This is a genomic window from Actinophytocola algeriensis (assembly GCF_014203735.1).
GTDB classification, from domain to species: domain Bacteria; phylum Actinomycetota; class Actinomycetes; order Mycobacteriales; family Pseudonocardiaceae; genus Actinophytocola; species Actinophytocola algeriensis.
The window spans coordinates 769395-825342 of sequence record NZ_JACHJQ010000005.1; the positions used below are offsets into that span (position 1 = coordinate 769395).

Sequence of the window (55948 nt, forward strand, 5' to 3'; positions counted from 1 at the left end):
GTGCGCGAGTTCGCGGAGCGCCGGGTGGCCGCCATGGTCGGCAGGCACCGGGACGAGGTGCTCGGCGAGCAGGGCCCCGCCGACCGCGCGAAGGCCCTCGCGGATGCCCTCACCAGGGAGGGTTACGCTGCGTCGACACGGCGCGTCGGGGCAGGGGAGCAGCTGTGCCAGCACCACTGCCCGGTCGCGCACGTCGCGGCGGAGTTCCCTGAGCTGTGCGAGGTCGAGACGGCGGCGTTCGCCGAACTCCTCGGCACCCACGTGCAGCGGCTCTCCACCATCGCGCGCGGTGACGCCGCGTGCACCACACACGTACCGCTCGGTGGCGCCGAACCACCTGGGCCGGGCGCGGCTGTACCCGATGTTCGCTCCGCAAGCTCCACGACTGTGTCTGATGTTCGCTCCGCAAGCTCCACGAACAACGCTCCCACCACAACCGAAGGGACGCCTTCATGACCACCGCTGCCGAGCAGCGCCTACAGGCCCAGGGCGAAACCCTGGCGGCTATGGGCAACTACGAGTTCGGCTGGGCCGACTCCGACGTCGCTGGTGCCAGCGCCCAGCGTGGCCTCTCCGAGGCCGTCGTCCGGGACATCTCGGCCAAGAAGGGCGAGCCCGAGTGGATGCTGGAGTCCCGGCTCAAGGGACTGCACCTCTTCGACCGCAAGCCCATGCCGAACTGGGGCGCGGACCTGTCGGGCATCGACTTCGACAACATCAAGTACTTCGTGCGCTCCACCGAGAAGCAGGCCGCCAGCTGGGAGGACCTGCCAGAGGACATCAAGAACACCTACGACAAGCTGGGCATCCCGGAGGCCGAGAAGGCCCGCCTGGTGTCCGGTGTCGCCGCCCAGTACGAGTCCGAGGTGGTCTATCACAAGATCAACGAGGAGCTCGAGAAGCAGGGCGTGATCTTCCTCGACACGGACACCGCGCTCAAGGAGCACCCGGAGCTGTTCGAGGAGTACTACGGCTCGGTCATCCCGCACGGTGACAACAAGTTCTCCGCGCTCAACGGCGCGGTGTGGTCGGGTGGCTCGTTCATCTACGTGCCGAAGGGTGTGCACGTCGAGATCCCGCTGCAGGCCTACTTCCGGATCAACACCGAGAACATGGGCCAGTTCGAGCGCACGCTGATCATCGTCGACGAGGGTGCCTACGTGCACTACGTCGAGGGCTGCACCGCGCCGATCTACTCGTCGGACTCGCTGCACTCGGCCGTGGTCGAGATCATCGTGAAGAAGGGTGGCCGGTGCCGCTACACGACCATCCAGAACTGGTCGAACAACGTCTACAACCTGGTCACCAAGCGCGCCAAGGCAGAAGAGGGCGCGACCATGGAGTGGATCGACGGCAACATCGGCTCCAAGGTCACCATGAAGTACCCGTCGGTGTTCCTCATGGGCGAGCACGCCAAGGGTGAGGTCCTCTCGATCGCGTTCGCGGGCGAGGGCCAGCACCAGGACGCGGGCGCCAAGATGGAGCACCTCGCGCCGCACACCTCCTCGACGATCGTGTCGAAGTCGGTGGCGCGCGGCGGCGGCCGGACCTCCTACCGAGGCCTGGTCAAGGTGGCCAAGCGGGCCCACCACTCGAAGTCCACGGTGAAGTGCGACGCGCTGCTGGTCGACCAGATCAGCCGGTCCGACACCTACCCGTACGTGGACATCCGCAACGACGACGTGTCCATGGGCCACGAGGCGACCGTCTCGAAGGTCAGCGAGGACCAGCTGTTCTACCTGATGTCCCGCGGCCTCACCGAGGACGAGGCGATGGCGATGGTCGTGCGTGGCTTCGTCGAGCCGATCGCCCGTGAGCTGCCCATGGAGTACGCACTGGAACTGAACCGGCTCATCGAGCTGCAGATGGAAGGGGCCGTCGGATAGATGAGCCAGGCAACACAGACACCGCACTCGCACGGGGCGGTGGTCCCCGCCTCGTCCCGGGCCGAGCAGTTCGCGTCCTTCGACGTGGCCGCGTTCGAGGTCCCGAGTGGGCGCGAGGAGATCTGGCGCTTCACGCCGACGAAGCGGCTTCGCGGCCTGCACGACGGTTCCGCGGTCGCGAACGGTGAGCTTTCTGTCGAGGTCGACGGTCTGGACGTGCGGGTCGAGACCGTCGGCCGCGACGACTCCCGGCTCGGCCAGGGCGGTACCCCGGCCGACCGGATCGCGGCGCAGGCCTACAGCTCCTTCGAGCAGGCCACGGTCATCACCGTGCCGAAGGAGACCCAGGCCGCCGTCACCACCGTGACCGTCACCGGGCCCGGCGAGGGCCAGGTGGCCTACGGGCACCTGCAGATCCGCGCCGAGCAGTTCGCCGAGGCCGTCGTGGTGATCGACCACCGCGGCAGCGGCACGGTCGCCGACAACGTGGAGATCGTCGTCGGTGACGGCGCCAAGCTCACCGTGGTCAGCGTGCACGACTGGGCCGACGACGCGGTGCAGGTCTCGGCGCACCACGCGAAGCTCGGCCGCGACGCGACGCTGCGGCACCACCTGATCGCACTCGGCGGCGACCTGGTGCGCGTCAGCCCGACCGTGGTCTACGCGGGCCCCGGCGGCGACGCCGAGCTGAACGGTCTCTACTTCGCCGACAGCGGGCAGCACATCGAGCTGCGGACCTTCGCCGACCACGCGCAGCCCAACTGCAAGTCCAACGTGGTCTACAAGGGCGCGTTGCAGGGCAAGGACGCACGCACCGTCTGGATCGGCGACGTGCTGATCCGCGCGGCGGCCGAGGGCACCGAGACCTTCGAGCTGAACCGGAACCTGGTGCTCACCGAGGGTGCGCGCGCCGACTCGGTGCCGAACCTGGAGATCGAGACCGGCGAGATCGCCGGTGCCGGCCACGCCAGCGCCACCGGCCGGTTCGACGACGAGCAGCTGTTCTACCTGCAGGCCCGCGGCATCCCCGAGGGCGTCGCGCGCAGGCTCGTCGTCCGCGGGTTCTTCCACGAGCTGCTGATGAAGATCGCCGTGCCGGAGATCCGGGAGCGCCTGGAAGCCGCGATCGAGGCGGAGCTCGAGGCGGTCGGGGTATGACCCGCGCGTGTTCGCTGTCCGAACTGGATGACGGGAAGCCATTCGGCGTCGAGATCGACGACGTCGAGGTGGTGCTCGTCCGCCAGGGGGACATCGTGCACGCGCTGCGGGACGAGTGCAGCCACGCCACGCTCTCATTGTCCGAGGGCGAGGTGACCCGCAAGGGCATCGAGTGCTGGCTGCACGGCTCCTGCTTCGACCTGCGCACCGGACAACCGTCGTCACTGCCCGCCACCGAGCCGGTCGACGTGTTCGGCGTCGAGATCCGTGACGGTGACGTGTACGTCGACGTCACCACCACCACGAACTGACTTGTAACACCAAGGAGAAAGCACAAGAGATGGCCACGCTGGAGATCAAGGATCTGCACGTCTCGGTCAACACCGACGAGACCGCCAAGGAGATCCTGTCCGGGGTCAACCTGACGATCAACTCGGGCGAGACGCACGCGATCATGGGCCCGAACGGGTCCGGCAAGTCCACCCTGTCCTACGCCATCGCCGGGCACCCCAAGTACGAGGTGACGGGCGGCGAGGTGCTGCTGGACGGCGAGGACGTGCTGGCGCTGTCCGTCGACGAGCGCGCCCGCGCGGGCCTGTTCCTCGCCATGCAGTACCCGGTCGAGGTCCCCGGCGTGTCCATGTCGAACTTCCTGCGCACCGCGGCGACCGCGGTCCGTGGCGAGGCCCCCAAGCTGCGCCACTGGGTCAAGGAGGTCAAGGAGGCCATGGCCGACCTGGACATCGACCCGGCCTTCGCCGAGCGCTCGGTGAACGAGGGCTTCTCCGGCGGTGAGAAGAAGCGCCACGAGATCCTGCAGCTCGCGCTGCTCGCGCCGAAGATCGCGATCCTCGACGAGACCGACTCCGGCCTGGACGTCGACGCGCTGCGTGTCGTGTCCGAGGGCATCAACCGCGTCAAGGCCGGTGGCGAGGTCGGCATCATGCTGATCACCCACTACACCCGCATCCTGCGCCACATCACGCCGGACTTCGTCCACGTGTTCAGCGGCGGGCGGATCGTCGAGTCGGGCGGCGCGGAACTGGCCGACCAGCTCGAGGAGCACGGCTACGTCCGGTTCACCGGCAAGCAGGAGCCGGCCGCGATCGGCTGACCTGCCCCACGAGACGAGGTTCCCGGATGACCACCACAGCCGCATCCCTCGACGTCGAGACGATCCGCAAGGACTTCCCGATCCTGTCCAGGCTGGTGCACGGCGACAAGCCGCTGGTGTACCTGGACAACGCGGCGACGTCGCAGAAGCCGCGCCAGGTGCTCGACGCGATCGTCGACTACTACGAGAAGCACAACGCCAACGTGCACCGCGGCATCCACACGCTTGCCGAGGAGGCCACCGCGCTGTACGAGGGCGCGCGTGACAAGGTCGCCGAGTTCATCGGCGCGCCGAGCCGCGACGAGGTCATCTTCACCAAGAACTCGTCCGAGGCGATGAACCTGATCGCCCGCGTGCTCGGCGAGGCGGGCCCCGGCTACCGCATCGGTCCCGGTGACGAGATCGTCATCACCGAGATGGAGCACCACAGCAACATCGTGCCGTGGCACATGCTCGCCGAACGGACCGGCGCGACGGTCAAGTGGTTCCAGATCACCGACGACGGCCGCCTCGACCTGTCCACACTGGACTCGGTGATCACCGAGCGGACGAAGATCGTGTCGATGGTGCACGTGTCGAACCTGCTCGGCACCATCAACCCGGTCGAGAAGGTCGTCAAGCGGGCCCGTGAGGTCGGCGCGCTGGTGCTGGTGGACGCGTCGCAGTCGGCGCCGCACATGCCGCTCGACGTGGCCGCGCTCGGCGCCGACTTCGTGGCCTTCACCGGTCACAAGATGCTCGGCCCGACCGGCATCGGTGTCCTGTGGGGACGGTTGCCGCTGCTCCAGGAGCTGCCGCCGTTCCTCGGTGGCGGCGAGATGATCGAGGTCGTCACCATGGAGCGGTCGACCTTCGCGCAGCCGCCGCACAAGTTCGAGGCCGGCACCCCGCCGATCGCCGAGGCGGTCGGGCTCGGTGCGGCCGTGGACTACCTGACGGCCGTCGGCATGGACCGCATCGCCGCACACGAGCACGAGCTGACCACCTACGTGCTCGACGCGCTGTCCGCCGTGGACGGTGTGCGGATCATCGGTCCGGCGACCGCCGAGGACCGGGTCGCGGAGGTGTCGTTCACGTACGCCGGGATCCACCCGCACGACGTGGGCCAGGTGCTGGACGAGCAGGGCATCGCCGTGCGCGTCGGACACCACTGCGCGCGGCCCGCCGTGGTGCGGTACGGAATTCCGGCGACCACCAGAGCGTCGTTCTACCTGTACAACACGACCGCTGAGGCGGACGCGTTGGTCAAGGGTCTGGCGCAGGTGAAGAAGGTCTTCGGATGAACCTCGAGTCCATGTACCAGGAGATCATCCTGGACCACTACAAGAACCCGCACGGCCGCGGCCTGCGCGAGCCGTACGACGCCGAGTCGTTCCAGGTCAACCCGACCTGCGGCGACGAGGTGACGCTGCGCGTGGCGGTCACGGGCAGCAACGGCGAGGCCAAGGTTACCGACGTGTCCTACGAGGGCCAGGGCTGCTCGATCAGCCAGGCGTCCACGTCGGTGCTGACCGACCTGGTCACCGGCCGCACCGTCGACGAGGCCATGACGACCATGGACGCGTTCGTCGAGATGGTGCAGAGCCGGGGCAAGATCGAACCGGACGAGGACGTGCTCGAGGACGGCGTCGCGTTCGCGGGCGTCGCGAAGTACCCGGCACGCGTGAAGTGCGCGCTGCTCGGGTGGATGGCGTTCAAGGACGCGGTGGCCAGGGCGAACGGAGGAACAGCATGAGCAACACCGAAGAAGCCGAGGTCGAGCGCGGCGTCGGGTCGTTGCCCGAACCGCCGGCGCCGACCGCGGACGTGGCCGCGATCGAGGACCTCGAGGAGGCCATGCGCGACGTCGTCGACCCCGAGCTGGGCATCAACGTCGTCGACCTCGGCCTCGTGTACGACATCCGCGTCGAGGACGACAACACCGCGACGATCGACATGACGCTGACGTCCGCGGCGTGCCCGCTGACCGACGTGATCGAGGACCAGACCCGGGCCGCGTTGACCGCGGGCCCCGGCGGCGGCCTCGTCGGCGACTTCCGGATCAACTGGGTCTGGATGCCGCCGTGGGGCCCGGAGAAGATCACCGACGACGGCCGCGAGCAGCTGCGGGCACTCGGCTTCACCATCTAGTTCTGTCATCTGGTTCCGCGACGAAAGCCGCGCTGGACGTTGTCCGGCGCGGCTTTCGCATGTCACGAAACGGTCACCGGACGTACCGCGACGCGTTCATCGATCTCGCCAGCCTCGCGGTCACGATCGGCTCGCTGGTGCCGGATGCCGTGCGGATACTGGAGATCGGCTGCGGTGACGGCGCGATGGCGGCGGCGTTGCGCCGCGTCCTGCCCGGTGCTGCGCGGACCGGTGGGTGTCGGGCGACGCCACGGTCCGGTTCATGCCGAGACCGGACATCGACGGGCTCCTCGACCGTGCGTTCCCCGGTTGGCCGCGCACGTGCGAGGCCAGGATCCCACCCCGGCGCGCGAACGTGCTGGTGCCGCCGCGGCGGCCGTGACGCTCACCAGGTGTCGCAGGACTTGAGTGTCCGTTCCTGAAAACCCTTGTCCAGCATGGCTTTCGCGTCCGGTGGCGCGTCCACAGAGGTCAGCCGGTCGCTGATCTCACCGGTGATGTTCGCGTCGACCGCGCCCCGGTTCGCCATCGCACCACTCGCGATGCCCGCCATGCAGGTGGCCTGTTGCGCGAGCTTGGCCTCGGCGTCGTCGGTGGTGGCGGCCAGTTCGGACAGCCCGGTCGCGAACTGGAGCGCGCGGGCGTACTCGCGGAGGAGCACCCCGAAGTAGCGGCCGGGGTAGCGGCCGTTCTGCTCGGTGTCGCGCAGGTGCGCGGGTGTCATGTAGACGGTCCCGTCGCACTGGGTCGATGGGCGGTCCGGCGTGATCTCCCCGCACGACCGGGTCTGCACGGGACCGGTGACGGTGACGACCTCGATGGTGGCTCGCAGCCCGGCCTCGTCGAGCACCCCGCGCCAGGCGCTGTCGGCACAGGTCTTGGCGGCGGCGTAGAAGGCGGCCTGCCGGTCGTCGGCCAGGTCGAACCGGGGGAGGGCGCAGGTCGCGTCGGCCATCCGGGCGGTGGACGTCGAGAGCGGGTGGTCGGCCGGGCTTTCCTGTGGCTGCTCGGTCGGCGCGGAGGTCGGTGGCGCGCTACCGGTGATGTCGGGGATGGCCTGGGTGGGTTTGGCCGTACCCGCGACCTCCCGGGTCGGCCGCACGACGGTGGCGAGCGCCGCGGCCGCGATCAACGCGACGACGAGGACCACGGCCGCGCCGAGCGCGATGTAGTAGGCCGGGCGGCGGGCCGGTGGCGGGGGCTCGGGGGTGTCGGGACGCCAGACGAGGTCGGTGGGCGGGGGTGGGAGCAGCTCGTCGAGGGGCCAGCTCGCCACCGTGGGCCCGGTGGTGGTGGGCGACTCGTCGACGACGGCCATGGTCGGGCCGTCGGGGGCGGCCTCGGGGAGGGTGGTCTCGTCGACCGGGGTGGCGACCGACTGGTCGTCGGGCCAGACCGGGCGCGACACGGCGAGAGTGACGTCGTCCGCCGAGGCGTCGGACCGGTTCGCGACCGGTGCGGGCTCGGCGACCGTGACTTCGGCGACTGTGGCATCGGCGACTGTGAGGTCGGCGGGCGGGGGTTGGTCGGGCCAGGGCACGGTCGGCCCGGGCTCGTCGCGCGGAGCGGCGGGCGGGTCGCTCGACCACGTCGAGGGCGGTGGAGTGGGAGCGGCGGCAGCCACCGGAGTGGCGCCATCTTGGGCGCTGGGCCAGGGCCTGGGGTCGGCGATGGTGGCCTCGTCTCGCGGAGCGGGCTCCGCGAGCGTGGCGTCATCCGCCGGGGTGGTCGCCTGACCGTCGGGCCGGGACGGGGGTGGAGCCGGGTCGGCAAGCGTGGGTTCGTCCGGCGGGGTGGCGGGGAGAGTGGGCTCTTCCGGGGCGGGGCCGTGGAGGTGGCCGGTCGACGGGCCCATCACCGTGGGGCCGTCGATGGGTGGCCGGTGTGGCTGCCCGTCCTGTTCGTCAGTCATCCTCGCCTCGTTCTGCGGACCGTAGTGCAGCGTAGCGTCCTGGCTCCCTCCTGCGAGTGATCTCCGCCGGTCGTGTGGGGGAGGGCCGGCGCGGGCCGGTCTGCCAGGATCGTCACCGTGACGGCTGTTCTCGACGTGGTGCTTGGCCCGGTGGTCCGCCCGTCGACCTACCGGCGATGGGTGTTCCTGATCCTGGGCGGTGCCGTGCTGGTGCCGTTCATGCTGATCGTGGGCATGGTGTTGCCCTCGCTGATGCCGGCCGCCTTCCAGGACCAGACCCTGCTGGTCGTCGCGTTGTCGCTGGTGCTGGTCGTCGGGGTCATGGTGCTCATGTCGCTCATCCCCGCCGTGCGGGTCATCGAGGGGACCGCCGCCCTGGAGCTGCTCGGTGACGGCGTGCCCGAGCAGGCCACCCGGGTCTCCCTGTCGTGGACGTCGCGAGCGCGGTTCGCGGGCTGGTTCGTCATCCACCTGCTGGTCGGCGGGGTGCTCTCGGTCCTCACCCTCACCGTGCCGCCGGCCGTGGTCCTCACGTTCTTCGCGCCGTTCCTCGGGCAGGTCGACATCCTCGGCCTGGCCATCGGGACACCGCGCGGGTGGGCGGGGGTCTGGGTGCCGCTCGCCGGGCTGGCCGCGTTGCTCGTGCTCGTCCACCTCGTCGTCGGGGCGGCCGTGCTCGCCACCCGTGCCGCGCCCTTCCTGCTCGGGCCCACCGCCGCCGAGCGGCTCGCCGAGCTGGAGCAGCGCACCGAGCAGCTGGCCGAACGCAACCGGCTCGCGCGCGAGCTGCACGACTCGGTCGGGCACGCGCTGTCCGTCGTCACCATCCAGGCCAGCGCCGCGGGCCGGGTCCTCGACAGCGACCCCGAGTTCGCGCGCACCGCCCTGTCGGCCATCGAGGAGTCGGCCCGCGCGGCGCTCGCCGACCTCGACCACGTGCTCGGGCTGCTGCGCGAGGGCCAGTCCGCCGCGCGTCCGCAGTGGACGCTCGCGAACCTGCCGAACCTCCTGGAACAGACCAGGATCGCCGGTGTCACCGTCGAGTCCACCGTGGAGGGATCACTCGACGGGGTGCCGCCCGCGGTGTCCCGCGAGGCGTACCGGATCGTCCAGGAGGGACTCACGAACGTCCTGCGGCACGCGGGCAAGGTGCCCGTCGAGCTGCGGCTCTCCGCCGCCGACGACCGGCTCGAGCTCGACCTCTCCAACCCCATCCACGAACACGGGACCAAGCCGAGGGCGGGTGGCGGGCACGGCCTGTCCGGCATGCGCGACCGCGTGCGGGTCCTGCGTGGACAGATGACCGCCGGGCCCGATCAGGGGCGCTGGCTCGTGCAGGTAAGAATTCCACTGAGGACGGTGCGCGAATGACGGACGGCAAGACGACGGTGATGCTCGTCGACGACGAGGAGCTCATCCGGGCCGGACTGCGGGCGATCATCAACGCGGAACCCGACCTGACCGTCGTCGGCGAGGCGGGGGACGGTGCCGAGGTCCTGCCGCTGGTGGTGAAGCTGCGCCCGGACGTCGTGCTGATGGACGTGCGCATGCCCGCCGTCGACGGCATCCAGGCCAGCAAGCACATCCTCGAGACCGTGACCGAACCGCCGAAGATCCTCGTCGTCACGACGTTCGAGAACGACGACTACGTCTACGACGCGCTCCGCGCCGGTGCCAGCGGGTTCCTGCTCAAGCGGACCCGGCCCGAGGACATCGTGCGTGCCATCCGGATGGTCGTCAGCGGGGAGTCGCTGCTGTTCCCGTCCGCGATCCGGGCGCTCGCCGCGGCGCACGGCGGCGGGCGGGCGAAAGGGCTGTCGCACACCGGGCTCACCGACCGCGAGGCCGAGGTGCTGCGCCTGATGGCGACCGGGCTGTCCAACGTGGAGATCTCGGAGCGGCTGTTCGTCAGCGTGCAGACCGTGAAGACGCACGTGGGGAACGTGCTCGCGAAACTGGGTGCGCGCGACCGCACCCAGGCGGTGATCCTCGCCTACGAGACCGGGTTCGTCACGCCTGGCTGACGGTTTCCGTCCGCGCGTCCAGCTCCCGCTGGTAGTAGCCGATCTTCGCGCGGATGTGTTCCTGCTCCACCCGCAGGTGCGCGATCTTCTCGTCGATGTCCCGGTCGTGCTCGCGCAGCACCTCGAGCCGCTCCGCGACGGTCTCGTCCCCGCCGCGCGCCAGCTCGGCGTACCGCACCATCCGCTGGATCGGCATGCCCGTGTCGCGCAGGCAGCGCAGGATCCGCAGCCACGCCACGTCCCCCTCGGTGAACACCCGCTGTCCGCCCGAGTTGCGCGCGATGTCGTCGAGCAGGCCGATCCGCTCGTAGTAGCGCAGGGTGTCAAGGCTGAACCCGGTCTGCTCGGCGACCTGACCCGGTGAGTAGCGCTGCATGGGGTCGATCCTAGGCGCCGACGGCGTGATCGCGACCGCGAAGCACGTCGACGCGGTCGGAGCCGGGCCGTCCGAGCACCCAGCTCGACCTCGGCACCGCCTTCGCCCGCTGCTTGAGCGGCGCCAGCAGCCGCGACGCGTCCCGGTGGGACCCGACCGAGCCGACCGCGCACACCAGCGACGCGAGCGACACGGTCACCGTCGTGTCGTCCACCCGCCACGCGCGGTCCACGACCTCGGTGGCGAGCGTGCCGACCTCGTCGACGTCGGTGACCACGAGGAAGTCGTCGCCGCCGACGTGCGCGACCCGGGTGCCAGCCAGCCTCGCGGCCAGGTCCGACAGCGCGCGGCCCAGCGCGCGGATCAGGTCGTCGCCCGCCGCGAACCCCTTCGTGTCGTTGACGGTCTTGAACCTGTCCACGTCGAGCCAGCTCACGACGAACATCTCCGCGCGTTCGATGCGCCGGTCGAGCTCGCGGGTCACCTCGCCGGTGCCGGGCAGTCGCGTGAGCGGGTTGAGGGCGACCGCCTGCTCGACCTTCGCCTCCGCGACCCCGCGCATCACCTCGGTGAGCCGGACGATCCCGGCGCACCGCCCGACCGGGTCGACCACGACCACGTCGTCGCCGGCGCGGGAACCCTCGGTCTCGCCTGCCGCCTCCAGCAGCTGGATGCTCGAGGCGTCCGCGCGGATGGTGCGCGGCGCGTCCGCGTGCCGGGCCGCGGGCCTGCTCGCGTGCAGCGCGTGTCCGTACGGTCCGGTGACGGCGAGCAGGAACCGGTTGCGGGACAGCGTCCACCTCGGCCGGCCCCCGGAGTCGATCAGCACCACACCGCTGACCTCGGGCGAGTCGACGAACACCTGCCGGACCTCCTCGGAGGTCGCCGACTCGGGCAGCGTCACCGCCGGGTGGACCAGGTCGGCGACCAGCGGTCCGCCGGGACCGACCGGCAGCCCGTCCAGCCGGGTGACCTCCGGGGTCACGTAGGCCGGTGTGCCGTGCTGTGCCGCCGCCATCAGGTTCCCCTGCGCCACCGGCACACCCAGCCTGCTGAGCACGGCGAGCTGGTCCTCCGACTCGACCCCGACCGCGGCGAGCCGGATGCCGGTGCGGCTCGCGAGGTGGCCGAGCGCCTCGATCAGCGCCACCACGGCCGGGTTGTCCGGTACGCCCGCCAGGAGGTACGCGTCGAGCTTCACCATGTCCGGCAGCGCGTCCGCGACGATCGACAGCGGCAGGTCGCCGTCGCCCGCGCCGTCGAACGCGACGCGAAAACCCTGCTGCCGCAACGCCTTCAGCCCGTCGAGCAGCGCATCGCGGGACAGGCCGCCGAACGGCGGGGTGACCTCGACGGTCACGTCGGCCGGCTGGCGCCCGGTGGCGCGCAGCGCGGGGAGCAGCGGGTCGAGCAGCTCGTCCGGCCGGGTCGCGGTCTTCGCGAGGACGTTCACGTGCAGCGGCACCTCGGCCGTGGTCGCCGCCCGGACCGCCCCGGCCGCGAGTGCGGCGTCGACCTCGACGAGCCGGTCCGCACGGGCGGCGTCGCGCAGCACGTCGTGCACGGTGCCGTGCTCCGGGCGGGCCAGGGCTTCGAGTGCGAGCAACCGTCCCGTGCGTGTCGACAGCATGGGCTGGAAGGCGTAGGAAACTCCCGGCACGGGGGCCACGGCCCCATCCTCGTCATCCGGCCCGGCTTGGTCAGCTCATGTCACCCAGTGTTCATGTCGGTGGGTGCCACATCACCGGATCGGTGGAACCGGAGGCGATCCGAGTGCCCGCTACCTCGCCAACCAGCGCGCGTACTGCTGCCGGTCCGCTTTCACCACCTTCGCACGGTCGGTCACCGAGAGTGAGAACCAGTCCGGTCTCAGCTGCTGCGGCGACTCGGCCCACATGAGCACGTCGCGGTGGTCCTGGCACGCGGTATCGACGTAGTGCAGGGGTGAGTCGCGGCGGTCCTCGTCGCAGAGCTTCAGGATCGCGAGGTGGACCCGCAACCGCTCCGGCCCGGCGTAGCCGTCGAGCTGGCGCTGGATGTCGGCGGGGTCCGCGTCGGGGAAGACTTGCCCGATCTTGGTCAGGAGCTTGGCAGGTGTCATGGCTTGATCATCTTCCGGCGGAGGTGAGCTGGGGCGACGCGGAACAGCGCGGCCATGGCGGCGGCCGTCCCAGCCGGATCCGTGCGCCCGGACAGGTAGGCGCGCTGGTGGCGGGTGGGCAGCGCGAAGAACAGGTCGAAGAACTCCTCGTGCTCGGCGGGGGAGAGGCTCAGCAGGGTCGCCAGGCCACGCAGCCGCAACCGGTACACGAGGCGCGCCCGCCACGGCCAGATGACACGCCGCACCGCCCGCTGACCTCGCTCGATCGTGTCGGCGACCGCGGGCGCGAGCAGGAACGTGTCCGCGACCGAGAACCCGGTGGCCGGGTGGACGAGCCCGGCGGCGGCACCGAACGGGATCGCGCCCCGCGCCCACACGGACGGCGGTGGGACGTCGACGGGGAACCGGACCCGCTCGACCGGCCCGCTCACCGCGCCCACCCGCGCGTGGAGGCGGTCCCGCAGCTCCGCGAACCCGAGACCGGGGTCGCGGGCCAGGCTCGTCTCCTCCAGCAGCACCTGCCCGTCGGGCAGCGGGATCGCGTAGAGGAACGTGGCCGGGCCGTCGGCGGGCTGCCGCCAGTCCATGAAGACGGCGTCGTGCGGTCCGGGGACGACCACCCCGTACGCGGTCTGCTCCACACCCCCGCGCCGCGCACCGGTCGCGTCGAACACCACGCCGTGGCGCACCTCGCCGGTGGTGAGGGTCGCCGACGTGGCGGTCAGCGCGGTCGCGCGGGCCCGCACCACCTCGATGCCGGGATGCGCGCACGCGGTCAGCACCGACTCGTTGTCCAGCACCGCGTACTCGCGCGGCAGCCACCGCCCGCCACCCCGCACGCGGGTGGTCACCCACCGCGCCCCCGGCGGCAACACGGACACCTCGTCGGCCCACATCCCGTAGGTCGCGCGCCAGCCGTGCCCTGGTGCGACGAGCGTGACGGCCAGTCCGCGCCGCGCGCACGCCGACGCGAGCGCCCACCCCGCCGGCCCGCCACCCACCACGACCACGTCACCCACCGGCCGATCCCACTACACGGGAACCGGGCCGCGACGCGCGCGAGCCCACCACGGCGGGGCTCCGCGCCGGGAGACCTGCCCGTCCGGTGCAGCACCCCGGGACCGGCGGGCGCCCAAGCTAAGGTCTTCCGCATGGCTGATCAGGTCGACCCCAGGGAGGCACGTCGTTCGGAGCGGTCCTCGGGCCCCGAGTCCGGTGACCTCGCGGCGAGCCCGTACCGCGTCGACCGGGACCGCGTCGTCGCGTCACCGTTCTTCGCGCGGCTCGGCGGCGTCACCCAGGTCGTCAGCGCGTCCGGGTCGGGCCTCCTCCACAACCGCCTGACCCACAGCCTCAAGGTCGCCCAGGTGGCCCGCGCCATCGCGGAACGACTCCGCGCCGACCCCGTGGCCGCGCCCGTGCTCGACAAGCTCGGCGGCTGCGACCCGGACGTGGTGGAGGCCGCGGGCCTGGCCCACGACCTCGGCCACCCACCGTTCGGCCACCTCGGCGAGCAGGTGCTCGACCGCCTCGCCCGGCACCGCTTCAGCCTCCCCGACGGGTTCGAGGGCAACGCGCAGAGCCTGCGGATCGTCACCACCACCGACACCGGCGGACCCACCGCCGTCGGTCTCGACCTCACCGCCGCGGTCCGCGCGGCCATGCTCAAGTACCCGTGGACCCGCCTGTCCCATCCCGACCCGCACCCGAGGCACATGGCCGCGCCGCCGCGGGGCGCGTCCGAACCGGTCGAGGAGCCGGGCACCGGGTCGAGCAAGTTCTCCGTGTACGTCACCGAGCTCGACGACATGGCGCAGTCGCGGGCCGCGTTCACCGGCCGGCTCGCGAGCTGGCAGCAGACCGTCGAGGCGTCGGTCATGGACACCGCCGACGACATCGCGTACGCGATCCACGACCTCGAGGACTTCCACCGCATCGGCGTGCTGCAGCACGCGCCGGTCGCGGCCGAACTGGGTTACTGGCTCACGAACGCGCTCGGGCTGGCCGGGCTCTCCGACGAAACTCTCGCCGCGCAGGCCCGCCGCCCCGGCCACTCACTCGAACAGCTCCGCCGCCGCATGCACCGCCGCGACGCGTGGGTGGTCGACGACGACGCGTTCGTCGCCGCGGTGTCCAGGGTCCGCGCCGAGCTGGTCGACGCCATGCTCGACACCCCGTTCGACGGTTCGGCCGAGGCGGAGCAGGCGGTCGCGCGGTTCTCGTCGGTGTGGACCGTCCGGCTCGTCGACGGTATGAGCGTCGTGCTGGACCCGCCCACCCGCTCCGGGCACGTCATGCTCGCGCCGGCGCAGTGGCACGAGGTGCAGGTGCTGAAGTTCGTCCACCGCCGCTTCGTGCTGCTGCGGCCGGATCTCGCGCTGCACCAACGAGGACAGGCCGCGCTGCTGACCTCGCTCGTGGAGGCGCTCGAACAGTGGCTTTCCGACCGGCACGAGTCGAACCGGCTGCCGAGGCGACTCGGTGACCTCGTCGAGCTGGCCTCGACGGAGTACCGCGCACTCGCCGCGACCGATATGTCCACTCTGGTCGGAGCGACCGGTGAGCCACCGCAGGGCGAGCACGGAATCCGGGAACTGGCAAGGGGACGCGCTGTGATCGATTTCGTCGCGTCCCTCACGGACAGTCAGGCCGCGACCCTGCTCGACGCCCTGTCCGGGCGCAGCGCACAGCCCTGGTCCGACGCCTTCGTCCTGTAAGTCGTACACAGACGGCAACTGTTAACACACATGGAGTGTGGTTGGGCCGAATGGCCGCTGTGTCAGAAAGGTTCTGACCATACCTTGGGGCGGCCGGGGGGCACCCGGCACTGGGCGTCGTGAGTCGGGGCACGGCCTGGCATTTCGCGGAGGAAGTCCGTGCGTATACCTGCACACGCATCCCGAAGATCCCGAGTCCTCCTGACGAGCACGGCGGTGTTGCTCGCGGTCGTGGGGCTCGCAAGTCCGGCCGCGGCGGCGCCGCCGCCCGAGGACCAGCAGATCTCCGCGGAGAAGAACGCGGCGAACCAGATCGCCGCGCTCCAGAGCATCAAGAAGAGCCTGACCGCCGCAGAGGCCAAAGTGGACTCGCAGCTGGTCGTGGCCGCGCGGATGAGCAAGAACCGGGCGACGAGCAGCGCGGTCCCGTTGCTGGACAACGGAGTCGAGGCCACCTCGGCAGGCAAGGTGCTCGTCGACATCAGGGCGACCGTCAGCGACGGCCTCCTGAAGGACCTCGCCAATGCGGGCGCCGGCGTGAAGTCGGTGTCGGAGCGGTACGGCACGGTGCGGGCCGAGGTACCGCTGTCCGCCGTCACCGCGATCGCGGCACGCAAGGACGTCCGGATGGTCGAGGAAGCCGGCGGTGCCATGACCGCCCGCGAGGTCGACCGGAACGACAAGCGCAAGCCGGAGTCCAAAGAGGAGAAGGCGGCGCGGATCGAGCAGAACACGCGGGAGGCGCTCACCGAGCGTGCCGGCGCCATCGACAGCGAGGGCAACCGGGCGCACAACGCCGACTCCGCGCGCGCCGACATCGGCGTCACCGGCATCGGCGTGAAGATCTGCGCGCTGTCCGACGGCATCGACTCGCTCGCCACGTCACAGGCGGCCGGGGAACTGCCCGCGGTGGACGTGCTGACCGGCGAGGCGGGCGGCGGTGACGAGGGCACCGCGATGCTCGAGATCATCCACGACGTGGCCCCCGGTGCGGAGCTGGGCTTCGCGACGGCGTTCAACGGCGACGCGAGCTTCGCGGACAACATCCGCGCGCTGCGCTTCGACCTCGGCTGCGACATCATCGTCGACGACATCATCTACTTCGCCGAGCCGTACTTCCAGGACGGCATCATCGCCCAGGCCGCGAACGACGTGATCGCCGACGGCGCGCTGTTCTTCTCCTCCGCGGGCAACGAGGGCAACGTCGTCGACGGCACCTCCGGCCACTGGGAGGGCCAGTACGTCAACTCCGGGCAGGTCGTCGGCAAGTTCGCCGGCTACGCCCACGACTTCGACCCCGGTCCCGGCACGCAGGTCTTCAACCCGTTGTCGAGGGAGTCCGCGAACGTCCCGGTGATCCTGAACTGGGCCGACCCGCAGGACGCGTCCGCCAACGACTACGACCTGTACCTGCTGGACTCGGCCGGCAACGTCCTGTCGCAGAGCCAGAACTACCAGACCGGCGTCCAGGACCCGTACGAGCGGGTGCAGACCCCGTCGTTCGGTGGTGCCGGGATGAAGGTCGCGGTCGTGAAGTTCACCGGCGAGGACAAGTACCTGTCGCTGTCGGCCCTGCGGGGCCGGTTCTCCGACCAGGCGACGCTGAAGGCGTTCGTCACGCCGGGTGTCACGTTCGGCCACTCCGCAGCGCGGGGCGCGTTCTCGACGGCCGCGGCGCCGGCCAAGGACCCGCTGCCGTTCGACCTGGAGACCGGTGACCCGGCCAACCCGGCAGGCCCGTTCCCGAACGCCTACGACGCCACCTCGAAGCTCGAGCGGTTCACCTCGGACGGCCCGCGCAAGATCTTCTTCGAGGCCGACGGCACGCCCATCCCGGGTGGCGAGGTGCGGCAGAAGCCGGACCTCACCGCCGCGGACGGCGTGCGCACCAGCGTCAACGGGTTCGACCCGTTCTACGGCACCTCGGCGGCGGCCCCGCACGCGGCGGCCATCGCGGGTCTCGTGCTCTCCGGCAACCCGGGCATCGACCCCGAGGAGGTGCGGGAAGCGCTGACCAGCACGGCGATCGACATCGGCGAGGCGGGCGTGGACAACCGCAGCGGCCACGGCGTGATCCTCGCCGACCGGGTGCTCGGCTACACCGGTGCCAGCCCGCAGCCGCTCGCGGTCGCGGAGACGCCGAAGGTGACGCCGGACTCCGGCAGCGAGTACCTGCGGCCGGGTGACACCGCGACGGTGTCCCTGCCGGTGACCAACGTCGGTGACGGCACCGCGGTGTCGACGAGCGTCGTGCTCACCACCTCGACCCCGGGCGTGACCGTGACCCCGCGCGCCCAGTCCTACGGCACGATCGCGCGTGGCGACACCGTGGTGAAGGACTACCGGATCAGCGTGCCCGCCTCGCACGAGGTGGGTGTGCCGGTCCAGTTCGCCACCAGGGTGACGTTCGCGGGTGTGCTCTCGCCGCGCACGTCGACGTTCTCGGTGGGTGTCGGGCAGCCGTCGGACGAGGTGCAGACCTTCGCCTACGGTGGTGCGCCGATCGCGATCCCCGACAACAGCGCGGTGGGCGCGTCGGTCGCGATCCCGGTGTCCGGCCTCGGCCGGGCGTCGAAGATCTCGGTGTCGATCGACGGCACGACGTGCAACACCACGCCGGGCTCGACGACGGTGGGCATCAACCACACCTATGTCGGTGACCTGGTCGGCACGCTGACCTCGCCGAGCGGTGCGACCGCGACGCTGTTCAGCCGCAACGGTGGCAGCGGCGACAACCTGTGCCAGGTCGTGTTCGACGACGCCGCCGCGGCTCCGATCTCGTCGGTGACCTCGTCGAACGCGCCGTTCACCGGCACGTGGCGCCCGACGACGTCCGTCGACGCGCTGATCGGCGCGCCCGCGGACGGTTCGTGGACGCTGCTCGTGGCGGACCGGGCGGGTGCCGACACCGGCACGCTGCGCGCGGTCTCGTTGCACCTCAACGGTTACGTGTAAACCGGTAGTTCGTTCGGCCGCCCGCCGGTGTCATGCCGGCGGGCGGCCGCTTTTGTGCTACTGCACCTGCGTGAGCTTGATGTTGTCCTTCGGGACGCGGATCGTCCACTCCTGGCTGTGCCCCGTGGTGCGGCTCTGCTCGGTCTCCGACGTGTACTCGCCGCCGATCTTGATGACCTTGAACTCGATGCCGGCCGAGCCGGTCACCCCCGCCTTCTCCGCCGCGGTCTGCGAGTCCGACGCGGTGACGGTGATGTCCTGGAACCCTTGCGCGGCACGGAACTTGACCGCGTCACCGGTGACCGCGAAGTCACCTGAGCCCTCCAGCCGCAGGTAGTCGTCGCCGTGCAGCGCGTCCACGTACAGGGTCAGCGTCGCGTCCTTCTGCGGCGCCCACACGCCGGGGATGGACAGGATGCCGTCGTCGACCTCCCCGTCGTGCGCGGCGGTCTTGCCCTCGGCGTCGGTGATGCGGGCGTAGAAACGCCCGCCGCGCAACGGCTTCTCGAGGAAGTTGTCGGCGTTGATGATGATGTTCACGTACGCCCAGTCGCGGGAGTGCTCGGAGTCGTCGGGAATCGCACTGCGCCGCGCGGGCACGACCGTGACCCACAGGCTCGCCTCGACGACCGGCTCGTCCCACCCGTAGCTCGCCGCGTCCTCCGCCTCGAGCGTGATCTTCAGCTCCTGCTGCCCCTCGGTGAGCGGGCCCGCGGTGAACCACTCCTCGTCGGTGGAGCTGCCCATCACGCTCTGGTGCGTGGCGCCGCTGACCCAGTCGCCACCCGCGGTGCAGGTGACGCCGAAGGGGCCGGTCTCGTTGACGTCGTCGTTCTCGAGCTCCAGGTACACGTACACCTTCTCGGCGGAGTTCGCCTCACCGTGCTCGTGGGCGAAACCCTCGCCCTCGGTCTGGAAGAACAACTGTTTGATCTTCGGCGCGGCCATTGTGGACAACCTCTCTGCTGGGTTGCCTCCCAGTGTTGGGAAATCTCGCGACCGCGGTACGGCCGTTGGGCGCCCATAAGGGCAGCCCCATCGGCCGATCGGGCATAGGCTGCGCGACGTGCCCAAAGTCAACGCGACCGCCACCGTGCCCGCGTCCCCGGCTCACACGTGGGCGGTGGCGTCGGACCTCACCCGCTTCGACGAGTGGATGACCCTCCACGACGGCTGGCGCGGTGAGCTGCCGACCGAGATCGGCCGGGGCACCTCGCTCACGTCGGTCGTGAAGGTGATGGGGCTGCGCAACCGGGTCAGCTGGCTGGTGGAGTCCTACACGCCGCCGTCCGCGTTGACGATCAAGGGGCGCGGGGTGGGTGGTGTCACCGTGGCGCTCACCTTGTCGATCCGGTCCGCGGGCGGCGGTGCCGCGGTGACCATCGACGCCGAGGTGACCGGCCGCCCGCTCTTCGGCCCTGTCGGCATGGCGGTCGGCCGGGCCGTCCGCGCGGACGTGCGGCGGTCGGTGGCCGCGCTGGCCGACCTCGTCCGGTGATGCACAGGAGGCGCACAGAATACGAGCGCATCCTGGTGACATGACCGAAAAGCCAGACCAGGGGCCCCTCGACGCCGGGGCAGCCCAGCCACCCGCTCACTCCGGCGCCGGAGCGCCTCCGCCTCCCGTTCCACCCGCCGCGGCGCCACCACCGCCACGCCGCCCGCCCCACCTGACCAGGACGTGGATCGCGGCCGTCGTGGCGGCGGTGTTGCTCGTCGGCGGGGGAGTGGGCGGCTACCTCATCGGCGCCTCGGGTGAGCACCACCGACCCGGCTGGCACCAGCAGTGGGGCCCGCAGGACGGCTTCCGCGGCGACCTGCCCGGGCGCGGCGACCGTTAGCGGTGACCGTCAGACCAGTGCCCCCAACCGCTGTTCCGCCAACGCGAGTGCCTCCGCCAGCGGGGTGCTGCCGTTCGCAGCGGCGTTGGTGAGCAACGTGGTCACCGTGTCTCCGATGGCCGCCACCCTCGCCATGGCGGCGTCGCGGTCGAGGCCCTCCGCCTCGCGGGTGAGCGTGTAGATCACCCCACCCGCGCTCGCCACGAAGTCCGGTACCCACGTGACACCCTCGGCCGCCAGGGCAGTGGCCACCTCGTCGTGCACCAGCTGGTTGTTCGCCGGGCCGACCACCAGCGGCGCGCGCACCGACGCGTCGACGACCCCGCCGATGGCCGACGGCACCAGCACGTCCGCTTCCATCGCGTACGCCGACGCCACCGGCACCCGCTCGTACCCGGCGCACCGCGACGCGTCCACGTCCGCCACCGCCACCGAGGCGCCATCGTCTGCCAGCGCTCTGGCCAGCAGCGACCCCACCGAACCCATGCCGACCACCACGACCCGCCGCCCGGCGACCGACGGCGACCCGAACACCGCCTCGGCGCCCGCCCGCAGCGCGGCCAGCACTCCCGACGCGGTCGGGCCGCTCGACGAGCCGGTCCCGCCCGCCGACTCCGGCAGGCAGAACACGTGGTCGGTGAACCGCCGCAGGTACGCCATGTCCGACGGGCTCGTGCCGATGTCCGGCCCCGCGAGGTACGAGCCGTCGAACGTCACGATCAGCTCACCGAGGTCCGCGAGCGCGTCCGCGCGCAGCGACGCCGTCAGCGGCACCGACGACGGCACCGAGATCACGCTCTTCCCGCCCCCGAACGGCACCCCCGCCACCGCGTTCTTGTACGTCATCCCCTTCGCCAGGCGCAGCGCGTCGAGCTGCCCGTCCTGCCACGACGGGTACTGCTTCAGCCGGATCCCGCCCGCCGCGGGCCCGAGCGTCCTGGAGTGCACCGCGACCGTGACCGGCACCCCCGAACGCCGCCCGAGCCGGGTCACGAGCTCCGCGTGCTCCCATGACGATTCGACCATCACGTCCTCCTGTCGAACAAACACGCAACCGACATGGAGAACGTTAGGCAGAACGAGAAGCGGGCGGCGAAACCACCGAACATGATTCGGCGCGACAGGGCAAAATGGGCACATGGACGAAGTGGATTCGGCGATCATCCGGGAGCTACAGGAAGACGCGCGGCAGCCCAACCAGGACATCGCCCGCAAGGTCGGGATCGCGCCGTCGACCTGCCTGGAACGCACCCGGCTGCTGCGCAGGCGCGGCGTGATCCGCGGCTACCACGCGGACATCGACCTCAAGGCGCTCAACCGGGGCGTCCAGGCACTGGTCGCGGCACAGGTCCGGCCGCTGTCGCGGCGGGTGATCGAGTCCTTCCAGAACTCGGTCGCCGCGCTGCCGGAGGTGCTCGCGGTGTTCACCCTGGCCGGCAGCGACGACTTCATCATCCACGTGACCGCGCAGGACATCGACCACCTGCACGCGTTCCTGGTCGACCGGCTCACCAGCCGCCGCGAAATCGTCGGCTTCCGCACGTCGATCGTCTACCGGCACCAGGTGAACACGGTGCTGTCGAAACTAGAGTGACCCGGTCGCGAGCATCCCGCCGTCCACCCGCACGGTCTCGCCGGTGATCCACGAGGCCTGGTCGGACGCGAGGAACGCCACCAGCTGCGCCACGTCGGCCGGGTCGCCGAGCCGCCGCATCGGGTACCGCGCGGCCGCCGCCTCCTCGTCCGCGCTGTACAGGGCCTCGGCGAACTTCGTCTTCACCACGGCCGGGGCCACGGCGTTGACCCGCACGCCCGGCCCGAGCTGCCAGGCCAGCTCCTCGGTCAGCCGGATCAGCGCCGCCTTGCTCGCGCCGTAGGCGGCGATGACCCCGGACGACCGCAGCCCGGCGACCGACGCGATGTTCACGATCGACCCGCCGTGCTCGGCCATCCACGCCTTGAGCGCCAGCTGCACGTAGCCCAGCGCGCCGACCACGTTCACGTCGAACAGCTTGCGCACCGCGCCGAGGTCGGCGTCGGCGAGCGGGCCGTACGTCGGGTTGATGCCGGTGTTGTTGATCAGCACGTCGAGCGAGCCGAACTCCTCGACCGTGCGGCGCACGACCTCGGCCCGGTCGTCGTCGTTGCCGGTGTTGGCCGGTACGGCCAGCACCCGCGCGCCCGGCACGAGCCCGCGCAGCTCGTCGGCCGCGGCCGCGATCTGGTCGGGTTTGCGCGAGGAGATCGTGACGGCGGCGCCACCACGGGCGAGCTCGGCGGCGATGGCGTGCCCGATGCCGCGGCTGGCCCCCGTGACCAGCGCGACCTTTCCCTCGAAGTCCGGTGTCATGGCCCGACCTTAGCTAAGCGAGCGCTTAGTGCGCGAGAGTCGCACCGCCAGGTGCGTCCGATCTGACACGATCTGCCGGTGGACGAGCCGATGGAGTTGGAGCTGGGGTCCCTGCTGTTGCGGTGTGACCGGGGGATGTTCGAGTTGCTCACACACCCGCGCCCGGCACCCGTCATGCGGTGCCCGGTCCGCTGACTCGCCGTCGCCGTCGCGTTCGACGGGCGGGGGCGCGGCAGGCCGCGGTTCGGCACGGTCCGGTCCACCGACGCGCCGCTCTACGGTCGCGACGCGGGCGCCCTCGCCAACAGGTACATCCCGGCGCGGCGCATCACCCAGGACCAGGAACCCCACCTGCTGGCGTTCCTGTCGGCGATCGCGGAGCGTTACGGGCGTCGGCTGACGGCCGGTTGAGAGCGCGGTCGAAAAGCTGTTGGCGACGGCACGTATAGTCGAGGTCGTGGTGATCCGTACGGCCTAGGAGGCGGGCGGGCCCGCTGGTCACGATCAGCGGGCGGATGAGACCTGCCCATGACCAACTTCCCGGAGCTTCCGAAACATGATCACCGCGACTGACCTCGAACTGCGTGCCGGTACCCGCATCCTGCTCTCCGACGCCACGCTGCGCGTCCAGGCGGGCGACCGCATCGGCCTCGTCGGCCGCAACGGCGCGGGCAAGACCACCTCCCTCCGCGTCCTCGCCGGTGAGGGTGAGCCCTACGCGGGCGACCTCCGCCGTTCCGGCGAGATCGGCTACCTGCCGCAGGACCCGCGCGAGGGCAACCTCTCCGTCACCGCCAAGGACCGCGTGCTGTCCGCGCGCGGCCTGGACGAGCTGCTGCGCGAGATGGAGAAGGCGCAGTCGGCCATGTCCGAGCACGCCGACGACAACAGCCGGGACAAGGCGGTCCGCCGCTACGGCCGCCTCGAGGAGCGCTTCGCCGCGCTCGGCGGCTACGCGGCGGAGAGCGAGGCCGCGCGGATCTGCGCGAACCTCGGCCTCGCCGACCGTGTGCTCGCCCAGGAGGTCGGCACGCTCTCCGGCGGCCAGCGCCGCCGCGTGGAGCTGGCGCGCATCCTGTTCGCCGCCTCCGAATCGGGTTCGGGGGGCGCGGGCGGTTCAGCCACCACCCTGCTGCTGGACGAGCCAACCAACCACCTCGACGCCGACTCGATCAACTGGCTGCGCGGCTTCCTCAAAGGCCACAACGGCGGGCTCGTGGTGATCAGCCACGACGTCGACCTGCTCGCCGACGTGGTCAACAAGGTGTGGTTCCTCGACGCCACCCGCGGCGAGGTCGACACGTACAACATGACCTGGCAGCGCTACCTGGACGCCCGCGCGGCCGACGAGAAGCGCCGCCGCCGCGAGCGCGTCAACGCCGAGAAGAAGGCGGGCGCGCTGCAGGCGCAGGCCGACAAGATGCGTGCGAAGGCCACCAAGGCCGTCGCCGCGCAGAACATGATGAAGCGGGCCGAGCGGCTGCTGTCCGGCCTCGACGAGGTCCGGCACGCCGACAAGGTCGCGCGGATCCGCTTCCCCGAACCGGCGCCCTGCGGCAAGACCCCGCTCCAGGCGGAAGGTCTGTCGAAGTCCTACGGCTCGCTCGAGATCTTCTCCGGCGTCGACCTCGCCATCGACCGCGGCTCACGCGTGGTCGTGCTCGGCCTCAACGGCGCGGGCAAGACCACCCTGCTGCGGCTGCTCGGCGGCCGTGAGTCCGCCGACTCCGGCGAGGTCGTGCCTGGTCATGGCCTGCGGATCGGCTACTACGCCCAGGAGCACGAGACGCTCGACCACGACGCGTCGGTGTGGGAGAACGTGCGGCACGCCGCGCCGGACACCCCCGCCCAGCAGCTCCGGTCGCTGCTCGGCACGTTCCTGTTCACCGGCGAGCAGCTCGACCAGCCGGCGGGCACGCTGTCCGGTGGCGAGAAGACGAGGCTCGCGCTGGCGGGTCTGGTGTCCAGCGCCGCCAACGTGCTGCTGCTCGACGAGCCGACGAACAACCTCGACCCGGCGTCCCGCGAACGCGTCCTGGATGCCTTGCGGGGATATACCGGTGCGGTCGTGCTCGTCACACACGACCCCGGTGCGGTCGAGGCGCTGGAACCGGAACGGGTGATCCTGCTGCCCGACGGGACCGAAGATCACTGGTCAGCGGACTACCTCGAGCTTGTGCAGCTGGCCTGACCATTGCGCCATCCCGGTGAGGCGTGACCGATTTCATAGGTATTTTCGATCTCGCCTGGCATTCCGCGCGCTCGTGTTCGATCATTGCCACGGCAGGTGTTCCACTAAACCTCCGTGACACGCTACGGAAGGCGGACGACGTGGCTGATTTGAAGAAGGGCGCGCGGATCACCGGCAGTACGCGCGACAAACTGGCGGCCGATCTCAAGAAGAAGTACGAGAAGGGTGCCAGCATTCGTGCCCTCGCCGAGTCGACGGGGCGGTCGTACGGTTTCGTGCACCGCGTCCTGTCGGAATCCGGGGTGACGTTGCGCGGCCGAGGCGGCGCAACGCGAACGAAGAAGAAGTAACTGGGTTCTCACGCTTGGATGCCGCGGGTGTCGGGGCTCGCGATCGAACCATCGGTCGGACCCGCGGGCGTCCTGGTCCTCTCCTCCCGCGAGGCGGCGGAGAAACCGGCCATCGCACCGAGCATCGCCAGGGGGTACACGAGGTAGCCCCAGCGCGTGGCAGGCGCGAGGATGATCGCCGTCCCCAGGCCCACCGCGGTACGCAGCATGACTTCCGCGGGGTCGCGGGGCGGGCGGATCACCAGCCAGGCCGCGATCGCACACGCCGCCACCCCGAGCAGTGCGAGCGACGCCGCGTGCCCGACGGGGCCGAGTTGGGCGATCAGGTGTCCTGGCAGCGGACTCGCCGCGGGTGAGCTTGCCTCGCCGAGACCGGCCGGGTAGAGGACCACGTGCTCGACGAACGACTGGGGGTCGACCGACAGCACCGGGATCACCAGCACCGCGCTCGTGGTGATCACTGTACCAAAGAAGATCAACAACGCTCGCCTGCCGAGGGCGGCGAAGATCGCCACGGCTACCACGGCGAGCGCGGGCAGGGCCGTGAGTTTCATGTTGATGACCACGGCCAGGACCACGCCTGCCCAGACCGGGTTGGCGCGGAACGCGAGTGCCGCGCCGAGCACGATCAGGGCGATCACCGGGATGTCGTCGCCCGCGACCACGATCGTCAGCAGCGTGAGCGGGCTGACGGCGGCGAGCTGCGCCGCCAGTACGGGGACGCGGGGCCACCCCATGACCTTCAGCGCCAGCACGATGGCGAGGACGGTGACGACCGCGAACGCGATCCGCGCGTCGGTGAGCGCGCCGTCGCCGAACAGCGCCCTGGGGAGCCCGAACAGGGTCATCGACGGGCCGTAGGGCGTGTAGTCGTCGGGGTGCGGCGGCCTGCCGAGTAGCCCGAGGTCGGGGTAGGGCGTGCCGCTCTCCAGCAGCAGGCTCGCGGACCGCTCGACGACCCACACCTCGGGCTGCGACGGGAACGACCACGGCCAGTTGCCCCACACGAAGCCGGGGTCGCGGCGGAACACCAGCACGAGCAGCGGCACGACCCCGGCCAGCAGGGCCGCGACGGCGACCGGTGTCCAGCGTGACCACAGCCAGGTGGTCCGTGCCCTGGTCACGAGCTGGACGGCCGAAATTGTCAGTGCCAGGAGATAGCCTGCCGTCGCGAAGTTGCCCCACACGCGGTAGCCGTAGAACTCGGAGAACACCGCGTTGCCAGCGGCGAAGAGGAGGCTTACGCCGTAGAAGAGCAGGTCGAGGCGCAACGTTCGACGACCGGTCCGCTCCACGCGGGCAGGCTACCGAGCCTTGCCGACCTGTTCGCTCTCCGGGTAACCGGGAAGGCGCCGACCACCGCCGGCGTTGTCGTCGACGGGACCCCAGCGGGGGCAGAGGAGGGGTGTGCACGTGGAGAACAGCTGGATGCTCATGCGTGGCGCCATGCATGCGAAGGACGCGCCGAAGGGGCTGAAGAAGGGCACGATCCGCCGCGTCTACGCGTTCGCGGGGCCACACCGGGGCAAGCTGGTGGTGTTCCTGGCGCTGACGATGATCTCGGCGGTGCTCGCGGTGAGCACGCCGCTCCTGGCGGGCCAGGTCGTGAACGCGATCGTCGGCGGCGGTGCCGTGTCGACGGTGGTGTGGCTCGCGGTCGCGATCGCGGGGGTGGCGGTCGCCGACGCCGGGCTGGGGCTGGCCGAGCGGTGGCAGTCGTCGCGCATCGGTGAGGGGCTGATCTACGACCTGCGGCGCGCGGTGTTCGGGCACGTGCAGCGGATGCCGGTCGCGTTCTTCACCCGCACCCGCACCGGTGCGCTGGTGTCGCGGCTCAACAACGACGTGATGGGCGCGCAGCGGGCGTTCACCTCGACGCTCGCCGGGCTCGTGACGAACGTGATCCAGCTGGTGCTGTCGGTCGCTGTGATGCTGACACTGTCGTGGCAGGTGACCCTGCTGGCGCTGGTGCTGCTGCCGATCTTCGTGCTGCCCGCGCGGCGGATGGGGCGGCGGATGGCCGACCTGCAGCGCGAGTCGTCGACGCTGAACGCGTCGATGACCACGCAGATGACCGAGCGGTTCTCCGCGCCGGGCGCGACGCTCGTGAAGCTGTTCGGGCACCCTCGTGGCGAGCTGGCGGAGTTCTCCGGGCGCGCGGAGCGGGTGCGGGACATCGGGGTGCGGTCGGCGATGCTGACGCGCTGGTTCATGACGAGCCTGACGCTCGTGTCGGCGCTCGCGCAGGCGCTGGTGTACGGGCTGGGCGGGTACCTGGCGATCACCGGTGCGCTGGCGCCGGGCACGGTGGTGGCGCTGGCGTTGCTGCTGACCAGGCTGTACACGCCGCTGACCGCGCTCGCGAACGTGCGCGTGGACGTGATGACCGCGCTGGTGTCGTTCGAGCGGGTGTTCGAGGTGCTCGACCTGAAGCCGATGATCGAGGAGAAGCCGTCCCCGTCGACCGTGCCCGCCGGTGGCGTGTCGGTCGAGTTCGACGACGTGCGCTTCGCCTACCCGGCGCCGGAGCAGGTGTCGCTGGCGTCGCTGGAAGAGGTGGCGGTGCTCGACAAGCGCGGCGGCGAGGAGGTGCTGCACGGCGTCGGGTTCCGTGCGGCACCGGGTGAGATGGTCGCGCTGGTCGGCTCGTCCGGTGCCGGCAAGTCGACGATCGCGTCGCTGGTGCCCCGGCTGTACGACGTGTCGTCCGGCGCGGTCCGTCTGTCCGATGTGGACGTGAAGGACCTGTCGTTCGACACGCTGCGCGACACGGTCGGCGTGGTCACCCAGGACGGGCACCTGTTCCACGACACGATCCGCGCGAACCTGTTGTACCCCAAGCCATCCGCGACGGACGACGAGGTGTGGGCGGCGCTGCGCCGCGCCCGGCTGGAGAACCTGGTGCAGAGCCTGCCGGACGGTCTGGACACGGTGGTGGGGGAGCGCGGCTACCGCCTGTCGGGCGGCGAGCGCCAACGGCTGACGATCGCGAGACTGCTGCTGGCGGCACCGAAGGTGGTGATCCTCGACGAGGCGACCGCACACCTGGACTCCGAGTCGGAGGTGGCGGTGCAGGAGGCCCTGGCCGACGCACTGTCCGACCGGACCGCGATCGTCATCGCGCACCGGCTGTCGACGATCCGCGCGGCGAACCAGATCCTCGTCGTGGAAGCGGGCCGCATCGTCGAACGCGGCGACCACGACACACTGCTGGCGGCCGGTGGGCGGTACGCGGAGCTGTACCGCACCCAGTTCGCGAACCAGCCCGCGGCGGCGGCCTGACCTACATGTCGGTCTGGTGCGCGACCGCGTCCCGCACCAGGCCGGCGACGTCGTCGGGCGCGCCGATTGCCTGCGCGGCGGAGACCTGACGGGTGTACTTGCCGTCGCCGGCGAGCAGCCCGGCGGGGTCGGCGAGCAGGGAACCCTTGTGGAACACCAGGTGCACAGCCTTGCGCGTGGCCGCGACGGCGCACACCCAGTGGTGCCAGTCCCCGTTGGCGGTGAACGTGAGCCGGTTCCACTTGACGTCCTCGTCGAGGTCCGCGACGGCCCGGATCAGCTCGGCCAGCGGCTCGGCGTCCGGATGGTCGGCGATCCACTCGTCGACGGTCATGTCAGCTCCTTCCGGTCGGCCTCCGGCCCCCTCGAACCACGCTACCGGCGACCACCGACAAAACCGGGACGGCGAGGCCACCGAGCACGGGGTTGTCCACAGCGCGCCTGGTTGTCCACAGGACGTCCGCGGGCCGCCGCCGCTGTCGGTGCCCTGCCGTAGGCTGGTTCGAGGGGGCCGGAGGCAAGCCGGGCTCAGCCCGGCAGGTCCTCGGGGCGGTCCACGTCGGCGCCGCTCGCCACGTCCTCGCACGGCACCGCGACCGCGTCGTGCCGCGCCAGGTACGGCCGTGCGCCCGCGTCCCCGGTCGCCAGCTCCGACACCTCCGCCCACCGGTCCCGCCCGATCAGCACCGGATGGCCCGGCACCCCGTCGTACGTCGCCCTGGCCAGCGCCGACGACGACGCCAGGGACACCAACCGCGCCACCGCCGAGGGAGTCATCCCCGGCGTGTCCACCGGCAGCACCACCACGGCTTCGCAGGAGGACGGTGCCAGCGCCGCGAGCCCCGCGCGCAGGGACGACCCCATCCCGCTCTCCCACTCCGGGTTGTCCACAAGAGACGATCCGGACAGCGACGCGGTACTGCGCACGTCCGCCGCCAGCGCACCCAGCACCACCACGACCGGCGCGCAGCCACCCGCGCGCAACACCTCCGCCGCGTGCTCGACGAACAGCCGCCCCTGGTGGCGCACCAGCGCCTTCGGCATCCCGTACCGCCGCCCGCCACCCGCGGCCAGCAGCAGCCCCGCAACCGTCACGCGGAACAGCCTAGGCCTCAGCGGAAGGCGTCGACGTTGTCGCGCGCCCACTGCGCATAGGTCCGCGCCGGACGTCCCAGCACCTCCGGCACCGTGGGCAGCGGCACCAGCGCCGACGACCAGTCCACGTCGTCGAAGGACGTGCCGCCTGCCGAGTAGTCCTCGAAGCCCAGCAGGAACCCGGCGTTCTCCGCGGCCCAGCCGCCCTGCCGCTCCAGGATCGCCCGCGCCTCGTCCGCGCTGACCTCCTCGAACGGCACCTCCTCGCCCAGTGCCGCCCCGATCGCGGCCACCTGCTCGCGCCGCGTCAGCAGTTCAGGCCCGGTCAGGTCGTACCAGCGGCCGGTGTGCCCGTCCTCGGTCAGCGCGGCCACCGCCACGGCCGCGATGTCGCCGTCGTGGATCGCGAGGCTCGGTGCGTCCGGCTGCGCGTACCGGACGACCCGCTCCGCGCGGACCATCGGACCCCACAGCCGTTCCGTGTTCGACGCGAAGTCGCCAGGGCGGATGTGCGTGTACTCCAGGCCGGACGCCTCGACCGCCTGCTCGACCGGTAGCTGGAAGTCCGTGTCGAACCCACCGGTCACCGCACCCGACGACAGCGTCACGATCCGCGTCACCCCGGCCGCCTTCGCCAGCGCCACCACGTCCGTCGCGGTCCTCGGCTCCGGGAACAGGTACATCCGCTCGACACCGTCGACCGGCACCGACTCCGGGGCCAGGAGATCGCCGCGCACCACCTCGACCCCGGCCGGGAACGTCGCCGTCGCCGGGGTGCGCGTCATCGCCCGCACCTCGTGCCCCGCCTCGGCGAGCTGCGTGACCACGTGCCGCCCCACATGACCGGTCGCTCCGGTCACCAACACCTTCATGAACGCCTCCAACGGGGACTTCCAAAAATGGGTACGCTGTACGCATAAAACAGTAGCACCTACGATGGCGGCACGATGACGACCGACGAGACCACCGAGGACGACCAGGCCGCGAGCTTCGGCGGCGGCGCCGCGTCGGCCGAGACCATGGCATTGCTGTGGGGGACCAAACCGGCGCCGACCCGGGGTCGAAAACCAGGTATGACGGTGGCCTCGATCGTGGCGAAGGCCATCGAGATCGCCGACGCCGAGGGGCTGGCGGCCCTGTCGATGCGCCGCGTCGCGGACGAGCTCGGTGTCGGCACCATGTCGCTCTACCGCTACCTGCCCGGCAAGACCGAGCTGTTCGAGCTGATGCTCGACACCGCGATGGGTGAGCACGGCCCGCCGGAACCCGACCCGGCGGGCTGGCGCGCGAGCCTCGCGGCCTTCGCCAGGGCAGGCCTCGCGGGCTACCGGCGGCACCCGTGGCTGCTGGAGGCCTCGATCTCCCGGGGGCTGATGGGCCCGAACCAGACAGCGGCACTGGACGCGCTGCTGCGCATGATCTCCGGGATCGGCCTCTCGCCCGGGCAGATGATGGCCGTGGTCGGGCTCGTCGTGAGCTACGTGCAGGGCCGCGCCAGGCAGCTCGCCGACAACGTGCGGTTCGAGCAGCGGTCCGGCGTGTCCGACGAGCAGTTCTGGCGCGACTTCGCGCCGCTGCTCGACGAGCACCTGGACGCCGAGCGGTTCCCCGCCCTCGCCGCCGTCTGGCGCGACGACGAGCTGAGCTGGGAGGACGAGTTCGAGTTCGGCCTCGAACGGGTGCTGGACGGGATCGACGCGTTCGTGAACAGCGCTGAGAACAAGGGGAGTGGTCGGTGACAGAGCCTCGGCTGCGGAAGCTGGGTGCGACGGGCGCGGATGTGCGTGCCGCCGTGCTCGTGCTCCACGGCGGTCAGGAGAACAGCACGGCGCCCTCGGCGCCGTGGCATCCGGCGTACGTGCGGATGATCCCGTTCGCGCGGGACCTGCGACGCGCGCCCGGTGTCGCGGTGTGGCAGCTGTGCAACCGCTACCGCGGCTGGAACGCGCCGGACCTCGACCCGGTGGCCGACGCGCGCTGGGCCCTCGAACGGCTCCACCAGGCGCACCCGGACATTCCGGTGGCGCTCGTGGGGCACTCCATGGGCGGCCGCGTCGCGCTGCGGGTCGCCGACGACCGCGCCGTGGCCGGGGTGTGCGCGCTCGCGCCCTGGACCCCGGCCGGTGAGCCGGTCGGGCAGCTGGCGGACCGCACGGTGCTCATCGCGCACGGCGACCGCGACCGGATGACCGACCCCGCGCTGTCCTACACCTACGCCGAGCGGGCCAAGGAGGTGACCGACGCGGTGGCGAGGTTCGACGTCCTCGGTGAGGGGCACGCGCTGCTGCGCCGGTACCGCGAATGGACGTCGCTGGTCAGGCGGTTCACACTCGGGGTGCTGGGTGTCGTCGACCTCGACCGCGAGATCACCGAGGCACTGGCGAAACCGGCGCCTGCCGGACTCCGTGTGCCCGTCTGATCACGGTCTCGTACGGTGTGCTCCGTGTTGCGCAACCTGGGTGCGGGTCCCCACGTCTCTGTTCGAAACGGAAGGGTGGGGAAATGAGTTACCAGCCACCGCCACGTCGACGGCCTGGTCCGCCGCCTGGTCAGGGTCGCGGCCCCGGCTACGGGCCACCGCAGGGTGGGAGCCGCAAGCCGGCCTACCACCAGACTCGGATGCTGCCGCTGCCGGCGCAGGAGCAGCCGCCGAACTACGGGCCGCCACCGAGACGTGACGACTACCGCCAGCCGCCGCCACCGGCGGGCGACGAGGGCTACCCACCGCCACCACCGCGCAGACCACGCCGCCGCCCCCGCTGGGGCCGCCGGATCGGGATCACGTTCCTGGTGCTGCTCCTGCTGCTCGGCGTCGGGTTCTTCTGGATGGACACCTCGCTCAACCGCATCGCGGCCATCGAGGACTACCCGGGCCGTCCGGCCGCCGCGGCCGGCACGAACTGGCTGATCGTCGGCTCGGACAGCCGCGAAGGGCTGACCGACGAGGAGAAGGCCAAGTACACCACCGGTGACCCGACCAGCAAGCTCACCGACACGATCATGGTCGCGCACATCCCGGACAACGACACGCCGCCGACGCTGCTGTCGCTGCCCAGGGACTCGCGGGTGGAGGTCCCCGGCCACGGCACCAAGCAGATCAACGCCGTGTACGCGCTCGGTGAGGCGCCGCTGCTGGTGAAGACCGTCGAGGCCAACACCGGCCTGCGGATCGACCACTACGCGGAGATCAGCTTCCTGGGCTTCGCAGGCATGGTGGACGCGGTCGGCGGGGTCGAGATGGACATCCCGGAGGAGATGCGCGACAACCAGACCGGCGCGGTCATCCCGGCAGGCCACCAGAAGCTGGACGGCGTGCAGGCGCTCGCGTTCGTGCGCATGCGCAAGTCGGACGCCACCCCTCGGTCGGACCTCGACCGCGTGGTGAACCAGCGCAAGTTCATCGGCGCGCTGGCGGGGGAGATGGCGAGCCCCGGGTCGCTGCTCAACCCGTTCACGCTGTTCCCGATGCTCGGCGAGGCGACCGACGCGCTGACCGTCGACGAGGAAGACCACCTGTGGCACCTCGCGAGCCTCGGTTTCGCGATGCGCGGCATCTCCGACGGCGGCACGGTGGCGACCACGATGCCGGTGACCGACTCCAGCGCCCACACGTGGGACCCGGACAAGTCTCAGCGGCTGTTCACCGCGCTGAAGGAGGACACGCCGATCCCGCCGGACGTGATCTCCAACTAGTCCACAGTGGATCCCCCGGGTCGCGCGCGACCCGGGGGATCGCTGTTCGCTCAGGCCGCGCGGGCGCGCAGCACCGCGAGCGCGCGGTCGGCGTGGACCGCCATCCGCAGCTCGCTCTTGATGACCTCGATGACCTTGCGGTCGGTGTCGATCACGAACGTCTGCCTGCGCGTGAGCAGCGGGCCGAAGCTGCGCCGCACCCCGAACCCGGTCGCCACCGCGCCGTCGGCGTCGGACAGGAGCGGGTAGTCGAACCCGTGCTTCTCGCTGAACTCGGCCTGCCTGTCCACGGCGTCCGGGCTGATGCCGACGCGGTGCGCGCCGACCGCGGCGAACTCGGCGGCGAGGTCGCGGAAGTGGCAGCTCTCCGCGGTGCAGCCCTTGGTCATCGCGGCCGGGTAGAAGAACAGGACCACCGGGCCGGTCTCGAGGAACTCCCGCAGCGCGCGGGTCGTGCCGGTCTCGTCCGGCAGCTCGAAGTCCGGTGCGAGTTCCCCAACCTTCATGGTTCTCCTTCCAGTCGCCCCGTTGTCCGGCGGGCCGTCCTGCGAGGATTGGTGCGTGGACACGACCGTCACCCCCAGTCTGCCGCTCCGCCTCGCGCGCCTGGTCACCGAGGTGCTCTCGCCCGCCGTGATCGTGCCGCTGCTGTCGTTCGCCGTCGCGTGGTACGGCACCGCCCACGACGTCCTCGGGACCGTGCTCTGGGGGTTGCTCGTGACGGTGTTCTACTGCGCGATCCCCATGGCGATCGTGGTGCGCGGCGCCCGGGGCGGCCGCTGGGAAGGGCACTGGGTGCGGGAACGCGAGCGCAGGATGGTGCCGTTCCTCCTGATCCTCGTGTCGACCCTCGTCGGGCTCGCGCTCATGCTCGTCGGCACCGCGCCGGGGGACGTGCTGGCACTGGCCTGGTCGATGGTCGTCACGCTGCTGGCGTGTCTCGTGATCACCAGGTGGTGGAAGGTGTCCGTGCACGCGACGGTCGCGGGCGGCGCGCTCGGGACGATCGTGCTGCTGTACGGGCCGTGGTACCTGCTGCTCGTGCCCGCGCTCGCGCTGGTGTGCTGGTCGCGCGTGGTGGTCGAGGACCACACGCTCGCGCAGGTGGTGGTCGGCGCGGTGCTCGGGCCGGTCGTCGGTGGCGTGGTGTTCCTCGCGCTCAGGTGAGGTCAGAGGATCAGCAGCACCCGGCCGAGTTGTGCCCGGCTGTCGAGGATCCGGTACGCGGCAACGGCTTCGTCGAGCGGCAGTCGCGTGTGGACGGACGCGCGCAGCCGCGCGGCGGCGAAGTGGCCGGTCAGTTCGGCGACCTCGGCCGCGGCCGGCTCCGGTGCGGCCGCGCGCCAGGCCAGCAGCGAGAACGCGGTGACCGTGCGCAGCCGCACCAGGTCCATCACCGGCACGTCGCCGAACTCGCCGGACGCCACCCCGTAGGCGACGACCCGGCCGAACGGTGCGAGCAGATCGATGCTCTGGCGCAGCATGGCGCCGCCGACCGAGTCGAGGACCACGTCGACACCGCCCGGGGCCGCCGCCCGGACCTCGTCGGCCCAGCCGTCGCGGGTGTAGTCGACGGCCACGTCCGCGCCGTGCGCGCGGGCGAAGTCGAGCTTCGCGGCGGACCCGGCGGTGGCGATGACCGTGCCGGCGCCCTCGAGCTTGGCGAGCTGCGTGGCGATGTGCCCGATCGTGCCGGCGGCGGCGTGCACCAGGACCGTCTCCCCGGCCTTGAGCTGCCCGGCGCGCAGCACGCGCAGCGCGACGGGCGCCGGGCTGGGCAGCAGGCTGGCGGCGGCGTCGTCGAGGTCGTCGGGCACCTCGGCGGCCACGCGGCGTCGACGAAGTTGGCCCCGATCGCCGCCACGCGGACGCGGAGCTGCCCCTCGCCGGGTACCGGGACGTCGGCCTCCTCGACTTTCAGCACTTCAGGGCCGGAGCCGGTCCGCACCGGCGAGCCGCCGCTGGGCCCGGGTGCTCCGCCCGCGACCGCCTGATGGCCTTCCTGGCGGCGGTGGTGGAGGTCGTCGGCCGCAACAAGCGCCTGATGGCGGCACTGGGCGCGGAGGTCGCGTCGATGCCGAAACCCCACGACGGCCCGGCCCGCGAGCACCCGCTCTACCAGTCGTGGCACGGCCACATCACGAGGCTGTTGCGGGAAGCCGACCCGGCGCTGGACGCGGAACTGCTGGCGGGCCTCCTGCTGGCGGGCCTGCAGAGCGATCCTATCCTCCGCCTGCTGGAACGCGGCGAGACCGACCGCCTGGCCAAGGCTGTGCAGACCCTGGCTTCCGGACTACTCGGTTCCTGAGCGCAACGTGCGGCTGCGGCCGCGGAACTCGGCGATGACCTGGTCCCCCCGGGTGACCGTCACGTCGTAGATGCCGCTGCGGCCGTAGGTGGTGCGTTCTTCCGCGCGGGCCGTCAGTTCGTCGCCGAGGTGGGCGGCGGCCACGAACGTGATGTCGGCGCCCGCGGCGACCGTGACCGGGCCGTGGCTGTTGCAGGCGCACGCGAACGCGGTGTCCGCGAGCAGGAACACGTAGCCGCCGTGGGCGAGGGCGTGGCCGTTGACCATGGTGTCGGTGACCGTCATGCGGACCGTCGCGTGGCCGGGGCCCGCGTCGGTGAGGGTGATGCCCAGTGAGCGGCTCGCCAGGTCGTCGTCGAGCATTCGTTGGACTGGTTCGGGCACCGGCACTTAACGCTCCATGGGTGTTCCAGTGGACATCTGCGCAGGTGGGATATCACATTCAGGGAGAGCTGCGCCACATCGGTTGCACATCCAAAAGTAGGACGTCAAACTATTTACATGCCCGACAAGACCTCGCTGTACCGGCCGGAGCACCCCGTCCGGTTCGTCACCGCGGCCAGCCTGTTCGACGGGCACGACGCGGCGATCAACATCATGCGCCGGATCCTGCAGTCGCAGGGCGCCGAGGTCATCCACCTCGGCCACAACCGGTCGGTCCGCGAGGTCGTGCGCGCCGCGATCCAGGAGGACGTCCAGGGCATCGCGATCAGCGCGTACCAGGGCGGCCACGTCGAGTACTTCAGCTACCTCGTAGAACTGCTGAACGAGCACGGCGCGGGCCACATCAAGGTCTACGGCGGGGGCGGCGGGGTCATCGTCCGCGAGGAGATCGCCCTGCTGCACGAACGGGGTGTGGCGCGCATCTTCTCCCCGGAGGACGGCCAGCGGCTCGGCCTCGCGCGCATGATCAACACCATGATCGAGGCGTGCGACCACGACCTCGCCGACCGGCCGGAGCCCACGCGCGAGGCGATCATCGCCGGCGGGCTGGACACCCTGGCGCACACGATCACCGCGATCGAGGCCGGGCGCCTCTCCGGTGACACCCTCACCGCCATCCGCGAGGCCGCGGCCGCGCGGCGCGTGCCGGTCCTGGGCATCACCGGCACCGGCGGCTCCGGCAAGTCCTCGCTCACCGACGAGCTGGTCCGCCGGTTCCGCGTCGACCAGCAGGACAAGCTGCGCATCGCGGTACTCGCCGTCGACCCCACCCGTCGCCGCGGCGGCGGGGCGCTGCTCGGCGACCGGATCCGCATGAACTCGCTCGGCGGCATCGCGGGCAGCGGCGGCGTCCAGGACGGCGCCCAGGTCTTCTTCCGCTCCATGGCCACCCGCGGCGCGGTCACCGAGGTCCCGGAAGGCCTGACCGACGCGATCGCCGCCTGCGAGGCCGCGGGCAACGACCTGGTGATCGTCGAGACGCCGGGCATCGGGCAGGGCGACGCGGCGATCGTGCCGTTCGTCGACTCCTCGCTGTACGTGATGACGCCGGAGTTCGGTGCGGCGTCCCAGCTCGAGAAGATCGACATGCTGGACTTCGCGGACGTCGTCGCCATCAACAAGTTCGAGCGCCGCGGCGCCGAGGACGCCCGCCGTGACGTGGCGCGCCAGCTGGTCCGCAACCGCGAGGCGTTCGGCGTGTCCTGGGAGGACATGCCGGTCTACGGCACCAGCGCGGCCACGTTCAACGACGACGGCGTCACCGCGCTCTACCACCACCTGCGCGACCTGCTCGCCGAAAGCGGCCTGCCGGTCGGCGAGCCGACCCTGGCGCCGGTCGACGGCAGGGTGTCGACGCGCGCCGCGACCGTCGTGCCGCCGCAGCGCACGCGCTACCTCGCGGAGATCGCCGAGACGGTCCGTGGGTATCACAAAGAGACTGACGAGCAGGTGGCGGCGGTCCGGGAGCGCGCCGCGCTGGACCACGCCAGGCAGGCGCTCGAGCGTGCCGGTGCCACCACCGACGACCTCGACAAGCTGGTCACCGAGGCGCAGCGCCGCGTGGACCGCGACACCGAGGACCTCCTCGACCGGCACCGCACGCTCGCCGGGGACTACGCGGGCGAGGAACTGGTCGTGCGGGTCCGCGACAAGGAGCTGCACACCCAGCTGTGGCGCGAGACGCTGTCCGGCACCCGCGTGCCCCGCGTCGCGCTGCCGCGCTTCGACGACGACGGCTCACTGCTCCGCTTCCTGCGCAAGGAGAACCTGCCGGGCTACTTCCCGTTCACGGCAGGCGTGTTCCCGTTCAAGCGGGACGGCGAGGACCCGGCCCGGATGTTCGCCGGTGAGGGCGACGCGTTCCGCACCAACCGGCGGTTCCGCTACCTGTCGGAGGGCTCGGACGCGACGCGCCTGTCGACCGCGTTCGACTCGGTGACCCTGTACGGGCACGACCCCGACACCCCGCCGGACATCTACGGCAAGGTCGGCACCTCTGGCGTGTCGATCGCGACGCTCGACGACATGAAGGCGCTCTACGAGGGCTTCGACCTGACCGCGCCGAACACGTCGGTGTCGATGACCATCAACGGCCCCGCGCCGACGATCCTCGCGTTCTTCCTGAACACCGCGATCGACCAGACCGTCGACAAGTACGTCGCCGAGCACGGCAGGCAGCCGTCCGAGGAGGAACGCCAGGAGCTGGCCGCGTGGGCGCTCGCCAACGTGCGCGGCACCGTGCAGGCCGACATCCTCAAGGAGGACCAGGGCCAGAACACCTGCATCTTCTCCACCGAGTTCTCGCTGCGGATGATGGCGGACATCCAGGAGTGGTTCATCGCCAACAAGGTCCGCAACTTCTACTCCGTGTCGATCTCCGGGTACCACATCGCGGAGGCCGGGGCGAACCCCATCAGCCAGCTGGCGTTCACGCTGGCCAACGGGTTCACCTACGTCGAGTCCTACCTCGCCCGCGGCATGCACATCGACGACTTCGCGCCGAACCTGTCGTTCTTCTTCTCCAACGGCCTCGACGCCGAGTACAACGTGATCGGCCGGGTGGCCCGCCGGATCTGGGCGGTCGCGATGCGCGAGCGGTACGGCGCGAACGAGCGGTCGCAGAAGTTCAAGTACCACGTGCAGACCTCCGGCCGGTCGCTGCACGCGCAGGAGATGCACTTCAACGACATCCGCACCACGCTGCAGGCGCTGTGCGCGCTGTACGACAACGCGAACTCGTTGCACACCAACGCCTACGACGAGGCGGTCACGACCCCGACCGAGTCGTCGGTGCGCAGGGCCATGGCCATCCAGCTGATCATCAACAAGGAGTGGGGCCTGTCGAAGAACGAGAACCCGCTGCAGGGCTCGTTCGTCATCGACGAGCTGACCGACCTGGTCGAAGAGGCGGTGCTCGTCGAGTTCGAGCGGCTGTCCGAGCGCGGTGGCGTGCTGGGCGCGATGGAGACCGGCTACCAGCGCGGTCGAATCCAGGACGAGTCCATGCTCTACGAGCAGCGCAAGCACGACGGCTCGCTACCGTTGATCGGGGTGAACACGTTCCTGCCGTCGAAGGACGGGGAGGGCGCAGGCGAGGACCCGACGATCGAGCTGGCCAGGGCCACCGAGGACGAGAAGCGGTCACAGGTGGAGCGGACCAGGGCGTACCAGGCCGACCACAAGTCCGAGGCCGAGGAGGCACTGCGGCGGCTTCGCGTCGCGGTGGCGGAGGACCGTAATGTGTTCGGTGAGTTGATGGCCGCCGCCCGGGTGTGCACGCTCGGCCAGGTGACCGACGCGTTCTTCGAGGTGGGCGGCCAGTACCGGCGGAACGTGTAGGGGAGAGACTGTGAGCGGAGCTTGCGGAGCGAACGATCGGGTACAGGGCGACCGCGAGCGGCCGCTCGGAGCCTGCGAGGAGCGGTCTTGAGCGGCATTGAGCGGGTAGGCGTGGTCGGGTGCGGCCTCATGGGATCGGGCATCGCCGAGGTGAGCGCACGCGCCGAGCTCGACGTGGTCGTCACAGAGGCGTCCGAGGACGCGCTGAAGGCCGGCCAGGCACGCGTCGAGAAGTCGCTGGCCAGGGCCGTGCGCAACGGCAAACTCGCCGGCGACGAGCGCGACGCGGCGCTGGCGCGCATCCGGTTCACCACCGACCTCGCCGACTTCGCCGACCGCCAGCTGGTGATCGAGGCGGTCGCGGAGAACGAGCAGGCCAAGACCGAGGTGTTCACGTCGCTGGACAAGATCGTCACCGCGCCGGAGGCGATCTTCGCGTCGAACACGTCGTCCATCCCGATCATGAAGCTCGGCATGGCGACGTCGCGGCCCCAGCAGGTCATCGGCATCCACTTCTTCAACCCGGTGCCGGTGCTGAAGCTCGTCGAGCTGGTCCCGTCGCTGCTGACCGGCGAGGACACCAAGGCGCGGGCGCAGGCGTTCGCCCAGGGCAAGCTGGGCAAGCAGGTCATCCTGTCCCAGGACCGCGCGGGCTTCGTGGTGAACGCGCTGCTGGTGCCGTACCTGCTGTCGGCGATCCGGATGCTGGAGTCGGGCTTCGCGTCGCCGGAGGACATCGACACGGGCATGGTGCAGGGCTGCGCCCACCCGATGGGCCCGCTCGCGCTCACCGACCTCATCGGCCTGGACACGACGAAGGCGATCGCGGAGTCGATGTACGCGGAGTTCAAGGAGCCGCTGTACTCGCCGCCGCCGCTGCTGCTGCGCATGGTCGACGCGGGTCTGCTGGGCAAGAAGAGCAACCGCGGCTTCTACGACTACAGCAGCTGAGGCCGAGGCATGGGGTTGGCCGACCCCTGACATCGTCGATCGCTGGATGCCCGGGTGCCCGCGACGGGGCGCCGACTCGCAAGCCCGCGCGTGTTCCGCCGGTCGCGGGCGTGCGCGGCGTGGCCTCCGGCCCCCTCGAACCACGCTACCGGACGGCACCGACATCGCCGTCGCGCTCGGCCCCGGTTGTCCACAGCGAGAGCGACTGTCCACAACCTCGTCGCGCGGCGGTCGGTTCTGTCGGTGGTGCCCGGTAGCGTGGATCTCGGGGGCCGGAAGCCGACCCCCGGGGCACGCCTCACTCGCGGATCGTCAGCACCGCCAGGTGGGTGCCGTCCGGCAAGGTGGTCAGGACCAGTGCGCCCTGTGCCATCTCGATCGTCGTGCAGTGCACGCGGGTCGCGCCCAGCACCGCGGCGGTGCCCGCCGCCAGCCCGGCGATCCCGGCGGCGAGGGCCGCCAGCCGGGACGCCTGAGCCGGCGGCAGGCCGGCCGAGGTGGCGAGTGGCGTGCCATCCGCTGTGCACGCCACCGCCCGCACCACGCCGTGGACGACGTCGGCCAGGTCGTCGACCAGCCGGTCGACGTCGACCACGGTCATGGGCGTGTGTACCCCAGGGTGTAGGTGCCGGAGCCGCTGTACGCGTGCACGCGGTAGCGGTAGTAGCCCGCGGTGCCGTTGTAGGTCAGCGTCTCGTCGGGGTTGGGGCTCGTCGCGCTCGCGACGTCCGTCCACGACGCGCCGTTCCACTTCTGCAGGTACAGGTCGAAGTCGGTGCCGGACGGGCCGTCGAGGCAGCCGGTGTGCGCGCCGCCGCCGGTCGACTGGTAGTAGCCGCCGTTCGGCTGGATGGCGCTCGCGCCAGACGCCAGGTTCCCGGTGATCGACCCCTCGCACTCGCCGCCAGGGGGCTCGCCGCCGCCGTCGGTCACCAGCGTCAGGTTGTAGGCCTGCAGGATCTCGTTGACCGGCTGGAAGAACGTCGTCCCACCGGAGCGGCAGTTGCCAGAACCGCCGGAGGTCACGCCCTGCGCCTGGCTGCCAGCCACGAGCGATCCGCCGGAGTCACCGGGCTCGGCGCACACGTTCGTCCTGATCAGCCCGGTGATCGTGCCCTCCGGGTAGGTCACCGACGCGTTGCGGGCCTGGATCGAGCCGCAGTGCCAGCCGGTCGTCGAGCCGGACCGGCACACGGTCGACCCGACCGCCGCGTCCTGCGAACCGGCCACCGCCACCCGGCCACCGGCGTAGTTGTTGACCGCGCCGACCGGGGTGTTGCCCGCGTTCACCTGCACGTACGCGTAGTCGTTGCCCGGGAAGCTCGACCCGGCGAACCGGCCGCTCGGCTGCGTGGTCGTCGCGCCCGTGCGGCCGCAGTGCCCGGCCGTCACGAACCCGCCCTGCACCGAGAAACCCACCGAGCAGCGGGTGCCCGACCCGATGTAGTACGCGTTGCCGCCGACGACGTCGATGAGCGGCCGCGGCGACTCGTCGGACGCCACCACCCGCACCGCGTTCTCAGGTACCCCGGCGGACCGCACGAACCGCCACGCGGCGGCGGTCGCGTCCGCGCGGGACAGCACGACGACGGTGTTCGACGGCGTGTCCACGTACCAGCCCGGCACGGTCTTCGGCGCGCGGAGTTTGTTGCGGTCCAAGGAGAAGCGCACATTGTCGAGTGCCTTCTCGCTGCGTGCCACCACGCGGGCGGCGGCGCCCCGCGAGCGCACCTCGCCTGCCGCCGCCGTGGACGTGACCGCGACGACGAGCTCGCCGTCGGCGAGCCACCCGCCGACGTAGGTGTCGCCGAGATCCTTGCGCAGCACCAGGTTCGTGGCGTTGGCACGTTTCTCGGTCGCGAGCCGGGTCGTCGCCTGGTCGGCGGTGAGCCCGAGGTCGCGCTGCATCGCCGCGAGCATGCCGTCGGTGGACGGTGCGGGCGGCGGTGCGGCTGTCGCGGCGGGCGCGGTCGCGAGCCCGGTGATCAGGGCCGCGACGAAGATGCCCGAACGGAGTCTTCGATCCATGTTCCGGTGTCTCCCTTGACATCGCAAAGCAGGGTGGATCAACAAGGGAAACGCTAGGTCGGATCAGGACGTCCGGGGACATACCAGTTGGGCCATAACGCCCGTCTTATGCACCGAACTCGGGGTGCCGGGCGAGCCAGCCCGCGTAGGACGGGCTGTGCCGCAGCGAGTCGCGGTACGCCTCGCGCGCGTACTCGTGCACCTGCGGGGCGACGCCGTCCGCCGGTGCGTCGGGATGCCAGCCGATGAGGTGGCGCCACCGCAGCGGTGCGCTGGCGAACGGGTAGCCGCGCACGTCCGGCTGTTCCCGGAACGTGGGCTGGCACAGCGCGACGGCCTGCCCGCTCGTCACGAGGTCCAGGCAGACCCGCAGGTCCGTCTCGTACATGGGTTCCGGGGTGAAACCGGCCCGTGCGCACGCCGCGGCGAAGCAGTCGGCGAAACACCCGTCGCCCGGGGTGGCGGCCCACCGCGCGGCGGCGAAGTCGGCGAGGTCCACCTCGTCCCCGCCCGACAGCGGGTGGTCGCTCGCGAGCAGCACCCCCACCGCGTCGACCGCGACGAGCCGCCACTCCAGGCCGGGTGGCGGTGGCGCGTCGCCGCAGACGCCGATGATCGCGAAGTCCAGCCTGCCCGCCGACACCAGCTCGGTCAGCTCCAGCGCCGACCACGACGCCTGCGTGGTGACGCTGGTGTCCGGCCTGCTCTCCGACAGCCGTCGCATCAGCCCGCTGACCATGGAGTTGCCGACCGAGCCGATGCGGTACCGGATGGCGGTGACCGGCGTGCTCGCGAGCCGCGCCGCCTCGTGCCGCAGGTCGGCGACCGCGGGCAGCACGACCTTCGCGCGGGACAGCACCAGCTCGCCGAGCGCGGTGGGCCGCGCGCCGCGGTGGTCGCGGTCGAACAGCGGCCCGCCCAGCGCCCGCTCGATGCGGTTGAGCTGGGCGGTCAGCGCGGGCTGGGCGAGCCCGAGGTGCGCGGCCGCCCTGGTGACGCTGCCGTGCTCGGCGATCGCGCAGACCACCTTCAGGTGCCGCAGCTCCAGGTCCACGCGCACAGCGTAGGTCTTTCCGGCCGCGATGGACCCGTGATACAAAGATTCAGAACTGTCTCATCGACTCAGGAGCGGGCATGACCGAGGTGGTACGGACCGAACCGGCGCTGGGTGCGCCCGGGCCCGGGACGCTGCACTGGCGGTACGCGGGCGAGGTCCGCGGCTACCTGCTGCTGGTGAAGGCGGGCCTGCTGCAGCTCATGCACCCCGGCCTCGGCGCGGGCGTCGAGCACCACTCGGACTTCTTCAACGAGCCGTGGGAGCGGGTGCTGCGGTCGGTGCCGGAGATCCAGGGCGTCACGTTCGACTACCCGGACGGTGCCGCCACCGCGCAGAAGATCCGCGACTACCACACGCACATCAAGGGCACCGACGCACAGGGCAGGCGGTACCACGCGCTCGACCCCGAGACGTACTTCTGGGCCCACGCCACGATCTGGGACGCCCTGTTCCAGATGATCGACCTGTTCGACCACCCGATGACCGAGGCGGAGAAGGAGCAGCTGTACTAGGAGGGCCGCGGCGCCTACCGGGCGTACGGGGTGAGCGACCGGCTGGTGCCGCCGGACTTCCCGAGCTTCCAGGCGTGGTTCGACGAGATGTGCCGGAACCGCCTGGAGATCACGCCCGCCGCGCGCGGACTGATCACGTTCGCCAAGGAACCGCCTGCGACGTTCCCGCTCGTGCCCGCGTTCCTGTACCGGATCGCGCGCAAGCCGACGGCGAAACCGTTGTGGTGGCATTCGGTCGGTACGCTGCCACCCGTGGTGCGGGAGATGATCGGCGAGACGTGGACCGACCGCGACGAGCGGCGCCACCGCACGCTGCGCACCGCGATCCGCCGCGCCTGGCCGCTGCTGCCCGCGCGGGTGCGGTACACGGCGCGGGCGCGGGCGGGCTACCGGCGCGCGGGAGCCGGTCCGCTGGGATGACCTCGCTGCTGGAGCTGGTGCTGGCCGACCCGTCGACCGACGAGGTCGGCGAGTCCATCCTGGACACCGCGCTGGAGGAGTTCCTCGCCTACGGCCTGCGGCGCACGACCGTGGACGTGGTCGCCAAGCGGGCCGGGGTGTCGCGGGCGACGCTGTACCGCCGCTTCGACGGCAAGGACGCGCTCGTGCAGGCCGTGCTGGTGCGGGAGTCCCGCAGGTTCTTCGGCAGCATCGCCGGCGCGGTCGCCGGTGTGTCCACTGTGGAGGACCGGCTCGTGGAGGGGTTCGTCGTCGGGGTGCGGTACGCGCGTGCCGACCGGTTGCTGAACCGGCTGCTCGCCTCCGACCCGGAGGCGCTGCTGCCGTACCTGACCACGAACGGCGCACTCGTGGTCGCCGCGGCCCGGGAGTTCCTGGTGGTGCAGGGCGGATCCAGGGCGCCGGTGGGCGACCGGACCCCGGAGGGCGTCGCGGAGTTGTTCGTGCGCCTCGCGATCTCCTTCACGCTGATGCCGGAGAGCGCGATCCCGCTCGAGAGCGACGAACAGGTGCGGGCATTCGCCCGCGCCTACCTCGCGCCGCTCATGCGCCCGTAGCGGAACTCCCCGGCAGGACCGCGTCCATCAGGTCGCGGAGGTCGGTCTTCGCGCGGTGCCACCGGCGCCCGGTGATCACCGGGTCCTCATCGGACAGTCCCATCAGCAGGATGCCGCGGACCGCGTCCATGGCCGTGTACAGGACGTGCCGGAACCGGGGGTTGCCCGCGTACTCGCCGAACGCCGCCTCCGTGAACTCGATGAGCGACGCGCGTGCCGCTGGTTCCACCCTCGTCATCTGCTCACGCAGTTCAGGGTCGGTGCGGGCCGCGACCCAGATCTCCATCGTGGCGTACAGGACCGGGCCCTGGTGCACCTCCCAGATCAGCTCCAGCGCCGCGTCGAGCGGGTCGGGTGCGGTGCGGACCGCGTCGATCTTCTCGAACGCCAGCTCCGCGCGTTTCTCCGCGAGGTGGCGGACCGCGGCGGCGACGAGGTCGGAGCGGGTGGGGAAGTGGTGCACCTGCGCCCCGCGCGTGACCCCCGCCAGCTCGGTGACCCGGGTGGTGGTCGTGCCCGCGTAGCCGTACCGCACGAGGCAGTCGACGGTCGCGTCGAGCAGCCTGCGCCGCATCGCCGCGCTGCGTTCCTGTTGGGTTCTTCCTGTCTTCGACTTCCGCACTGGCACGAGGACCAGTCTATTGAGCGGATCTCACGTTCGGGCCGTGTCCGGGCGGCTGAGCACGCCGGACGATGTTCAATCGCTGATTCTCACCCCAACGAGTGAACGACCGGAGCCAGGCGGGCGCGGGGGAACGGCGTCTCCACCACACCGGCCAGCCTTGGGCATCGCCGGTCGACCAGCCCACTCTGGACACCCCGCGCGAACGGCCTACGCGGACTTCTTCGCGCGGTGGCGGCGCACCGCGTCGCGGTTGGCGCAGCCGGGGGAGCAGTAGCGCTGCCGGCCGCCCCGGCTGAAGTCGCCGAACGGGGAACGGCACTCGTCGAGCGCGCAGCGGCGCAGCCGGGTCATGCCGCGGCCGGTCAGGTGCAGTGCGGTGCCGACGCTGATCAGCGCACGCAGCACACCCCCGAGCGCGAGGTCGGCGTCGCGGTAGTGGATGTGCCAGCCGTCGCCCGCGTGGTCGGACAGCCTCGGGTACGCCGAGGACTGTGCGAGCAGTACGTTGAGGCGCTCGGCGCGCTGCTCGGTCGTCGCCGCGTCGACCACCCCGAGCCAGCGCGCGAGGAACCGCTCGACCTCGTGCAGGTCGTCGTCGGTGGGGCGCGCGTCGACCACGACCCCCGCCGAGGCGCATCGCCTGCCCAGGTCTGCCGCGGAGCGCGGTTGCCGCAGGACCAGGTCGACGGCCAGCCGGACCGGATCCTCACCGTAAGGGTTCAAATGCACAGGACCATTACAGCAGACTGGCGGTCATGGCCGCCACACACCGCTTCCGGACCACGTCCAGTCATGCCACGAGTGAGGGCTGGGTGCTCTACCAGCGCTGTTCGTGTGGACGGACGCGGATCCTCCTCAACTCCGAACTGGTCGGAATGATCCGTCCACCCGCGAGGTTGGGATGACCATCACGTGCGTGACTGTCATGGGTGGCGGCTAGCTTGGGGACTGAGCCGCCGGTGGAAGGGGAGCTTGTGGAGGGGTTCGTACCGAACGAGACCGCGATCCGGCGGGCACTGCGCCGGGCGCGGGATGGTGTCGCGCTCGACGCGACCGAGGCCGAGACCCTTCTGCACGCAAGGGGTGAACAGCTCGAGGCGCTCTTCGACGCGGCGTCGCGGGTCCGGGACCAGGGCCTCGCGGCCGTCGGCCGGGAGCGGACGATCACCTACTCCCGCAGCGTGTTCGTGCCGCTGACCAGGCTGTGTGCCGACCGCTGCCACTACTGCACGTTCGCGACCGTGCCGGGCAGGCTGCCCTCGGCGTTCCTGTCCGAGGACGAGGTGCTCGACATCGCCCGCAAGGGCGCCGCGGCCGGGTGCCGCGAGGTGCTGATCACGCTCGGCGACAAGCCCGAGGCGCGCTGGGAGGCGGCCAGGACCTGGCTCGAGGAAGCCGGTTACCCGGACACGCTGTCCTACGTGCGCGCGATCTCGATCAAGATCCTCGAGGAGACCGGGGTGCTGCCGCACCTCAACCCCGGCGTGCTGACCTGGCAGGACTTCCAGCGGCTGAAGCCGGTGTCGGCGTCGATGGGCATGATGCTGGAGACCACCGCGACCCGGCTGTGGTCCGAGCCCGGCGGCCCGCACTACGGCTCGCCGGACAAGGAACCCGCGGTGCGGCTGCGGGTGCTGGAGGACGCGGGCCGCTCGGCCGTGCCGTTCACCACCGGCCTCCTGCTGGGCATCGGCGAGACCCTCGCCGAGCGCGTCGACACGCTGTTCGCGATCCGCAAGGTGGCGCGGCAGTACGGCGGCATCCAGGAGGTCATCGTCCAGAACTTCCGCGCGAAGCCGGACACCGCGATGCGCGGCACGCCGGACGTGGAAGCGGACGAGCTGGCGGCGACCGTCGCGGTCGCCCGGCTCGTGCTCGGCCCGAAGATGCGCATCCAGGCGCCGCCGAACCTGATCGCGGGCGAGTTCGAGCTGCTGCTGCGCGCGGGCATCGACGACTGGGGCGGCGTGTCGCCGCTGACCATCGACCACGTCAACCCGGAGCGGCCGTGGCCGCACCTGGACGAGCTGGAGAAGCACACGCGGGCGGCCGGGTTCGAACTGGCCGAGCGGCTGCCGGTCTACCCCGAGTACGTGACGCGGGGCGAGCCGTGGCTGGACCCGCGCGTCATGCCGCACGTGGCCGCGCTGGCCGACGCACAGGGGCTCGCCGACCCGGCCGCGGTGATCACCGGCAGGCCCTGGCAGGAGCCGGAGGTCGCGCTCGTCTCCTCCGGCCGCACCGATCTGCACGCGTCGATCGACACCGAGGGCCGCACGGCCGACCGCCGCGACGACTTCGACTCCGTCTACGGCGACTGGGAGGAACTGCGCCAGCAGGTCGGTCCCGGTGTCTCCCCGTCGCCCGGTGCACGTGCGCGCGGTGAGTTCGCGACCGCGTTACGCCACGCCGAGGCGGACCCGGCCGGACTGTCCGACGAGGACGCGCTGACACTGCTGTCCGCGCGGCACGGCCACGAGATCGAGGCCCTCGCCGCGCTCGCCGACGACGTGCGCCGCGACACCGTCGGCGACGACGTGACCTACGTGGTCACCAGGAACATCAACTTCACGAACGTCTGCTACACCGGCTGCCGGTTCTGCGCGTTCGCCCAGCGCCGCACCGACAGCGACGCCTACACGCTCTCGCTCGACCAGGTCGGGCAGCGGGCCGAGCAGGCGTGGGCGGTCGGTGCGACCGAGGTGTGCATGCAGGGCGGCATCCACCCGGACCTGCCCGGCACCGCGTACTTCGACATCGCGGCCGAGGTGAAGAAACGCGCGCCGGGGCTCCACGTGCACGCGTTCTCGCCGATGGAGGTCGTGAACGGTGCGTCGCGGACGAACATGTCCATCCGCGACTGGCTGACCGCGGCGCACGAGGCAGGCGTCGACTCGCTGCCCGGCACGGCGGCGGAGATCCTCGACGACGACGTGCGGTGGGTGCTGACGAAGGGCAAGCTGCCGACGGCGTCGTGGGTCGAGGTCGTGACCACCGCGCACGAGCTGGGCATCAACACGACGTCCACGATGATGTACGGGCACGTGGACAACCCGTCGCACTGGGTCGCGCACCTCAAGCTGATCCGCGACCTGCAGGAACGCACCGGCGGGTTCACCGAGTTCGTGCTGCTGCCGTTCGTCCACACCAACGCGCCGCTCTACCTCGCGGGCATCGCGCGGCCGGGCCCGACGTACCTCGAGAACCGCGCCGTGCACGCGCTCGCCAGGTTGTTGCTGCACGGCCGGATCGACAACATCCAGACGTCGTGGGTGAAGCTCGGCGACGAGGGCGTGGTCGACGTGCTGCGCGGCGGTGTCAACGACCTGGGCGGCACGCTGATGGAGGAGACCATCAGCCGCATGGCCGGGTCGGAGAACGGCAGCTACAAGACGATCGCGGGCCTGGAGGCGCTCGCCGCGTCGGCAGGTCGCCCTGCCCGGCAGCGGACGACCACCTACGGCGAGGTGCCGGAGGAGCGGCTCCGGACCGCGCGGGAGCACGACGGCGTGTGGCGGCCGAACCTGTTGCCACTGGTCAGCGGCTGACCGGGCGGTACTGTCCGGTTCTGTCACGGACGGGGCGTGACCGTCAACCACATGTCCGCCGAGCGGAGGGCCGCGTACTGGACGCCGGAACGGATCGCGAACGCCAAACCGGTGCCGGTGCCGACCTCGGGGGCGGCACGGGCGGTGCCGAAACCCGACGGCCCGGCCGTGCCCGGCACGGTGCCCAAGACAAGGGATGTCCACAACACTTCCGCTACGCGCCGGATTACAACGCTGGCAACGCGCTACACGGCTGGTGGCACTGGCGGTCGGCGGGCTGGGCCTACCAGGTGGGCACGTTCTTCGGCAGCTACGGCGCCGCGGCCGCGCGGGCAGCTACTACGGCCAGGTCGCCTACGACGTGTGGAGCGGCGCGCAGAACGCCTGACGGCCGGCTCCGGGAACCGGACAGTCCGTGAGGTGCCGCGATGTCTCAGGGATGGCTCAGCAGCACGCCGATCCCGTCGACGAGCGAGACGTCCTCGGCGACCAGGATGTCCGCGCCGATCGCGAGAGCGGCCATCGGCAGGGCTTCGTCCGCGCGTTGGCAGCTGGCGGGCATGCCGACCGCACGCAGGTCGGCGTGGTCGTCGGTGACCTGGTCGCGGTGGGTGCCGCCGACCCACACGGTGCGGTCGGCCAGTGCGCCCTCGGCGATGACCAGCGCGTCCGCGTTGTGGTCGCGCAGTGCCGCCGCGCACCGCGCGACTCCCTGCACCACCGGACCTTCCGGCCGGGACGACTCGAACAGGAACTGGTCGAACATCGTCCGGTCCGCCGGGTCCGGACCGCTGTCGGCGCCTCCTGCCGCGACGAGTGCCGCGGAGGGGGCGTGCACCGGGTGCCTCGGCACCAACGGGAGGAGGTAGGGCAGATCGGACAGCCGTGCGATCGGGGCGCGTGGTGACCAGGTGAGCGGGCCGTCGACCAGGACGCCCGACGGGGTCACGATGAGTGCGCGGCCCCCCTCGGCTGGGCCGTCGTGGCTCAGCGCGTCGTCGAGTGCCGCCAGCATCTCCTCCGGGGTGTCCTGCGCGGCGAGCGTGCGGCGCAGGACCGGCCAGCCCGGCCCGCCGACGTCCGAGGGCAGGTATACCGATGCGAAGGGGCCGTGCGCGAGGGCCATGTCGCGGATCGCCGCGGTGTTCATCGTGACCTCCGGATGACGTCGGGGCCGACCGGCCACCCGGTCGGGCGGCCCGCACCCCTCCCGCGTTCGCCGAACCTTCGCGGTGCACGAGCCACGGAGGCGTATACCCGGCGACGAGGCCGGCATGCACGTGAGCCGGACGCGGTTTTGGTGATCTCACGGGGGTTCTCGTGGCTTTCGTCGCGGTGAGTAGTAGTTGCTACCCTCTGGTTTACGTCTGGGGCGCACGGCAAATCTGCCCCCGTGAAAGCGGCTGACGAGGCACGCGCCGTGTTGTTCGACCGGGACGGCACGCTGGTGGAAGACGTGCCCTACAACGGGAATCCCGAACTGGTCGCGCCGGTGCCGGGTGCCGCCGCCGCGCTGGATCTGCTGCGGGACAACGGAATCCGGCTCGGCATCGTGAGCAACCAGTCCGGAGTGGGCCGAGGGCTCCTGACCGATGAAGACGTCCACCGTGTCCACGAACGGGTGGCTCGCCTGCTCGGGCCGTTCGACGACATCCGGTACTGCCCGCACCTCCCCGAGGACGGGTGCGGCTGCCGCAAGCCCGCGCCGGGCATGCTGCTCGCGGCGTGTGCCGCGCTCGGCGTGCGGCCGGCGTCGGTCGTCGTCATCGGTGACATCGGCGCCGACGTCGGTGCGGCCACCGCGGCTGGCGCGACCCCGATCCTCGTGCCGACGCCGGTGACCCGGCGGGAGGAGGTGGCCGCCGCCCCGATCCTCGCACCGGACCTGGTCACCGCCGCGGAACTGGCGGTCGAGCTGCTGGTGGGGGTGCGGACGTGACGAAGGTGCTGGTGGCGCGCCTCGACAGCGACGGAGACGTCCTGCTCGCCGGTCCCGCGATCCGCGCGGCGGCGGCGCACGCGGACGACGTGACGTTGCTGTGCGGCCCGGCGGGCGCGCAGGCCGCCGAGCTGCTGCCCGGTGTGAATCACACGATCGTGTGGTCGTGCCCGTGGATCGCGGCCCATCCCGGCCCGGTCCACCCCGACGAGGTGCGGGCGCTCACCGGCAGGCTCGCCACCGCGGGTTACGACCTGGCGCTGATCCTCACCTCCGCGCACCAGTCCTGCCTGCCGCTCGCGCTGGTGCTGCGCATGGCCGGGGTGCCGGCCATCGCCGGCATCTCCGCGGACTACCCGGGCACGCTGCTCGACGTCCGACTGCGCCCCGACCTCGACTTCACCGACGACGCACCGGAACCGGAGCGTGCGCTCGCCGTGGCGAACGCGGCAGGCTGCCACCTGCCCGACGGCGACGACGGCGCGTTGCGGGTGCACGCGCCGCCGGACATGACGCACCTGACCGGGCGCGGCCCCTACCTGGTGCTGCACCCGGGCGCCACTGTGCCTGCCCGGCGCTGGCCCGCCCACCGGTGCGCCGAGGCCGTGCGTGCGCTCACCGCCGACGGCCACCGCGTGCTGGTCACCGGCGGGCCGGGGGAGAAGGACCTGACCGCCGAGGTGGCGGGTACCGAGGGCACCGACCTCGGTGGCGCCACCGGCTTCGCGGAGCTCGCCGGGGTCCTCGCGGCCGCGGACGTCGTGATCGTCGGCAACACCGGGCCCGCGCACCTCGCCGCCGCCGTCGGCACCCCGGTGGTGTCGTTGTTCTCACCGGTCGTGCCCGCCGTGCGCTGGGCGCCCTACCGCGTGCCGACCGCGCTGCTCGGTGACCAGACCGCGCCGTGCCGGTCGACGCGGGCACGCGAGTGCCCCTTGCCCGGGCACCCGTGCCTGACCTCCGTGACGGCCGACGACGTGCTGGCCGCCGTCAACACACTCCTCGATGGGACACCCACGACATGCGCATCGCCATGATCTCCGAACACGCCAACCCGGTCGCCGCCCTCGGGGAGGTCGACGCGGGTGGGCAGAACCTGCACGTCGCCGAGTTGTCCGCGGCACTCGTCGCGGCCGGGCACGACGTGACCGTCTACACGCGGCGGGACCATCCCGAGCAGTCCGACCTCGTCACGCCGCAGGGCTACCGCGTGGTGCACGTCCCGGCAGGTCCGGCCAGACCCGTGCCGAAGGACGAGCTGCTGCCGCACATGGGCGAGTTCACCAGGTTCGTCGACCGCGCCTGGCGGACCGACCGGCCGGACGTGGTGCACTCGCACTTCTGGATGTCCGGTCTCGTCGCGGTCGTCGCCGCCCGCCGGCACGGCATCCCGGTGCTGCACACCTACCACGCGCTGGGCACGGTGAAGCGGCGCCACCAGGGCGGGGACGACACCAGCCCGCCGCAGCGCATCGGCATCGAGCGGATGATCGGCCGTGCCGCGGCCGGGATCATCGCGACGTGCGCCGACGAGGTGGACGAGCTCGCGCGCATGGGTGTGCCGAGGGAGCGGGCGTCGGTCGTGCCGTGCGGGGTGGACTGCACGCAGTTCGGCCCCGAGGGTGAGCGAGCGCCGACACGGCTGCCGCACCGGGTGGTCAGCGTCGGGAGACTGGTGCCACGCAAGGGTTTCGCGGACCTGATCGCGGCACTCCCCGGGGTCGCGGACACCGAGCTGGTCATCGCGGGAGGCCCGGTCTGCGCCCGGCTGGCCGACGATCCGGAGGCCGGGCGGCTGCGTGCGCTGGCCGAGCGGCTGCGGGTCGCCGACCGGGTGCGGTTCGCCGGGCAGGTGCCGAGAGACCGGATGCCGGCACTGTTGCGGTCGGCCGACGTGGTGGCGTGCGTGCCGTGGTACGAGCCGTTCGGCATCGTGCCGCTCGAGGCGATGGCGTGCGGGGTGCCGGTGGTCGCGACCCGCGTCGGCGGGCTGATGGACACGGTGGTGGAGCACGTGACGGGTGAGCTCGTGCCGCCGCGCAGGCCGGCCGCGCTGGCCACCGCCCTGCGGCTGCTGCTCGCCGACCCGGTCCGCCGGTCGTTCCTCGGCGGCTCCGGCCGGGAACGCGCCGAGTCGCGCTACCCGTGGCAGCGGATCGCCGCCGAGTGCGTGCGGGAGTACCTGCGCTGCGCCGACCTCACCAGTACCGGTGTGGCGGCGGGGAGCGCGGCGCGATGAGGACCGTCGACCGGCTCACGGAGGTCGAGCGCGTGGTGCGGGTGCTGCGCGGCGAGGCCGACCGGTTCACGCGCTGGGGCGGGCTGCTCGCCGAGCGGTTGCCCGACGGTGCGCGGCTGCTCGCCGCGGGGAACGGCGGCTCGGCCGCCGAGGCACAGCACCTCACCGCCGAGCTGGTCGGGCGGTTCGACGCCGACCGGCCTCCGTACGCGGCGGTGGCGTTGCACGCCGACACCTCCAGCCTCACCGCGATCAGCAACGACTACGGCTACGCGGACGCGTTCGCCCGGCAGGTGCACGCCCACGCGCGGCCCCGCGACGTGCTGGTGCTGCTGTCGACCAGCGGCCGCAGCGAGAACCTGCTGCGTGCCGCCGACGCCGGCCGGGAACGGGACGTGACGGTGCTCGCCATGACCGGCCCCGCGCCCAACCCGCTGGCCGACCGCGCCGACGACGTGCTGGCCGTCCCCGGGTGCACCGCGACCGTGCAGGAGGCGCACCTGATCGCCGTGCACCTCGTGTGCGCCGCGTTCGAGGCCGCGCTGGCAGAGCCGGTGAGGAGGGTGTCGTGAGCGGAGCTTGCGGAGCGAACCATCAGGTACCGGGCGGAGCTCGCGGAGCGAACCACCAGGTACCGGGCGGAGCTCGCGGAGCCAATCATCAGGTACAGGGTCTGGTGATCGTGGGCGACAGCCTCCTCGACATCGACCTGGTCGGCTCGGTGCAGCGGGTGTGCCCGGACGCGCCTGCGCTGGTGGTGGACGAGGACGCGCGCAGGCCGCGCCCGGGTGGTGCCGGACTCGCGGCGTTGCTCGCGGCCCGCGCCGGTGAGCCGGTCACGCTCGTGACCGCGCTCGCCGACGACGACGAGAGCGCGGTGCTGCGCACGCAGCTCGGGCGGATACCGGTCGTCGCCGGACCGGCCAACACGCCGACGCCGGTGAAGACCAGGGTGCGGGCGGACGGGCACACGCTCGCCCGCATCGACCGCACCCGCGCGGGGAAGCCGACGGTCACCGCCGAGATGCTCGCCGCGCTCCAGTCCGCCGACGCGGTGCTGGTGTCCGACTACGGCCGCGGCCTGACCGAGGACCCGGCGCTGCGGGACGTGCTCACCGAGGTGGCCGCCCGCGTGCCCGTGGTGTGGGACCCCCATCCGCGGGGCGCGCCGCCGGTGCACGGCGTCACGCTCGTGACGCCGAACCTGGACGAGGCCCAGCGGATGTGCGGGCAGTCCGGGGACGGTGTGGCGGCGGCCGGGGCCGCCGCGTCGATGCTGCGGGCGCGGTGGCGGGCGGATGCCGTGGCCGTGACGCTGGGCAGCCGAGGCGCGCTGGTCGCGGACGCGGACGGGACGACGCTGGTCCCGGCGCCGCCGGTCGCCGCGGCCGACCCTTGTGGTGCCGGTGACCGGTTCGCGGTGGCGGTGACCGCCGGGCTGATGCGGCACGACACCGTGGCCGCCGCGGTCGCGCACGCCGTGGCCGCGGCGGCCCGGTTCGTCGCCGACGGCGGTGCCGCCGACATCACCGGCGGGGCGTTCGCCACGGTACGGTCCGAAGAGGACAGTGACATCGCCGCGGCGCGCGAGCTGGTCGCGTCGGTGCGTGCCCGCGGTGGGACGGTCGTCGCCACCGGCGGCTGCTTCGACCTGCTGCACGCCGGGCACATCAGGACCCTGACCGCGGCCCGCGGCCTCGGCGACTGCCTGGTGGTGTGCATGAACTCCGACGAGTCGGTGCGTGCGCTCAAAGGACCGGACAGGCCGTTGACGGGGGAGGCCGACCGGGCGGAGGTGCTGCGCGCGCTGGGTTGCGTGGACCAGGTCGTCGTCTTCGCGGAGCACACCCCGGAGCGCGTGCTGGCCGAGCTGCGCCCGGACGTGTGGGTGAAGGGCGGCGACTACACCCCGGAGACCCTGCCGGAGACCGAGCTGGTGCGTGGCTGGGGCGGCGAGGTCGTGGTGGTGCCCTACCACGACGGCCGGTCGACCACCCGCCTCGCCGGGCTGCTCACCACAGAGCACGTCGTCTCACTCCGCAAGCTCCGCGAAAGCGGCTGAACTCGAGCTGAACCAGGGAGGAGAACCCCGATGTCTTCTACGGCAACACAACCAGTGCTCGTGTCCGGCGGCTCGAGCGGCCTCGGCGCCGCGGTCGTCGCCGCGTTGCACGACGCGGGCAGGCCGGCCGTCGTGCTGGACAAGCAGGCACCGTCCGGACCCGCGTCGGACTTCCGGCTCGTCGACGTCTCCGACAGCGCGGCCACCGAGGAGGCCGTGCGGTCGCTCGGCGACGAGCACGGGCTGTCCGGGGTGGTCACCGCGGCCGGAATCGACAGCTGCGGACCGCTCACCGAAGTGTCCACATCGGACTGGGAACGCGTGGTGCGGGTGAACCTGATGGGCACGGCGGCCGTCGTGCGTGCCGCCGTGCCGTACCTGGAGCGCGGCGCGGGCCGCGTGGTGACCGTCGCGTCGACGCTCGGGCTGCGGCCGGCGGGCGACGCGACCGCCTACTGCGCCGCCAAGTTCGGCGTCGTCGGCTTCACCAGGGCGCTCGCGATGGAGCTGGCGGGCCGGGTCGGCGTGACGCTGCTCGTCCCCGGCGGCATGCGCACCGCGTTCTTCGACGACCGCGCGGAGCAGTACCTGCCACCGGACCGCGGCAAGCTCAACCCGCCGGAGTACGTCGCGGCGAACGTCGTGCACGCGCTGAACCAGCCCGCCGGCTGTGAGCTCCGCGAGCTGGTCGTCTGCCACGAGTCC

Annotated in this window: 56 protein-coding genes and 1 pseudogene (2 of these 57 only partly in view); 35 read left to right on the forward strand and 22 right to left on the reverse strand. The window is 71.6% G+C overall.

The genetic code is table 11. The annotated features are described in order from the left end of the window. The 8 genes in view from FHR82_RS26245 to FHR82_RS26280 are tightly spaced (at most 50 nt apart) and all read left to right on the forward strand, a layout consistent with a single transcriptional unit that may run on beyond the window. Window positions 1-456, forward strand: partial view of a helix-turn-helix transcriptional regulator gene (locus FHR82_RS26245; protein ID WP_311771282.1) — the 3' portion only. 324 nt of this gene lie to the left of the window's left edge; only the last 456 of its 780 coding nucleotides appear in the window; the start codon falls outside the window, past its left edge; it ends in the stop codon at window positions 454-456. 50 nt (window positions 457-506) lie between these two features. Next, window positions 507-1886, forward strand: coding sequence for a Fe-S cluster assembly protein SufB (gene sufB / locus FHR82_RS26250; protein ID WP_446471812.1), 1380 nt, complete (start codon window positions 507-509; stop codon window positions 1884-1886). Continuing rightward, window positions 1887-3044: a Fe-S cluster assembly protein SufD gene (sufD, locus tag FHR82_RS26255; protein WP_184813135.1), complete on the forward strand. Its 1158-nt coding sequence runs from the start codon at window positions 1887-1889 to the stop codon at window positions 3042-3044. After that, the gene (locus FHR82_RS26260; RefSeq protein ID WP_184813136.1) at window positions 3041-3355 is read left to right on the forward strand and encodes a non-heme iron oxygenase ferredoxin subunit; all 315 of its coding nucleotides are present in this window, start codon (window positions 3041-3043) and stop codon (window positions 3353-3355) included. The genes sufD and FHR82_RS26260 overlap by 4 nt, the downstream gene beginning before the upstream one ends. 29 nt (window positions 3356-3384) lie before the next feature. After that, entirely contained in the window at window positions 3385-4158 is a 774-nt protein-coding gene (sufC, locus tag FHR82_RS26265; RefSeq protein WP_184813137.1) for a Fe-S cluster assembly ATPase SufC, read from the forward strand. Between the two features lie 26 nt (window positions 4159-4184). Then, entirely contained in the window at window positions 4185-5441 is a 1257-nt protein-coding gene (locus tag FHR82_RS26270) for a cysteine desulfurase (protein WP_184813138.1), read from the forward strand. Further along, on the forward strand, window positions 5438-5893 hold the full coding sequence (gene sufU / locus FHR82_RS26275) for a Fe-S cluster assembly sulfur transfer protein SufU (protein WP_184813139.1): 456 nt from the start codon (window positions 5438-5440) through the stop codon (window positions 5891-5893). The genes FHR82_RS26270 and sufU overlap by 4 nt, the downstream gene beginning before the upstream one ends. Continuing rightward, window positions 5890-6288, forward strand: a complete 399-nt coding sequence (locus FHR82_RS26280) for a metal-sulfur cluster assembly factor (protein WP_184813140.1) — start codon at window positions 5890-5892, stop codon at window positions 6286-6288. The genes sufU and FHR82_RS26280 overlap by 4 nt, the downstream gene beginning before the upstream one ends. 385 nt (window positions 6289-6673) lie before the next feature. On the opposite strand, the gene FHR82_RS26285 is transcribed toward FHR82_RS26280, so the two are convergent. After that, a complete protein-coding gene (locus tag FHR82_RS26285; protein ID WP_184813141.1) occupies window positions 6674-8200 on the reverse strand; it encodes a hypothetical protein in 1527 nt (508 codons plus the stop codon). Between the two features lie 117 nt (window positions 8201-8317). Between FHR82_RS26285 and FHR82_RS26290 the strand changes: the two genes are divergently transcribed. Both FHR82_RS26290 and FHR82_RS26295 read left to right on the forward strand, forming a co-directional pair. Beyond that, a complete protein-coding gene (locus tag FHR82_RS26290) occupies window positions 8318-9571 on the forward strand; it encodes a sensor histidine kinase (protein ID WP_311771283.1) in 1254 nt (417 codons plus the stop codon). Beyond that, window positions 9568-10224 (forward strand): response regulator, encoded by a 657-nt coding sequence (locus tag FHR82_RS26295; protein ID WP_184813142.1) that lies wholly within the window; start codon window positions 9568-9570, stop codon window positions 10222-10224. The genes FHR82_RS26290 and FHR82_RS26295 overlap by 4 nt, the downstream gene beginning before the upstream one ends. On the opposite strand, the gene FHR82_RS26300 is transcribed toward FHR82_RS26295, so the two are convergent. The 4 genes from FHR82_RS26300 to FHR82_RS26315 form a co-directional block, all read right to left on the reverse strand. Beyond that, on the reverse strand, window positions 10211-10600 hold the full coding sequence (locus FHR82_RS26300) for a MerR family transcriptional regulator (protein ID WP_184813143.1): 390 nt from the start codon (window positions 10598-10600) through the stop codon (window positions 10211-10213). The genes FHR82_RS26295 and FHR82_RS26300 overlap by 14 nt on opposite strands. A 10-nt stretch (window positions 10601-10610) precedes the next feature. Then, the gene (locus tag FHR82_RS26305; protein ID WP_376706449.1) at window positions 10611-12260 is read right to left on the reverse strand and encodes a GGDEF domain-containing protein; all 1650 of its coding nucleotides are present in this window, start codon (window positions 12258-12260) and stop codon (window positions 10611-10613) included. A gap of 120 nt (window positions 12261-12380) precedes the next feature. Further along, the gene (locus tag FHR82_RS26310; RefSeq protein WP_184813145.1) at window positions 12381-12701 is read right to left on the reverse strand and encodes a hypothetical protein; all 321 of its coding nucleotides are present in this window, start codon (window positions 12699-12701) and stop codon (window positions 12381-12383) included. Further along, complete coding sequence (locus tag FHR82_RS26315) at window positions 12698-13720, reverse strand: lycopene cyclase family protein (RefSeq protein WP_184813146.1); 1023 nt, start codon at window positions 13718-13720, stop codon at window positions 12698-12700. Before FHR82_RS26315 ends, FHR82_RS26310 begins: the two co-directional genes overlap by 4 nt. Window positions 13721-13852: 132 nt before the next feature. On the opposite strand from FHR82_RS26315, the gene FHR82_RS26320 reads away from it, so the two are divergent. Beyond that, entirely contained in the window at window positions 13853-15418 is a 1566-nt protein-coding gene (locus FHR82_RS26320; protein ID WP_184813147.1) for a deoxyguanosinetriphosphate triphosphohydrolase family protein, read from the forward strand. Between the two features lie 216 nt (window positions 15419-15634). After that, the gene (locus tag FHR82_RS26325; protein WP_184813148.1) at window positions 15635-18373 is read left to right on the forward strand and encodes a S8 family serine peptidase; all 2739 of its coding nucleotides are present in this window, start codon (window positions 15635-15637) and stop codon (window positions 18371-18373) included. Between the two features lie 57 nt (window positions 18374-18430). Here the strand turns inward: FHR82_RS26325 and FHR82_RS26330 are convergent, their stop codons facing one another. After that, window positions 18431-19321 carry a hypothetical protein gene (locus FHR82_RS26330; RefSeq protein WP_184813149.1) on the reverse strand — a complete coding sequence of 297 codons (891 nt, stop codon included), beginning with the start codon at window positions 19319-19321 and terminating at the stop codon, window positions 18431-18433. Between the two features lie 118 nt (window positions 19322-19439). On the opposite strand from FHR82_RS26330, the gene FHR82_RS26335 reads away from it, so the two are divergent. Both FHR82_RS26335 and FHR82_RS26340 read left to right on the forward strand, forming a co-directional pair. Continuing rightward, on the forward strand, window positions 19440-19871 hold the full coding sequence (locus tag FHR82_RS26335) for a type II toxin-antitoxin system Rv0910 family toxin (RefSeq protein WP_184813150.1): 432 nt from the start codon (window positions 19440-19442) through the stop codon (window positions 19869-19871). Window positions 19872-19911: 40 nt separating this feature from the next. After that, a complete protein-coding gene (locus tag FHR82_RS26340; protein WP_184813151.1) occupies window positions 19912-20214 on the forward strand; it encodes a hypothetical protein in 303 nt (100 codons plus the stop codon). A 9-nt stretch (window positions 20215-20223) separates the two neighbouring features. Here the strand turns inward: FHR82_RS26340 and FHR82_RS26345 are convergent, their stop codons facing one another. Next, window positions 20224-21240 (reverse strand): Glu/Leu/Phe/Val dehydrogenase dimerization domain-containing protein, encoded by a 1017-nt coding sequence (locus FHR82_RS26345; RefSeq protein ID WP_184813152.1) that lies wholly within the window; start codon window positions 21238-21240, stop codon window positions 20224-20226. Window positions 21241-21352: 112 nt separating this feature from the next. Between FHR82_RS26345 and FHR82_RS26350 the strand changes: the two genes are divergently transcribed. After that, a complete protein-coding gene (locus FHR82_RS26350) occupies window positions 21353-21808 on the forward strand; it encodes an Lrp/AsnC family transcriptional regulator (RefSeq protein ID WP_184813153.1) in 456 nt (151 codons plus the stop codon). Here FHR82_RS26350 and FHR82_RS26355 read toward each other — a convergent pair. Beyond that, window positions 21800-22564: an SDR family oxidoreductase gene (locus FHR82_RS26355; RefSeq protein ID WP_184813154.1), complete on the reverse strand. Its 765-nt coding sequence runs from the start codon at window positions 22562-22564 to the stop codon at window positions 21800-21802. The two genes, FHR82_RS26350 and FHR82_RS26355, sit on opposite strands and share 9 nt — an antisense overlap. Window positions 22565-23120: 556 nt before the next feature. On the opposite strand from FHR82_RS26355, the gene FHR82_RS26360 reads away from it, so the two are divergent. Further along, window positions 23121-24755 (forward strand): ABC-F family ATP-binding cassette domain-containing protein, encoded by a 1635-nt coding sequence (locus FHR82_RS26360; protein WP_184813155.1) that lies wholly within the window; start codon window positions 23121-23123, stop codon window positions 24753-24755. Between the two features lie 140 nt (window positions 24756-24895). After that, the gene (locus FHR82_RS26365; RefSeq protein WP_133909271.1) at window positions 24896-25105 is read left to right on the forward strand and encodes a helix-turn-helix domain-containing protein; all 210 of its coding nucleotides are present in this window, start codon (window positions 24896-24898) and stop codon (window positions 25103-25105) included. 8 nt (window positions 25106-25113) lie between these two features. Here FHR82_RS26365 and FHR82_RS26370 read toward each other — a convergent pair whose 3' ends face one another. Further along, window positions 25114-26400: a glycosyltransferase family 87 protein gene (locus FHR82_RS26370; RefSeq protein WP_184813156.1), complete on the reverse strand. Its 1287-nt coding sequence runs from the start codon at window positions 26398-26400 to the stop codon at window positions 25114-25116. Between the two features lie 118 nt (window positions 26401-26518). On the opposite strand from FHR82_RS26370, the gene FHR82_RS26375 reads away from it, so the two are divergent. After that, window positions 26519-28387: an ABC transporter ATP-binding protein gene (locus tag FHR82_RS26375; protein WP_184813157.1), complete on the forward strand. Its 1869-nt coding sequence runs from the start codon at window positions 26519-26521 to the stop codon at window positions 28385-28387. A 1-nt stretch (window position 28388) separates the two neighbouring features. On the opposite strand, the gene FHR82_RS26380 is transcribed toward FHR82_RS26375, so the two are convergent. The 3 genes from FHR82_RS26380 to FHR82_RS26390 form a co-directional block, all read right to left on the reverse strand. Beyond that, window positions 28389-28721 carry a DUF1801 domain-containing protein gene (locus FHR82_RS26380; protein WP_184813158.1) on the reverse strand — a complete coding sequence of 111 codons (333 nt, stop codon included), beginning with the start codon at window positions 28719-28721 and terminating at the stop codon, window positions 28389-28391. A 194-nt stretch (window positions 28722-28915) separates the two neighbouring features. After that, complete coding sequence (locus tag FHR82_RS26385) at window positions 28916-29482, reverse strand: nucleotidyltransferase family protein (protein WP_184813159.1); 567 nt, start codon at window positions 29480-29482, stop codon at window positions 28916-28918. A 17-nt stretch (window positions 29483-29499) separates the two neighbouring features. Continuing rightward, entirely contained in the window at window positions 29500-30354 is an 855-nt protein-coding gene (locus FHR82_RS26390; protein WP_184813160.1) for an SDR family oxidoreductase, read from the reverse strand. Between the two features lie 75 nt (window positions 30355-30429). Here FHR82_RS26390 and FHR82_RS26395 point away from each other — a divergent pair, with 75 nt between their 5' ends. From FHR82_RS26395 to FHR82_RS26405, 3 genes are all read left to right on the forward strand, one after another. Beyond that, window positions 30430-31221: a TetR/AcrR family transcriptional regulator gene (locus FHR82_RS26395; RefSeq protein ID WP_184813161.1), complete on the forward strand. Its 792-nt coding sequence runs from the start codon at window positions 30430-30432 to the stop codon at window positions 31219-31221. Next, window positions 31218-31901 (forward strand): alpha/beta hydrolase, encoded by a 684-nt coding sequence (locus FHR82_RS26400; protein WP_311771284.1) that lies wholly within the window; start codon window positions 31218-31220, stop codon window positions 31899-31901. Before FHR82_RS26395 ends, FHR82_RS26400 begins: the two co-directional genes overlap by 4 nt. A gap of 200 nt (window positions 31902-32101) precedes the next feature. Then, window positions 32102-33175 (forward strand): LCP family protein, encoded by a 1074-nt coding sequence (locus FHR82_RS26405; RefSeq protein ID WP_184813162.1) that lies wholly within the window; start codon window positions 32102-32104, stop codon window positions 33173-33175. A 50-nt stretch (window positions 33176-33225) separates the two neighbouring features. Here FHR82_RS26405 and FHR82_RS26410 read toward each other — a convergent pair whose 3' ends face one another. Beyond that, window positions 33226-33681 (reverse strand): peroxiredoxin, encoded by a 456-nt coding sequence (locus tag FHR82_RS26410; protein ID WP_184813163.1) that lies wholly within the window; start codon window positions 33679-33681, stop codon window positions 33226-33228. Between the two features lie 55 nt (window positions 33682-33736). On the opposite strand from FHR82_RS26410, the gene FHR82_RS26415 reads away from it, so the two are divergent. Next, window positions 33737-34342 (forward strand): hypothetical protein, encoded by a 606-nt coding sequence (locus FHR82_RS26415; RefSeq protein ID WP_184813164.1) that lies wholly within the window; start codon window positions 33737-33739, stop codon window positions 34340-34342. 2 nt (window positions 34343-34344) lie between these two features. On the opposite strand, the gene FHR82_RS26420 is transcribed toward FHR82_RS26415, so the two are convergent. Further along, window positions 34345-35004: a quinone oxidoreductase family protein gene (locus FHR82_RS26420; RefSeq protein WP_221464242.1), complete on the reverse strand. Its 660-nt coding sequence runs from the start codon at window positions 35002-35004 to the stop codon at window positions 34345-34347. A 164-nt stretch (window positions 35005-35168) separates the two neighbouring features. On the opposite strand from FHR82_RS26420, the gene FHR82_RS26425 reads away from it, so the two are divergent. Next, complete coding sequence (locus FHR82_RS26425; protein WP_184813165.1) at window positions 35169-35483, forward strand: hypothetical protein; 315 nt, start codon at window positions 35169-35171, stop codon at window positions 35481-35483. Here the strand turns inward: FHR82_RS26425 and paaI are convergent. Then, entirely contained in the window at window positions 35469-35846 is a 378-nt protein-coding gene (gene paaI / locus FHR82_RS26430) for a hydroxyphenylacetyl-CoA thioesterase PaaI (protein ID WP_184813389.1), read from the reverse strand. The genes FHR82_RS26425 and paaI overlap by 15 nt on opposite strands. Before the next feature lie 138 nt (window positions 35847-35984). Between paaI and icmF the strand changes: the two genes are divergently transcribed. Together icmF and FHR82_RS26440 are read left to right on the forward strand one after the other, a co-directional pair. Next, window positions 35985-39266 (forward strand): fused isobutyryl-CoA mutase/GTPase IcmF, encoded by a 3282-nt coding sequence (icmF, locus tag FHR82_RS26435; protein ID WP_184813166.1) that lies wholly within the window; start codon window positions 35985-35987, stop codon window positions 39264-39266. Window positions 39267-39353: 87 nt separating this feature from the next. Beyond that, window positions 39354-40217, forward strand: coding sequence for a 3-hydroxybutyryl-CoA dehydrogenase (locus FHR82_RS26440; RefSeq protein WP_184813167.1), 864 nt, complete (start codon window positions 39354-39356; stop codon window positions 40215-40217). Window positions 40218-40515: 298 nt separating this feature from the next. Here the strand turns inward: FHR82_RS26440 and FHR82_RS26445 are convergent, their stop codons facing one another. From FHR82_RS26445 to FHR82_RS26455, 3 genes are all read right to left on the reverse strand, one after another. Next, on the reverse strand, window positions 40516-40818 hold the full coding sequence (locus FHR82_RS26445) for a roadblock/LC7 domain-containing protein (protein ID WP_184813168.1): 303 nt from the start codon (window positions 40816-40818) through the stop codon (window positions 40516-40518). After that, window positions 40815-42245 (reverse strand): S1 family peptidase, encoded by a 1431-nt coding sequence (locus FHR82_RS26450; RefSeq protein WP_221464243.1) that lies wholly within the window; start codon window positions 42243-42245, stop codon window positions 40815-40817. The genes FHR82_RS26445 and FHR82_RS26450 overlap by 4 nt, the downstream gene beginning before the upstream one ends. Window positions 42246-42351: 106 nt before the next feature. Further along, the gene (locus tag FHR82_RS26455) at window positions 42352-43299 is read right to left on the reverse strand and encodes a LysR family transcriptional regulator (RefSeq protein ID WP_184813169.1); all 948 of its coding nucleotides are present in this window, start codon (window positions 43297-43299) and stop codon (window positions 42352-42354) included. 80 nt (window positions 43300-43379) lie between these two features. Between FHR82_RS26455 and FHR82_RS46445 the strand changes: the two are divergent. Next, window positions 43380-44234 (forward strand): annotated as a pseudogene (locus FHR82_RS46445) (oxygenase MpaB family protein). Next, window positions 44231-44830: a TetR/AcrR family transcriptional regulator gene (locus FHR82_RS26470; protein WP_184813172.1), complete on the forward strand. Its 600-nt coding sequence runs from the start codon at window positions 44231-44233 to the stop codon at window positions 44828-44830. The pseudogene FHR82_RS46445 and the gene FHR82_RS26470 overlap by 4 nt, the downstream one beginning before the upstream one ends. Here FHR82_RS26470 and FHR82_RS26475 read toward each other — a convergent pair. Both FHR82_RS26475 and FHR82_RS26480 read right to left on the reverse strand, forming a co-directional pair. After that, window positions 44817-45458 (reverse strand): TetR/AcrR family transcriptional regulator, encoded by a 642-nt coding sequence (locus tag FHR82_RS26475; RefSeq protein WP_311771285.1) that lies wholly within the window; start codon window positions 45456-45458, stop codon window positions 44817-44819. The two genes, FHR82_RS26470 and FHR82_RS26475, sit on opposite strands and share 14 nt — an antisense overlap. Window positions 45459-45662: 204 nt before the next feature. Continuing rightward, the gene (locus tag FHR82_RS26480; protein WP_184813173.1) at window positions 45663-46184 is read right to left on the reverse strand and encodes a CGNR zinc finger domain-containing protein; all 522 of its coding nucleotides are present in this window, start codon (window positions 46182-46184) and stop codon (window positions 45663-45665) included. Between the two features lie 275 nt (window positions 46185-46459). On the opposite strand from FHR82_RS26480, the gene FHR82_RS26485 reads away from it, so the two are divergent. After that, window positions 46460-49003, forward strand: a complete 2544-nt coding sequence (locus FHR82_RS26485) for a bifunctional FO biosynthesis protein CofGH (RefSeq protein ID WP_446471813.1) — start codon at window positions 46460-46462, stop codon at window positions 49001-49003. Window positions 49004-49026: 23 nt separating this feature from the next. Here the strand turns inward: FHR82_RS26485 and FHR82_RS26490 are convergent, their stop codons facing one another. Beyond that, window positions 49027-49191 (reverse strand): hypothetical protein, encoded by a 165-nt coding sequence (locus FHR82_RS26490; protein WP_184813175.1) that lies wholly within the window; start codon window positions 49189-49191, stop codon window positions 49027-49029. Window positions 49192-49199: 8 nt separating this feature from the next. On the opposite strand from FHR82_RS26490, the gene FHR82_RS26495 reads away from it, so the two are divergent. Beyond that, entirely contained in the window at window positions 49200-49391 is a 192-nt protein-coding gene (locus FHR82_RS26495) for a hypothetical protein (protein ID WP_184813176.1), read from the forward strand. Between the two features lie 45 nt (window positions 49392-49436). On the opposite strand, the gene FHR82_RS26500 is transcribed toward FHR82_RS26495, so the two are convergent. Continuing rightward, window positions 49437-50153: a hypothetical protein gene (locus tag FHR82_RS26500; protein ID WP_184813177.1), complete on the reverse strand. Its 717-nt coding sequence runs from the start codon at window positions 50151-50153 to the stop codon at window positions 49437-49439. 243 nt (window positions 50154-50396) lie between these two features. Here FHR82_RS26500 and FHR82_RS26505 point away from each other — a divergent pair, with 243 nt between their 5' ends. From FHR82_RS26505 to FHR82_RS26530, 6 genes are all read left to right on the forward strand, one after another. After that, entirely contained in the window at window positions 50397-50942 is a 546-nt protein-coding gene (locus FHR82_RS26505; RefSeq protein ID WP_184813178.1) for a D-glycero-alpha-D-manno-heptose-1,7-bisphosphate 7-phosphatase, read from the forward strand. Beyond that, window positions 50939-51979, forward strand: a complete 1041-nt coding sequence (locus tag FHR82_RS26510; protein ID WP_311771287.1) for a glycosyltransferase family 9 protein — start codon at window positions 50939-50941, stop codon at window positions 51977-51979. Before FHR82_RS26505 ends, FHR82_RS26510 begins: the two co-directional genes overlap by 4 nt. Next, window positions 51964-53181 (forward strand): glycosyltransferase, encoded by a 1218-nt coding sequence (locus tag FHR82_RS26515; RefSeq protein ID WP_184813179.1) that lies wholly within the window; start codon window positions 51964-51966, stop codon window positions 53179-53181. The genes FHR82_RS26510 and FHR82_RS26515 overlap by 16 nt, the downstream gene beginning before the upstream one ends. After that, window positions 53178-53753, forward strand: coding sequence for a D-sedoheptulose-7-phosphate isomerase (locus FHR82_RS26520; protein WP_184813180.1), 576 nt, complete (start codon window positions 53178-53180; stop codon window positions 53751-53753). Before FHR82_RS26515 ends, FHR82_RS26520 begins: the two co-directional genes overlap by 4 nt. Before the next feature lie 110 nt (window positions 53754-53863). Then, window positions 53864-55243, forward strand: coding sequence for a D-glycero-beta-D-manno-heptose 1-phosphate adenylyltransferase (gene rfaE2, locus FHR82_RS26525; RefSeq protein ID WP_311771288.1), 1380 nt, complete (start codon window positions 53864-53866; stop codon window positions 55241-55243). 30 nt (window positions 55244-55273) lie between these two features. Continuing rightward, window positions 55274-55948, forward strand: partial view of an SDR family oxidoreductase gene (locus tag FHR82_RS26530; RefSeq protein ID WP_184813181.1) — the 5' portion only. The gene runs 18 nt beyond the window's last position; only the first 675 of its 693 coding nucleotides appear in the window; it begins with the start codon at window positions 55274-55276; the stop codon falls past the right edge of the window.

Coding starts and splice junctions, on each gene's coding strand:
- FHR82_RS26405 (WP_184813162.1), top strand. CDS start 32,102: ATGCTGCCGCTGCCGGCGCAGGAGCAGCCGCCGAACTACGGGCCGCCA.
- FHR82_RS26425 (WP_184813165.1), top strand. CDS start 35,169: ATGGCCTTCCTGGCGGCGGTGGTGGAGGTCGTCGGCCGCAACAAGCGC.
- FHR82_RS26300 (WP_184813143.1), bottom strand. CDS start 10,600: ATGCAGCGCTACTCACCGGGTCAGGTCGCCGAGCAGACCGGGTTCAGC.
- FHR82_RS26320 (WP_184813147.1), top strand. CDS start 13,853: ATGGCTGATCAGGTCGACCCCAGGGAGGCACGTCGTTCGGAGCGGTCC.
- FHR82_RS26520 (WP_184813180.1), top strand. CDS start 53,178: ATGAGGACCGTCGACCGGCTCACGGAGGTCGAGCGCGTGGTGCGGGTG.
- FHR82_RS26340 (WP_184813151.1), top strand. CDS start 19,912: ATGACCGAAAAGCCAGACCAGGGGCCCCTCGACGCCGGGGCAGCCCAG.
- FHR82_RS26270 (WP_184813138.1), top strand. CDS start 4,185: ATGACCACCACAGCCGCATCCCTCGACGTCGAGACGATCCGCAAGGAC.
- sufU (WP_184813139.1), top strand. CDS start 5,438: ATGAACCTCGAGTCCATGTACCAGGAGATCATCCTGGACCACTACAAG.
- FHR82_RS26280 (WP_184813140.1), top strand. CDS start 5,890: ATGAGCAACACCGAAGAAGCCGAGGTCGAGCGCGGCGTCGGGTCGTTG.
- FHR82_RS26310 (WP_184813145.1), bottom strand. CDS start 12,701: ATGACACCTGCCAAGCTCCTGACCAAGATCGGGCAAGTCTTCCCCGAC.
- icmF (WP_184813166.1), top strand. CDS start 35,985: ATGCCCGACAAGACCTCGCTGTACCGGCCGGAGCACCCCGTCCGGTTC.
- FHR82_RS26355 (WP_184813154.1), bottom strand. CDS start 22,564: ATGACACCGGACTTCGAGGGAAAGGTCGCGCTGGTCACGGGGGCCAGC.
- FHR82_RS26445 (WP_184813168.1), bottom strand. CDS start 40,818: ATGACCGTGGTCGACGTCGACCGGCTGGTCGACGACCTGGCCGACGTC.
- FHR82_RS26500 (WP_184813177.1), bottom strand. CDS start 50,153: ATGAACACCGCGGCGATCCGCGACATGGCCCTCGCGCACGGCCCCTTC.
- sufB (WP_446471812.1), top strand. CDS start 507: ATGGGCAACTACGAGTTCGGCTGGGCCGACTCCGACGTCGCTGGTGCC.
- sufD (WP_184813135.1), top strand. CDS start 1,887: ATGAGCCAGGCAACACAGACACCGCACTCGCACGGGGCGGTGGTCCCC.
- FHR82_RS26410 (WP_184813163.1), bottom strand. CDS start 33,681: ATGAAGGTTGGGGAACTCGCACCGGACTTCGAGCTGCCGGACGAGACC.
- FHR82_RS26470 (WP_184813172.1), top strand. CDS start 44,231: ATGACCTCGCTGCTGGAGCTGGTGCTGGCCGACCCGTCGACCGACGAG.
- FHR82_RS26295 (WP_184813142.1), top strand. CDS start 9,568: ATGACGGACGGCAAGACGACGGTGATGCTCGTCGACGACGAGGAGCTC.
- FHR82_RS26450 (WP_221464243.1), bottom strand. CDS start 42,245: ATGGATCGAAGACTCCGTTCGGGCATCTTCGTCGCGGCCCTGATCACC.
- FHR82_RS26360 (WP_184813155.1), top strand. CDS start 23,121: ATGATCACCGCGACTGACCTCGAACTGCGTGCCGGTACCCGCATCCTG.
- FHR82_RS26395 (WP_184813161.1), top strand. CDS start 30,430: ATGACGACCGACGAGACCACCGAGGACGACCAGGCCGCGAGCTTCGGC.
- sufC (WP_184813137.1), top strand. CDS start 3,385: ATGGCCACGCTGGAGATCAAGGATCTGCACGTCTCGGTCAACACCGAC.
- FHR82_RS26495 (WP_184813176.1), top strand. CDS start 49,200: ATGTCCACAACACTTCCGCTACGCGCCGGATTACAACGCTGGCAACGC.
- FHR82_RS26285 (WP_184813141.1), bottom strand. CDS start 8,200: ATGACTGACGAACAGGACGGGCAGCCACACCGGCCACCCATCGACGGC.
- FHR82_RS26330 (WP_184813149.1), bottom strand. CDS start 19,321: ATGGCCGCGCCGAAGATCAAACAGTTGTTCTTCCAGACCGAGGGCGAG.
- FHR82_RS26515 (WP_184813179.1), top strand. CDS start 51,964: ATGCGCATCGCCATGATCTCCGAACACGCCAACCCGGTCGCCGCCCTC.
- FHR82_RS26380 (WP_184813158.1), bottom strand. CDS start 28,721: ATGACCGTCGACGAGTGGATCGCCGACCATCCGGACGCCGAGCCGCTG.
- FHR82_RS26390 (WP_184813160.1), bottom strand. CDS start 30,354: ATGAAGGTGTTGGTGACCGGAGCGACCGGTCATGTGGGGCGGCACGTG.
- FHR82_RS26350 (WP_184813153.1), top strand. CDS start 21,353: ATGGACGAAGTGGATTCGGCGATCATCCGGGAGCTACAGGAAGACGCG.
- paaI (WP_184813389.1), bottom strand. CDS start 35,846: ATGCTCGACGACGACCTGGCGAGCCGCTCACTGGGCATCACCCTCACC.
- FHR82_RS26345 (WP_184813152.1), bottom strand. CDS start 21,240: ATGGTCGAATCGTCATGGGAGCACGCGGAGCTCGTGACCCGGCTCGGG.
- FHR82_RS26260 (WP_184813136.1), top strand. CDS start 3,041: ATGACCCGCGCGTGTTCGCTGTCCGAACTGGATGACGGGAAGCCATTC.